47 protein-coding genes and 1 pseudogene (2 of these 48 cut by a window edge) are annotated in these 57,671 nt (G+C 64.5%); 31 read left to right on the top strand and 17 right to left on the bottom strand.

The genetic code is table 11. The features are described from left to right. Nucleotides 1–2,208: the 5' portion of a YadA family autotransporter adhesin gene (locus tag AWB66_RS03525; RefSeq protein ID WP_087628898.1), read on the bottom strand. The gene continues 1,467 nt to the left of window position 1, outside the view; only the first 2,208 of its 3,675 coding nucleotides appear in the window; its start codon is at nucleotides 2,206–2,208; its stop codon lies beyond the left edge, outside the window. Between the two features lie 526 nt (nucleotides 2,209–2,734). Here AWB66_RS03525 and AWB66_RS03520 point away from each other — a divergent pair. From AWB66_RS03520 to AWB66_RS03505, 4 genes are all read left to right on the top strand, one after another. After that, complete coding sequence (locus AWB66_RS03520) at nucleotides 2,735–3,736, top strand: YVTN family beta-propeller repeat protein (protein ID WP_087628897.1); 1,002 nt, start codon at nucleotides 2,735–2,737, stop codon at nucleotides 3,734–3,736. A gap of 55 nt (nucleotides 3,737–3,791) precedes the next feature. After that, a complete protein-coding gene (locus AWB66_RS03515; protein ID WP_087628896.1) occupies nucleotides 3,792–4,817 on the top strand; it encodes a sterol desaturase family protein in 1,026 nt (341 codons plus the stop codon). Nucleotides 4,818–4,996: 179 nt separating this feature from the next. Further along, complete coding sequence (locus tag AWB66_RS03510) at nucleotides 4,997–5,824, top strand: EI24 domain-containing protein (RefSeq protein WP_087628895.1); 828 nt, start codon at nucleotides 4,997–4,999, stop codon at nucleotides 5,822–5,824. Nucleotides 5,825–5,833: 9 nt separating this feature from the next. Beyond that, entirely contained in the window at nucleotides 5,834–6,640 is an 807-nt protein-coding gene (locus tag AWB66_RS03505) for a competence/damage-inducible protein A (protein WP_087628894.1), read from the top strand. A 32-nt stretch (nucleotides 6,641–6,672) separates the two neighbouring features. Here the strand turns inward: AWB66_RS03505 and AWB66_RS03500 are convergent, their stop codons facing one another. After that, nucleotides 6,673–7,137 carry a rhodanese-like domain-containing protein gene (locus AWB66_RS03500; protein ID WP_087628893.1) on the bottom strand — a complete coding sequence of 155 codons (465 nt, stop codon included), beginning with the start codon at nucleotides 7,135–7,137 and terminating at the stop codon, nucleotides 6,673–6,675. A gap of 372 nt (nucleotides 7,138–7,509) precedes the next feature. On the opposite strand from AWB66_RS03500, the gene glnA reads away from it, so the two are divergent. From glnA to ntrC, 3 genes are all read left to right on the top strand, one after another. Then, nucleotides 7,510–8,925: a type I glutamate--ammonia ligase gene (glnA, locus tag AWB66_RS03495; protein ID WP_087628892.1), complete on the top strand. Its 1,416-nt coding sequence runs from the start codon at nucleotides 7,510–7,512 to the stop codon at nucleotides 8,923–8,925. Between the two features lie 172 nt (nucleotides 8,926–9,097). Then, complete coding sequence (glnL, locus tag AWB66_RS03490; protein ID WP_087628891.1) at nucleotides 9,098–10,240, top strand: nitrogen regulation protein NR(II); 1,143 nt, start codon at nucleotides 9,098–9,100, stop codon at nucleotides 10,238–10,240. 105 nt (nucleotides 10,241–10,345) lie between these two features. Further along, nucleotides 10,346–11,854 carry a nitrogen regulation protein NR(I) gene (gene ntrC, locus AWB66_RS03485; RefSeq protein WP_087628890.1) on the top strand — a complete coding sequence of 503 codons (1,509 nt, stop codon included), beginning with the start codon at nucleotides 10,346–10,348 and terminating at the stop codon, nucleotides 11,852–11,854. A 24-nt stretch (nucleotides 11,855–11,878) separates the two neighbouring features. Here ntrC and xth read toward each other — a convergent pair whose 3' ends face one another. After that, nucleotides 11,879–12,655 (bottom strand): exodeoxyribonuclease III, encoded by a 777-nt coding sequence (xth, locus tag AWB66_RS03480; protein ID WP_087628889.1) that lies wholly within the window; start codon nucleotides 12,653–12,655, stop codon nucleotides 11,879–11,881. A gap of 116 nt (nucleotides 12,656–12,771) precedes the next feature. Here xth and AWB66_RS03475 point away from each other — a divergent pair, with 116 nt between their 5' ends. Both AWB66_RS03475 and AWB66_RS03470 read left to right on the top strand, forming a co-directional pair. Further along, nucleotides 12,772–14,046: an amidohydrolase family protein gene (locus AWB66_RS03475; RefSeq protein ID WP_087628888.1), complete on the top strand. Its 1,275-nt coding sequence runs from the start codon at nucleotides 12,772–12,774 to the stop codon at nucleotides 14,044–14,046. A gap of 266 nt (nucleotides 14,047–14,312) precedes the next feature. Then, nucleotides 14,313–15,101, top strand: a complete 789-nt coding sequence (locus AWB66_RS03470; RefSeq protein ID WP_087628887.1) for a hypothetical protein — start codon at nucleotides 14,313–14,315, stop codon at nucleotides 15,099–15,101. 264 nt (nucleotides 15,102–15,365) lie between these two features. Here AWB66_RS03470 and AWB66_RS03465 read toward each other — a convergent pair whose 3' ends face one another. From AWB66_RS03465 to fixL, 6 genes are all read right to left on the bottom strand, one after another. Continuing rightward, nucleotides 15,366–17,507, bottom strand: coding sequence for a M3 family metallopeptidase (locus tag AWB66_RS03465; RefSeq protein WP_087628886.1), 2,142 nt, complete (start codon nucleotides 17,505–17,507; stop codon nucleotides 15,366–15,368). A gap of 136 nt (nucleotides 17,508–17,643) precedes the next feature. Continuing rightward, the gene (gene folD / locus AWB66_RS03460) at nucleotides 17,644–18,498 is read right to left on the bottom strand and encodes a bifunctional methylenetetrahydrofolate dehydrogenase/methenyltetrahydrofolate cyclohydrolase FolD (RefSeq protein WP_087628885.1); all 855 of its coding nucleotides are present in this window, start codon (nucleotides 18,496–18,498) and stop codon (nucleotides 17,644–17,646) included. 385 nt (nucleotides 18,499–18,883) lie between these two features. Next, nucleotides 18,884–19,834 (bottom strand): DUF2950 domain-containing protein, encoded by a 951-nt coding sequence (locus AWB66_RS03455; protein ID WP_087628884.1) that lies wholly within the window; start codon nucleotides 19,832–19,834, stop codon nucleotides 18,884–18,886. 59 nt (nucleotides 19,835–19,893) lie between these two features. Continuing rightward, on the bottom strand, nucleotides 19,894–21,279 hold the full coding sequence (locus tag AWB66_RS03450) for a DUF3300 domain-containing protein (protein ID WP_087628883.1): 1,386 nt from the start codon (nucleotides 21,277–21,279) through the stop codon (nucleotides 19,894–19,896). A gap of 521 nt (nucleotides 21,280–21,800) precedes the next feature. Further along, nucleotides 21,801–22,439: an oxygen response regulator transcription factor FixJ gene (gene fixJ / locus AWB66_RS03445; RefSeq protein WP_087628882.1), complete on the bottom strand. Its 639-nt coding sequence runs from the start codon at nucleotides 22,437–22,439 to the stop codon at nucleotides 21,801–21,803. Next, complete coding sequence (gene fixL, locus AWB66_RS03440; RefSeq protein WP_087628881.1) at nucleotides 22,436–24,964, bottom strand: oxygen sensor histidine kinase FixL; 2,529 nt, start codon at nucleotides 24,962–24,964, stop codon at nucleotides 22,436–22,438. The genes fixJ and fixL overlap by 4 nt, the downstream gene beginning before the upstream one ends. 270 nt (nucleotides 24,965–25,234) lie before the next feature. Here fixL and aceE point away from each other — a divergent pair, with 270 nt between their 5' ends. The 4 genes and pseudogenes from aceE (at nucleotide 25,235) to lpdA (ending at nucleotide 31,840) form a co-directional block, all read left to right on the top strand. Then, nucleotides 25,235–27,931 carry a pyruvate dehydrogenase (acetyl-transferring), homodimeric type gene (gene aceE, locus AWB66_RS03435; protein WP_087628880.1) on the top strand — a complete coding sequence of 899 codons (2,697 nt, stop codon included), beginning with the start codon at nucleotides 25,235–25,237 and terminating at the stop codon, nucleotides 27,929–27,931. A gap of 87 nt (nucleotides 27,932–28,018) precedes the next feature. Then, nucleotides 28,019–29,665: a dihydrolipoyllysine-residue acetyltransferase gene (gene aceF / locus AWB66_RS03430; RefSeq protein WP_087628879.1), complete on the top strand. Its 1,647-nt coding sequence runs from the start codon at nucleotides 28,019–28,021 to the stop codon at nucleotides 29,663–29,665. Between the two features lie 108 nt (nucleotides 29,666–29,773). Next, a pseudogene (locus tag AWB66_RS35260) lies at nucleotides 29,774–29,941 on the top strand (biotin/lipoyl-containing protein); the annotation flags it as partial. A gap of 159 nt (nucleotides 29,942–30,100) precedes the next feature. Then, entirely contained in the window at nucleotides 30,101–31,840 is a 1,740-nt protein-coding gene (gene lpdA, locus AWB66_RS03425; protein ID WP_456151187.1) for a dihydrolipoyl dehydrogenase, read from the top strand. 175 nt (nucleotides 31,841–32,015) lie between these two features. Here lpdA and AWB66_RS03420 read toward each other — a convergent pair whose 3' ends face one another. Then, nucleotides 32,016–32,591, bottom strand: a complete 576-nt coding sequence (locus AWB66_RS03420; RefSeq protein WP_087628877.1) for a phasin family protein — start codon at nucleotides 32,589–32,591, stop codon at nucleotides 32,016–32,018. Nucleotides 32,592–32,904: 313 nt separating this feature from the next. On the opposite strand from AWB66_RS03420, the gene AWB66_RS03415 reads away from it, so the two are divergent. Both AWB66_RS03415 and pbpG read left to right on the top strand, forming a co-directional pair. Further along, entirely contained in the window at nucleotides 32,905–33,858 is a 954-nt protein-coding gene (locus AWB66_RS03415; protein ID WP_087628876.1) for a histone deacetylase family protein, read from the top strand. A gap of 397 nt (nucleotides 33,859–34,255) precedes the next feature. Next, nucleotides 34,256–35,449, top strand: a complete 1,194-nt coding sequence (gene pbpG / locus AWB66_RS03410) for a D-alanyl-D-alanine endopeptidase (protein ID WP_087628875.1) — start codon at nucleotides 34,256–34,258, stop codon at nucleotides 35,447–35,449. A 72-nt stretch (nucleotides 35,450–35,521) separates the two neighbouring features. Here the strand turns inward: pbpG and AWB66_RS03405 are convergent, their stop codons facing one another. After that, the gene (locus tag AWB66_RS03405; RefSeq protein WP_087628874.1) at nucleotides 35,522–36,328 is read right to left on the bottom strand and encodes an IclR family transcriptional regulator; all 807 of its coding nucleotides are present in this window, start codon (nucleotides 36,326–36,328) and stop codon (nucleotides 35,522–35,524) included. Between the two features lie 169 nt (nucleotides 36,329–36,497). Between AWB66_RS03405 and AWB66_RS03400 the strand changes: the two genes are divergently transcribed. Together AWB66_RS03400 and AWB66_RS03395 are read left to right on the top strand one after the other, a co-directional pair. Continuing rightward, entirely contained in the window at nucleotides 36,498–37,220 is a 723-nt protein-coding gene (locus AWB66_RS03400; protein WP_087628873.1) for a (Fe-S)-binding protein, read from the top strand. Nucleotides 37,221–37,238: 18 nt separating this feature from the next. After that, nucleotides 37,239–38,651, top strand: coding sequence for a lactate utilization protein B (locus tag AWB66_RS03395; protein ID WP_087628872.1), 1,413 nt, complete (start codon nucleotides 37,239–37,241; stop codon nucleotides 38,649–38,651). A gap of 85 nt (nucleotides 38,652–38,736) precedes the next feature. Here AWB66_RS03395 and AWB66_RS33580 read toward each other — a convergent pair whose 3' ends face one another. Continuing rightward, nucleotides 38,737–39,276, bottom strand: a complete 540-nt coding sequence (locus AWB66_RS33580) for a hypothetical protein (RefSeq protein WP_087628871.1) — start codon at nucleotides 39,274–39,276, stop codon at nucleotides 38,737–38,739. Nucleotides 39,277–39,526: 250 nt separating this feature from the next. Here AWB66_RS33580 and AWB66_RS03385 point away from each other — a divergent pair, with 250 nt between their 5' ends. The 10 genes from AWB66_RS03385 (at nucleotide 39,527) to iscX (ending at nucleotide 46,420) form a co-directional block, all read left to right on the top strand. Continuing rightward, nucleotides 39,527–39,769 (top strand): hypothetical protein, encoded by a 243-nt coding sequence (locus AWB66_RS03385; protein WP_087628870.1) that lies wholly within the window; start codon nucleotides 39,527–39,529, stop codon nucleotides 39,767–39,769. Between the two features lie 151 nt (nucleotides 39,770–39,920). Continuing rightward, on the top strand, nucleotides 39,921–40,403 hold the full coding sequence (locus AWB66_RS03380) for a low molecular weight protein-tyrosine-phosphatase (protein WP_087628869.1): 483 nt from the start codon (nucleotides 39,921–39,923) through the stop codon (nucleotides 40,401–40,403). A gap of 131 nt (nucleotides 40,404–40,534) precedes the next feature. After that, nucleotides 40,535–41,062, top strand: a complete 528-nt coding sequence (gene iscR, locus AWB66_RS03375; protein WP_087628868.1) for a Fe-S cluster assembly transcriptional regulator IscR — start codon at nucleotides 40,535–40,537, stop codon at nucleotides 41,060–41,062. An 84-nt stretch (nucleotides 41,063–41,146) separates the two neighbouring features. Further along, nucleotides 41,147–42,370: an IscS subfamily cysteine desulfurase gene (locus AWB66_RS03370; protein WP_087628867.1), complete on the top strand. Its 1,224-nt coding sequence runs from the start codon at nucleotides 41,147–41,149 to the stop codon at nucleotides 42,368–42,370. Nucleotides 42,371–42,429: 59 nt separating this feature from the next. Next, entirely contained in the window at nucleotides 42,430–42,858 is a 429-nt protein-coding gene (iscU, locus tag AWB66_RS03365; protein WP_087628866.1) for a Fe-S cluster assembly scaffold IscU, read from the top strand. 117 nt (nucleotides 42,859–42,975) lie between these two features. Further along, nucleotides 42,976–43,299 carry an iron-sulfur cluster assembly protein IscA gene (gene iscA, locus AWB66_RS03360; protein WP_062636264.1) on the top strand — a complete coding sequence of 108 codons (324 nt, stop codon included), beginning with the start codon at nucleotides 42,976–42,978 and terminating at the stop codon, nucleotides 43,297–43,299. 89 nt (nucleotides 43,300–43,388) lie between these two features. Next, nucleotides 43,389–43,919: a Fe-S protein assembly co-chaperone HscB gene (gene hscB, locus AWB66_RS03355; RefSeq protein WP_087628865.1), complete on the top strand. Its 531-nt coding sequence runs from the start codon at nucleotides 43,389–43,391 to the stop codon at nucleotides 43,917–43,919. Between the two features lie 45 nt (nucleotides 43,920–43,964). Beyond that, nucleotides 43,965–45,830 (top strand): Fe-S protein assembly chaperone HscA, encoded by a 1,866-nt coding sequence (gene hscA, locus AWB66_RS03350; protein ID WP_087628864.1) that lies wholly within the window; start codon nucleotides 43,965–43,967, stop codon nucleotides 45,828–45,830. Between the two features lie 36 nt (nucleotides 45,831–45,866). After that, nucleotides 45,867–46,208, top strand: coding sequence for an ISC system 2Fe-2S type ferredoxin (fdx, locus tag AWB66_RS03345; protein WP_087628863.1), 342 nt, complete (start codon nucleotides 45,867–45,869; stop codon nucleotides 46,206–46,208). Nucleotides 46,209–46,222: 14 nt separating this feature from the next. Beyond that, complete coding sequence (gene iscX / locus AWB66_RS03340) at nucleotides 46,223–46,420, top strand: Fe-S cluster assembly protein IscX (RefSeq protein WP_062636272.1); 198 nt, start codon at nucleotides 46,223–46,225, stop codon at nucleotides 46,418–46,420. 103 nt (nucleotides 46,421–46,523) lie between these two features. Here iscX and AWB66_RS03335 read toward each other — a convergent pair whose 3' ends face one another. The 5 genes from AWB66_RS03335 to AWB66_RS03315 form a co-directional block, all read right to left on the bottom strand. Continuing rightward, a complete protein-coding gene (locus tag AWB66_RS03335; protein WP_087628862.1) occupies nucleotides 46,524–47,246 on the bottom strand; it encodes a glycine zipper 2TM domain-containing protein in 723 nt (240 codons plus the stop codon). A 254-nt stretch (nucleotides 47,247–47,500) separates the two neighbouring features. Then, a complete protein-coding gene (gene lysS / locus AWB66_RS03330) occupies nucleotides 47,501–49,027 on the bottom strand; it encodes a lysine--tRNA ligase (protein WP_087628861.1) in 1,527 nt (508 codons plus the stop codon). A 114-nt stretch (nucleotides 49,028–49,141) separates the two neighbouring features. Continuing rightward, nucleotides 49,142–50,246, bottom strand: a protein-coding gene (prfB, locus tag AWB66_RS03325; protein WP_125469654.1) for a peptide chain release factor 2 whose coding sequence is annotated in 2 segments (ribosomal slippage) — nucleotides 49,142–50,164 and nucleotides 50,166–50,246 — 1,104 coding nt in all. Because the reading frame shifts where the segments join, the coding sequence is not laid out codon by codon here. Nucleotides 50,247–50,360: 114 nt separating this feature from the next. Continuing rightward, nucleotides 50,361–52,064, bottom strand: a complete 1,704-nt coding sequence (gene recJ, locus AWB66_RS03320; protein WP_087628860.1) for a single-stranded-DNA-specific exonuclease RecJ — start codon at nucleotides 52,062–52,064, stop codon at nucleotides 50,361–50,363. 18 nt (nucleotides 52,065–52,082) lie between these two features. After that, nucleotides 52,083–53,177 (bottom strand): regulator, encoded by a 1,095-nt coding sequence (locus tag AWB66_RS03315; RefSeq protein WP_087628859.1) that lies wholly within the window; start codon nucleotides 53,175–53,177, stop codon nucleotides 52,083–52,085. 209 nt (nucleotides 53,178–53,386) lie between these two features. Between AWB66_RS03315 and AWB66_RS03310 the strand changes: the two genes are divergently transcribed. The 4 genes from AWB66_RS03310 to AWB66_RS03295 all read left to right on the top strand — a co-directional run. Further along, on the top strand, nucleotides 53,387–54,640 hold the full coding sequence (locus AWB66_RS03310) for a lipoprotein-releasing ABC transporter permease subunit (protein WP_087628858.1): 1,254 nt from the start codon (nucleotides 53,387–53,389) through the stop codon (nucleotides 54,638–54,640). Continuing rightward, entirely contained in the window at nucleotides 54,633–55,340 is a 708-nt protein-coding gene (gene lolD / locus AWB66_RS03305) for a lipoprotein-releasing ABC transporter ATP-binding protein LolD (RefSeq protein ID WP_087628857.1), read from the top strand. Before AWB66_RS03310 ends, lolD begins: the two co-directional genes overlap by 8 nt. Before the next feature lie 12 nt (nucleotides 55,341–55,352). Next, nucleotides 55,353–56,141 (top strand): TatD family hydrolase, encoded by a 789-nt coding sequence (locus AWB66_RS03300; protein WP_087628856.1) that lies wholly within the window; start codon nucleotides 55,353–55,355, stop codon nucleotides 56,139–56,141. A gap of 82 nt (nucleotides 56,142–56,223) precedes the next feature. After that, nucleotides 56,224–57,671: the 5' portion of a DNA internalization-related competence protein ComEC/Rec2 gene (locus AWB66_RS03295; protein ID WP_159462874.1), read on the top strand. The gene runs 1,093 nt beyond the window's last position; only the first 1,448 of its 2,541 coding nucleotides appear in the window; the start codon lies at nucleotides 56,224–56,226; its stop codon lies off the right edge, out of view.

The raw sequence follows: 57,671 nt of genomic DNA, 5'->3' as shown, positions 1-57,671 counted from the left end.
GCCCGATGCCACCGAGTGTGCGCCCGTCGCCTTCGCGCCTTCGCTCGCGCGATCGCCTTGCGCTTTGAAGAACGGGTTGTCGGCGTCGCTGATCGCGCTGTTCAACTGGTCGACATTCACGGCGTCGGTTCCTTCCACACCAGCCGCGACGTTATGCAGCGTCGTGGGCGCGGACGCGCCGATACCGCCCAGTGTGACGCTGGTCTTGTCGATCGAGCCATTCGGTTTGGGGTCGTACATCACCGCGCCGTCGAGCTTGCTGTTCACGCTTTTCAACTGCGCGACGTTGACGGCTTCGTCGTCGTTCAAACCGGGGGCGACGCCGCTGATCGTGCGGTTGCCGATGTTGACTTCGCCCTTCGATGCTTGCGTGCCGGTGAGGTTGTAGCCGGTGTAGCTGTCTCGCGGAGCCTGGGTCGCTGCCGAACCTGAGCCGAGCGCGACGTTGTTGTCGGCAGCCTGCGTGTTCGCGCCGATCGCCACCGCGTTGTTACCGCTTGCCCGTGCATACGTGCCGAAGGCGGCTGCGGACTCTCCGGATGCGGAGGCGTTCTCGCCTACCGCGGTCGCGCCGTCCTTCGTTGCTGCAGCCCCATGGCCGACGGCGACCGCGCCCGCAGCCGAGGCTTCGGAATACGCTCCGTTAGCGACTGCCTGCAAGCCGGCGCTGGCGCCTGCGCCGGTGGCGACGCCCTGGACATCGGCGCTCGCGTTCTGCCCCGACGCAACCGATTGCTGACCGGTGGCTTGTGCGCCGTTACCGATCGCCGTCGCGCCGTTGGCGGACGCCTTGGAGTCCGCGCCATATGCGGACGATTGATCACCCGATGCCGACGCATTCGCGCCAACTGCGGCCGCGTTTGAACCAGAGGCGTTCGCGGCGGAGCCGACGGCGACTGTAGCGTCCTTACTTGCCTGCGAGAGACTTCCGACCGCTACAGCGCTTTCACCCGACGCGTTCGCCAGTTCGCCTACCGCTGCCGCGCTATTGCCGGCAGCGTTCGACAGATGCCCGACGGCGACTGCGCCGGCGCCTCCGGCAGAGGCCGCTGAGCCATACGCCGACGAATCGACAGCCGAAGCGGAAGCATTCGCGCCAACTGCGGCCGCGTTTGAACCAGAGGCGTTCGCGGCGGAGCCGACGGCGACTGTAGCGTCTGCATTTGCCTGCGAGAGACTTCCGACCGCTACAGCGCTTTCACCCGACGCGTTCGCCAGTTCGCCTACCGCTGCCGCGCTATTGCCCGCAGCGTTCGACAGATGCCCGACGGCGACTGCGCCGGCGCCTCCGGCAGAGGCCGCTGAACCATACGCCGACGAATCGACAGCCGAAGCGGAAGCATTCGCGCCAACTGCGGCCGCGTTTGAACCGGCCGCGTTCGCGGCGGAGCCCGCGGCGAGACTTGACGTACCGGTGGCTTGCGCGTTGACGCCAAAGGCCGCCGCATTCTGTGCGGTTGCCGTCGCCTGCGTCCCCACGGCAACCGAGTTGTCGCCCGTGGCGTTGGACGCCGAACCCACCGCAACGCTGGCGCTGCCCGTTGCCTGTGCATTGGTGCCGAACGCCGCGCTATCTTCCGACGCTTTGGAAAGGCCACCGACTGCCGTCGAATTGTCTGCGGCCTGGGCGCCATAGCCCGATGCGACGCCGAGGCCGCCAGCAACTGCGCCGGTGCCCGTGGCGACACCTTGCGCCGCAGCGTTCGAATTCGCGCCCACGGCCACACCGTCGATGGCGGCGGTCGCTTGCGAACCCGTGGCGATAGCCTGCGAGCCGGTTGCCTGCGCGAGACCGCCTATCGCGAGGGCCCCGTCTTGCGCCGCGTTCGCGCCGTAACCCGTGGCGACGCTGAACTCACCTCCCGCCTGCGCGCCATTACCGACGGCGACGGCGCTGTCCTGACTGGCATTCGCGTAGTCGCCGATCGCCACGGTGCTGCCGTTCCCGGTAGCCTGCGTATTCCAGCCAATGGCGACCCCGCCGTTCGATGCGGTCGAGCCGAGGCCAGCCGAGAGCGATCCGTCCGCGTCGGTGACCCAATCGGCCGCCCGAGCCTGCCCGGCGATTGCTGCACTCGCGGCCACTGCACAAGCCAGCACCAGTGCCGCGCGGGAACTCGACCGTTTCGTTTTTCCCCGTGCCGTTTCCGAAGCGGCGACCCACGTGCCGTTCGACTCGTTCCAGACTGCCTTGAAGATTCTGTTCATAAAAAGGATGCCTAACAAAAACAATGAGTTACTGTGGGTTCGAGGAAAACGTCGTCGTCCGAGCCTGTCGCTCTAAAAAGTCGATTCTTTTTTGCGTACGCGGCGTTGCTCGCGCTGTCCGGTCGGGCGCAGCGAGTCGCAGCACGAAGGCCCTCTCCGGAAGCGCGTGATGATCGGCGTGAAGCGCGACCTTAAATACACGAATATTCCTAATTGCTAATTCATTGCGTGAGAGCGGTGATTCCCAAAATAAAATTTCTCGTTTCTCGTTTCTCGATTTATCTTGTTTCAATTCGATTGAAACGAGAAATTGACAATTATTTCTCTATTTGATCTTAAGAATGGCGCGCGAGGGATCTAGGGCCGATCCGATGGAAATCCGTCCGTGTATTCGGGATCGCGGTTGGCGAATTGCCGGGGAAAGGGCGTTTTCTCGGGCCAAGCCCGCCAAAATGCCGCGCCCGGGTCAACGCTCCCGGACAGGCAAACGTTCTACAATGTCAGCTGTTTCTCGACTCGACCTTTCATGCGCAATCTCTTCCTCTCCGGCCGCGTTCGCGCGACCGTCGTCCGTGCGGCGCTCGCCGCCGGCGCCGCCTTACTCGCCACCGCAGCAAGCGCCAACAACGTGATCGTGCTGAATTCCGGCGAGGCCACGCTGAGCCTGATCGACGAAGGCAGCCGTCAGGTCGTCGGAACCGTTCCGACCGGCAAGGAACCGCATCACCTGATGCCGACGCCCGATGGGTCGTCGCTGATCGTCGCGAATTCGGTCTCGAACAACCTGATGTTCGTCGACCCGAAGACGGGCAAGACCCAGCGCTGGCTCGAAAACATCGAAGATCCTTACCAGATCGGCTTCTCGCCGGATCGCAAGTGGCTCGTGACGACCGGCCTGCGCCTCGATCGCCTGGACATCTACCACTACGACGGCAAGGACATTTCGATCGCGAAGCGCCTGCCGCTCGCCACCATGCCGAGCCACATCGCGTTCACGAACGACAGCCAGACGGCGTTCATTTCGCTGCAGGTCTCGGGTGAAATCGCGGCGATCGATCTCGCGACGCAGACGGTCAAATGGAAAATGAAGGTCGGCAAGGTGCCGGCGGGCGTCTGGCTCACGCCCGGCGACAAGTTCCTGCTCGTCGGCATGACGGGCGCCGATTACGTCGCCGTGGTCGACTGGCGCAGCCAGAAAGTCGTGAAGACGATCAAGACCGGCAATGGCGCGCACAACTTCCGCTCGCTCGCGGACGGCAAGCACGTCGCGGTGTCGAACCGGGTGGCAAGCACGATCAGCATCATCGACGAGGACACGCTCACGAACGTGGGCGACATCACCGGTCTCATGCCCGGCCCCGACGACATGGAACTTTCCGCCGACAAACGCTATCTGTGGGTAACGTTCCGTTTCGCGAAGCACATCGGCATCATCGACCTGACGAATCGCAAGCTGATTCAGACGATCGCCGTGGGCCGCTCGCCGCACGGGATTTATTTCTACAATCGCGCGCCGAACGGCGCCTGACGGCGAGTGTGTACTACCATTGATGCAGATCGGCCGCTGCATCTGACGGAGCACCATGTTTCATTCCATCCTTTCGTCTCTCGATAGTTTCGTTTCGGCGCTTCAGACACTTCTGTACGTCGACGTCGTTCAGCCGTTCCTGTTCAAGGTCGGCCTGATGGACTACGACGAAGATACCTACGACGCGCTCTACTGGGTGATCGTCGGCGTGCTGGAAGTGATCGCGATGTACGCGGTCCTCCGGCCGCTGGAGGCGCTGCGGCCGGCCGAAAGGTGGGAAAACCGCAAGGGCGTGCGGGTCGACGTGCTGTACACGTGGATCGTGAAACTGGGCATCCTGAACCTGTTTTTCTTCTTCACGTTCCAGCCGCTCTTCGATTCGCTGCAAAGCTGGCTGCGTCTGCATAACGTACCGAATCTCGAAATCGACAATCTCTGGCCGGGCGTGACGACCCAACCGCTCTTCGCGTTCGCCATCTATCTGGTCGTGCTCGATTTCGCCGGCTACTGGTATCACCGTCTGGAGCACCGCTTCGGCCTCTGGTGGGAACTGCACGCCGTGCATCACAGCCAGCAGAAGATGTCGCTCTGGTCGGATGATCGGAACCACCTGCTGGACGACATCCTTCAGGCAAGCTTTTTCGCGGCCATCGCACTCGTTATCGGCGTGGAGCCGGCGCAGTTCGTCGTGCTGGTCGCGATCACGAACCTGATGCAAAGCGTTCAGCACGCGAACATCCGCCTGCACTACGGCTGGCTCGGCGAACGGCTGCTGGTCGGCCCGGCGTTCCATCGCCGGCATCACGCCATCGGCTTCGGGCACGAGGGCACCCAGTACGGCTGCAATTTCGGCGTGCTGTTCCCGTGGTGGGACATGCTGTTCCGCAGCGTGTCGTGGAATCGGGAGGTCGAACCGACCGGTATCCGCGACCAGATCGCCGCGCCTGACGCGCGCGCGGTGAACTACGGCGACGGGTTCATCGAGCAGCATTGGCTCGCGTTCAGACGCATCGGCGCGCGCATCGCCGCGTGGCGAAACGGCGGACGCCGCAATTCCGATACCGACGCCGCGCCGGTCTGACGGCCTACGCGCCGTCTTCGGCGGCGCGCACTGTTTTGTTCTTTCAACGGCCAGCGGTCGGCCAATCGGCCAACTGCGCGGCCGGCCTTCCGTGGTTTATCCTGTCTTCTTTGTCGGCCGGCGTCGGCGTTTGGCTTCGGCCCCATGCACGTAGTTGTTCCCTTTCAGGCAAATCACGCATGAATGACTTGCTGCGTTCGTTCGTGCGCGCGCTCGCGAACGCGTTTCACCCGCGGATGCTTTGGCTCACCTTCATGCCGTTCGCCGTCGCGACGGCGGGGTGGGGTGTCGTCCTGTGGTTCTTCTGGCAGACGCTGACGGGCGCGGCGACCGGCTGGCTCGACGGCTGGGCGTTCACGTCCTCGATGTACCGTCTCTTCGATTCCTTCGGCTTCTCGTCGCTGCATTCGGTCATTGCGCCGTTTCTGGTCGTCGTGATGGCGATTCCGCTGATCGTCGTGACGGTTCTGCTGCTGATCGCGACGATGTCGATGCCCGCCGTCGTCAAGCTGCTCACGCGGCGGCAATACGCGACGCTCGAAGCGCGACGCGGCGGCTCGTGGTACGGCAGTCTCGGCCATTCGGTGGTGACGACGGTCGTCTGTCTGGTGCTGCTCGTGGTGACGTTGCCGCTGTGGCTGATCCCGCCGTTTTTCGCGTTGATTCCCCCGCTGCTGTGGGGCTGGCTGACCTATCGCGTGATGACCTACGACGCGCTCGCGCTGCACGCAAGCGCCGATGAGCGCCGCCAGATCGTGCGGACGGCGCGCTGGCCGCTCTTCGCAATCGGCATCGTGAGCGGCCTGTTCGGCTCGCTGCCGACGATGCTGTGGGCCTGGTCGGTATGGCTGCTGCCGCTTTTTCCGGTCGTCGCCGCAGCCACGATCTGGATCTACGCATTCATCCTCGTCTTTTCGGCGCTCTGGTTCGCGCATTACTGCCTGCACGCGCTCGAACGCCTGCGTGCCGGAACGACGGGCGTGCCGGCGTTGCCGGTTCAATCCTGAGAGGCTTTCATGGGCTTTGGCGTCATCATCATCGGCGATGAAATTCTGTCCGGCCGGCGCTCGGACAAGCATCTGCCGAAAATCATCGAATTGCTGGCGGCGCGCGGTCTCACGCTCGACTGGGCGGAATACATCGGCGACGACCCCGCGCGCATCACGGCGACACTCGCGCGCACGTTCGCGTCGAATGACGTGGTGTTCTCGACGGGCGGCATCGGCGCGACGCCCGATGATCACACGCGGCAATGCGCCGCCCGCGCGCTCGGCGTGCCGCTCGCGCTGCATCCAGAAGCCGCGGAGCTGATTCGGGCGCGCGTGATCGACATGGCGGCGGGCAAGCCGGTCGATCTGGAGTCGCCCGAGAACCTGCACCGGCTCAACATGGGAACCTTCCCGCAGGGCGCGTCGATCATTCCGAACAGCTACAACCGGATTCCCGGTTTTTCTGTCGCCGATCATCATTTCGTGCCGGGCTTTCCGGTGATGGCGTGGCCGATGATCGAATGGGTGCTCGACACGAAGTACGCGCATCTGCATCACGCGAAGCCTTATGTCGAGCGGTCCGTGCTGGTGTTCGGACTGCCCGAGTCGCGCATCACGCCGCTGATGGTCGCGATCGAGCAGGACTTTCCGGGCGTGCGGGTGTTCAGCCTGCCGAGCGTCGGCGATGCGTCGCGCGGGGCGATCTACGCGCGCGCTCATATCGATCTTGGTGTGAAAGGCGATCCGGAGACCGCGGGCGCGGCTTTCGAAGCGCTGCGCGAGGGCGTCCACGCCCTCGGCGGGGAAATAGTGGAGGCGCAGCCGGACGCGTGACGGCCGGCGGTTTCAACGACTCCGAGCGGCTCTCAGGCGCCGATCCACGGCAGTTTGCGGAAGCACCAGCCCGACACGGTCTTGCGATGGCCCTGCGAGTCCTTGTCGCCTTCGAAACCTTCCAGCAGGTCGAACGCCTGCGTGAAGCCTTCTTTCTGCGCGGCCACCGCGGCGAGCTTGGAGCGCGCCGCGCTGCGGCAGAGGAACAAAACCGGGGTATCCGGGGTGGCAACTTGCCGTAGTTGTTCGATAAACTCGGCATTCGGCACCGAGCCCGGGTAGCGGATCCACTCGATGTGGGCGTACTGCGCGCCGTCGATCGCCGGGCGGCCAACCCAGTCGAGTTCCGCGCGGGTGCGAACGTCGACGAGGCGCACGCGCGGATCGAGTTGCAGCAATTCGAACGCCTCAGTGGGCAGAATGGCGCCGGCGTAGGGCAAGCGGTTCTCGGCGGCGCGAGCCGTGGCCTGACCGTATAACTGCTCGAGCGTGCTCATGACGCAAGTCTCCGGAGAGCTTAAAAGCTCATTCTAGCGTGACGGTGCCGCGGCCTGTGAGCCTGCGCTAAGAGACGCGACCGCCTGCGCAATGCATCAAGTTGGTGCGCGAAACATCGAATGCCTCGTTTCGGTGCTAACGTTAGACGAGTAGCTGGATGAAGCACCATTTTCGTGCACTACCGCGCGTCGGCCATCGAACGGACCGAGCGGCGAAAAGGGAACCTTCACCGAAAATGCGCGCTGCTTCAATTGCTTGGCGCAACGATGGTGCGTCTTGGCATGGAAGCTGCTTTGTAGACGCCGATAGTTTTCGGATCGGTACGGGGCGGCGAAGTCGTTCGCCGACTTTTGTTAATCAGGAGATAGGTAATGAGTAAATCCGTGGCCGACGTCATGCAACTCGTCAAGGACGAGGACGTCAAGTTTGTCGATTTCCGTTTCACCGACACGCGCGGCAAAGAACAACACGTTTCGGTGCCGGTTTCGGCATTCGACGAAGACAAATTTGAAAGCGGCCACGCTTTCGACGGTTCGTCCATCGCCGGCTGGAAGGGCATCGAAGCGTCGGACATGCTGCTCGTGCCGGACGCCGACACCGCCTTCATCGACCCGTTCTACGAGGAATCGACGCTCGTGCTGTCGTGCGACGTCGTCGAACCGTCGGACGGCAAGGGCTATGAACGCGACCCGCGCTCGCTCGCGAAACGCGCCGAAGCGTACCTGAAGAGCTCGGGCCTGGGCGACACGGCCTATTTCGGTCCGGAACCGGAATTCTTCATTTTCGACTCGATCAAGTTCGGCACCGACCAGTCGGGCACGTTCGTCAAGATCGGTTCGGAAGAAGCACCGTGGTCGTCGACGATGGACTTCGAAGGCGGCAACACCGGCCACCGTCCGGGCACGAAGGGCGGCTACTTCCCGGTCGCACCGGTCGACACGTTCCAGGACATCCGCTCGGAAATGTGTCTGTTGCTCGAACAGATCGGCATTCCGGTCGAAGTGCACCACCACGAAGTGGCGGGCCAGGGCCAGAACGAAATCGGCACGAAGTTCTCGACGCTCGTTCAGCGCGCCGACTGGCTGCAGCAGATGAAGTACATCATCCACAACGTGGCGCACACGTACGGCAAGACGGCGACGTTCATGCCGAAGCCGGTCGTCGGCGACAACGGTTCGGGCATGCACGTTCACCAGTCGATCTGGAAGGACGGTCAGAACCTGTTCGCGGGCAACGGCTACGCGGGCCTGTCGGAATTCGCGCTGTTCTACATCGGCGGCATCATCAAGCACGCTCGCGCGCTCAACGCCATCACGAACCCGGGTACGAACTCGTACAAGCGTCTCGTGCCGCACTTCGAAGCACCGGTGAAGCTCGCGTACTCGGCGCGTAACCGTTCGGCATCGATCCGCATTCCGCACGTGTCGAATCCGAAGGGCCGTCGTATTGAAACGCGCTTCCCGGATCCGCTCGCGAATCCGTACCTGTGTTTCTCGGCGCTGATGATGGCGGGTCTCGACGGCGTGCAGAACAAGATCCACCCGGGCGAAGCCGCCGACAAGAACCTGTACGACCTGCCGCCGGAAGAGGATGCAAAGATCCCGACCGTGTGTGCCGGGCTCGACCAGGCGCTCGACGCGCTCGACGCAGACCGCGAGTTCCTGACGCGCGGCGGCGTGTTCACGGATTCGATGCTCGACGCGTACATCGAACTGAAGACGGGCGAGCTGCAACGCTACCGTCAGTCGGTGCATCCGATCGAGTTCGAAATGTACTACTCGCTGTAAGCGCGCTCGATGGCGCGGGTTGATCGCCTGTGCGATGTACGGGCCGATGCAGCGCGCGCCTCGTTGCGAGCAACGCGGTAAACGACAGAAAAGGGACGGCGCGCCGTCCCTTTTTTAATCGCCGCCGCGCCTGAATTTCAAGACAGATCCACGACCAAGGCCTCATCGCAAGATGGTTCTCAAGAATCTGATCAAGTCGAGAAAGACGCAGTCCGATGCGCTGTCGGACGATTCGCAGCTCGTGCACACGGGTCTCTTGCCGGGTTTGGAGGCGCTGCCGACCGTCGTGCTCGTGCTGGATAAGCGCAGTCTGAAGATCGCGTATGCGAATCCGTCGGCGGAGTCGATGCTGGAGATGTCGAGAAAGCAGTTGACGCAGACGCACTGGCCCGAGCTTTTCGCGAACGCGGAAGAGCTGGTCGGCACGATCGCGAAAATTGCGGAAAACCGTTTCAACGCGACGCATCTCGACGCCGTGCTCGAACGCCCGGGGCGCGAGCCGCTGCATGTGCATGCGGTCGTCGCCTACCTCGAAGTGGCGGCCGACTACGTGCTGCTCGAACTGTTCGAGAACGAGCGGCATCTGAGAAGCGACCGCGAAGAGCGCATCCACGATCTGACCGCGGTCAACAAGCAGTTGATCCGCAATCTCGCGCACGAGATCAAGAATCCGCTCGGCGGCATTCGCGGCGCCGCGCAGTTGCTGGAGTTCGAACTTGGCGCGCGCGAACGCGACGAGCTGCGCGAGTACACGCAGGTGATCATCAAGGAGTCCGACCGGCTGCAAACGCTCGTCGACCGCTTGCTGGAGCCGCATCGTCATCCGCATATCGTCGGCGATGTGAATATCCACGAAGTGTGCGAGCGCGTGCGGCAGGTGATCCTCGCGGAGTTTCCGCGTGGCCTCACGATCGAACGCGATTACGACGTGAGCGTGCCCGACCTGCGCGGCGACAAGGAACAACTGATTCAGGCGCTCCTCAATATCGTGCGCAACGCGGCCGAAGCGTTGCGCGAGCGCATTTCGCAGGGCGACGCCAAGATCGAGCTGCGCACGCGGATCGCGCGCAAGGTCACGATCGGCAAGCGCCTGCACAAACTGGCATTGGACTTGCGTATCACTGACAACGGCCCTGGCATCCCCGGCGATATTCGCGAGCGCATCTTTTATCCGCTCGTGTCGGGCCGCGAAGACGGCAGCGGTCTCGGCCTCACGCTCGCGCAGTCCTTCGTTCAGCAGCACGACGGATTGATCGAAGTGGAGAGCCGGCCGGGCTGCACCGAATTCGCGATCCTGCTTCCGTTTGGAAGCTGAGGTCGCGGTGCTGACCAAGCAGTTTGATCATCCAGACCATCATTTGACGCCTGAGCGTTTCGACGGGCTCACACCGAACCACACGAAGACTTCTCGCCGAACGATATGAAGCCGATCTGGATAGTAGACGACGACCAATCCATCCGCTGGGTGCTCGAAAAAGCCCTGGCACGCGAGAACTTCGCGACGCGCAGTTTCTCCGGCGTGCGCGATGCGCTCGCCGCGCTCGAGCAGGAAAGTCCACAGGTGCTCGTGTCCGACATCCGCATGCCGGGCGGCTCGGGCCTCGAACTCCTGCAAACCGTGCGCGACCGGCTGCCGGGGCTGCCGGTCATCATCATGACCGCGTTCTCCGATCTCGACAGCGCCGTCGCCGCGTTTCAGGGCGGGGCGTTCGAATATCTCGCGAAGCCGTTCGACGTCGACAAGGCGGTCGAGCTGATCCGCCGCGCCGTCGACGAAAGCATGCGCGGCGAAGCCGCTTATGACGACCGCGTGACCGAGACGCCGGAGATGCTCGGCCAGGCGCCTGCGATGCAGGACATGTTCCGCGCGATCGGCCGGCTGTCGCATTCGGCGGCGACCGTGCTCATCACGGGCGAATCAGGCACCGGAAAGGAGCTTGTCGCGCGCGCATTGCACCGACATAGCCCGCGCGCGAACGGCCCGTTCATCGCGCTCAACACGGCGGCGATTCCGAAGGATCTGCTGGAGTCCGAACTCTTCGGCCACGAGCGCGGCGCGTTCACCGGCGCGCAGGCGATGCGGCAGGGCCGCTTCGAGCAGGCCGAGAACGGCACGCTCTTCCTCGACGAAATCGGCGACATGCCGTTCGACCTGCAAACGCGCCTGTTGCGGGTGTTGTCGGACGGGCAGTTTTATCGCGTCGGCGGTCACAATCCGCTCAAGGCGAACGTGCGCGTGATCGCGGCGACGCACCAGAATCTGGAATCGCGTGTGCGTCAGGGCTTGTTCCGCGAGGACTTGTATCACCGGCTGAACGTGATCCGGCTGCGACTGCCCGCGTTGCGCGAACGCAGCGAGGACATACCGCTCCTCACGCGCCACTTCCTGCAAAAGAGCGCGCGCGATCTCGGCGTCGAGTCGAAGCGCGTGTCGGAAGAGGCGCTCGCTTATCTCGCGTCGCTGCCGTTTCCGGGCAACGTTCGGCAGCTCGAAAACCTCTGCAACTGGCTTACGGTGATGGCGCCCGCGCAGACGATCGAGCAGAAGGACCTGCCGCCCGATCTCACACCGACGCAGGAATATGCCGGCGAAAGCACCGCGCTCGCGGCGAACGCGGATTCGGGAGGCATGACGCAGCCGGCGGCGGGTAGCAACGGCACGTCGGGCATGCCGGCGACGCTAGCTGGCGCGGCGCCTGCGGGCGTGCCGGTCAGCGTGTGGGAGAACGGCTTGCGCACCGAAGTCGCGCGGCTCTTGCGCGAGAACACCGCCGATGTGATGGACGAACTCGCGCGCCGCTTCGAGGCGGCCGTGATTCGCGAAGCGCTCGATTTCACGCGCGGCCGCAAGGTCGAAGCGGCGGAGCGCCTCGGCATCGGACGCAATACGATCACGCGCAAGATCCAGGAACTGCATCTCGACGCCTGATCGTCGCGGCGTCTTCACAATCGTTCAGCCGATCGTCGCGATCACGGGCGCGTGGTCCGACGGCTGATCCCACTTGCGCGGCACCTTGTCGACTTCGCAGGCCGAGCAAAGCGACGCCAGTTCCGCCGACAGCAGGATGTGGTCGATACGCAGCCCAGCATTGCGGCGAAACGCCAGCATGCGGTAATCCCACCACGTGAAGAGCTTCTCGGGCTGCTCGAACTTGCGAAACGCGTCGGTCAGGCCGAGTTCCACGAGCCGCACGAAGTGCGCTCGTTCCTCCGGCGACACCAGGTTCTGACCTTCCCACGCTTTCGGGTCGTGCACGTCGCGGTCTTCGGGCGCGATGTTGTAGTCGCCCGCCAGCGCGAGCTTCGGATGCAGCTTCATCTCGGCGCCGATCCAGTCGGCGAGCGCGTCCAGCCAGCGCATCTTGTAGGCGAACTTCTCGCTGCCGACGGCCTGTCCATTCGGGAAATACGCCGACACGATGCGCACGCCTTCAACGGTCGCGGCGATCACCCGTTGCTGCGGATCGTCGAAGCCCGGGATGTTGCGCACAATGCTCGCTTCGTCGACGTTGACGCCGTCGCGCACCAGGATGCCGACGCCGTTATACGTCTTCTGTCCCGCGAACCAGCTTTTGAAGCCCGCGGCTTCGAAGTCGGCGCGCGGGAATTTCTCGTCGGGGAGCTTCAGTTCCTGCAGGCACAGCACGTCGACGCGGCTCAGTTCGAGCCAGTCGATCACATGCTGCTGGCGGACTTTGAGGGAATTGACGTTCCAGGTGGCGATTTTCACGATTCTCGTATCGGGTCGATGTGGCGAGGGACCTCGATTATCGCCCAGGACCCGCGCATTTTCTGTCCCGCTACAATCGACCGGAACGACAAAACCGCAAGCCCAAGGAGTCGCCCATGGACCTCATCATCCGCCGCGCCGCGCTCGCCCGTTCCCGCGATACCGTCGACATCGGGATGGAAGCCGGCCGCATCGTCGCGATCGAGCCGCATCTGCCGGCCGCCGCGCGCGAAGAAATCGACGCGGACGGTTCGCTCGTGACCGCGCCTTTCGTCGACGCGCACTTTCACATGGACGCGACGCTCTCCTACGGCCTGCCTCGCGTGAACGCGTCGGGGACGCTGCTCGAAGGCATCGCGCTTTGGGGCGAACTGAAGCCGGAACTGACGCAGGAAGCGCTCGTCGAGCGCGCGATGCAGTATTGCGACTGGGCCGTCGCGCGCGGTCTGCTCGCGATCCGCTCGCATGTCGACGTATGCGACCCGCGCCTGCTCGCCGTGGAAGCGCTGCTCGAAGTGAAGCGCCGCGTGAAGCCGTATCTCGACCTGCAACTGGTCGCGTTTCCGCAGGACGGCGTATTGCGCTGCGCGGGCGCGTTCGAGAACCTGAAGCGCGCGATCGCGCTGGGTGTCGACGTGGTCGGCGGCATTCCGCATTTCGAGCGGACGATGGCGGACGGCGCGGCGTCGGTGAAACTGCTGTGCGAATTCGCGGCGGAAAAGGGCCTGCGCGTCGACATGCACTGCGACGAAAGCGACGACCCGATGTCGCGCCACATCGAAACGCTCGCCGCCGAAACGCACCGGCTCGGCTTGCACGGACGCGTGACCGGCTCGCATCTCACGTCGATGCATTCGATGGACAACTACTACGTCAGCAAGCTAATTCCGCTGATGCGCGAAGCGGGCGTCGCGGCGATTGCGAATCCGCTCATCAACATCACGCTGCAGGGGCGCTCCGATACTTATCCGAAGCGGCGGGGCATGACGCGCGTGCCGGAGTTGCTGGCGGCGGGCATCGATGTCGCGTTCGGCCACGACTGCGTGATGGACCCGTGGTACAGCCTCGGCTCGGGTGACATGCTCGAAGTCGCGCACATGGGGCTGCACGTCGCGCAGATGACGGGCATCGACGGCATGCGCGCCGCGTTCGACGCGGTGACGACGACGCCCGCGCGCATCCTCGGGATCGAAGGGTATGGGATCGAAGTGGGATGCAACGCGGATTGCGTGGTGCTGGATGCGCGCGATCCGGTGGAGGCGATACGGTTGCGGGCGGCGCGCACGGCGGTGGTTCGGCGGGGGAAGGTGGTGAGTCGGTCGCCTTTGGTACGCGCGAGTTTGGCGTTGGAGGGGAGGCCGGGGGAGGTGAGTTTTAGGCTGGAGCGGTGAAAAGCGGGTAACCGTATCAACGATCCCTTCTTCTTTATGGGCGCAGTGTGAGCAGAGGGACGCAAGTGCTAATGAGGTGTCGCGGAACGACCGGTTGCGCTCACTTCAGAACACCCCACTAGACGACCAGATTCCCCGGCAAGCCGCGTGTGTTGTGTGCAAGAGATATTCCTGTGGCGTCCGGTCGCAGGCATGGTCAATGTCGTCTGGCATACTAATTAAAGTGTTAGATAAACTAAACAGAATATTAGCGTTAAAGGACGACCATGATTGTGTTTGAAATAGTTACCCCAGGTACATGGCTCGACTATGAAGACAGGGAATGGACGTGGCGGATTGAGGGGCAGCTTCGATTTCTTGAATCGCAATTTTTTGAAGCCAATGCGGCATTAAATTTGTTTATTGGCGCGCAGTCGATTGGCCGCTCGGTTGCAGATCGTGAGAACTGGGAGCGCGATTTGCAGCGTCGGTCTGAGATCCGGCATGCCGTTGAGAAAATGCATGCTGGCATCCAGCCTTGGGATAATTTTGACGAAATCCACTTTGAAACCGAAGTCCGCTTCAAGCGAGAAAGGTGGGCAACCGGCGTTGTGCCATGCGAGTTCGAACATAACTTGTCATTCATTTACACCCGTGCATTTTTGTACGCGCTCGATGCTTTCGATAAATTCTTCGGCGTTCTTGCGAAGGAAGAAAAAGTCCCTGCGGACGTGGCAACTCATCATGCGAAGTTCGCAGACGCTTTCCCTCACCTTCGTGGTGTTCGCAATACGGCCCAACACCTTGAAGATCGTCCTCGGGGTCTAGGCGCAGGCCGGAAACCTCAGCCCCTTGAACTTAAACCAGTTGAAAATGAGTTCATCAATGCGCCAAATGGTGGGGTTCTTATACTGAACGGTCTTATGTGCTCAAAGTATGGATCTACAATGTCAGACGGCCATTATGGGGAGATCGATGTATCACCTGAGTCAATGCTGCGGTTAAGGGAAACTCTGGAAGCAGTCTTGTCGTCATTTAGGTGGCATGGACCGAGAAGACACGCTCCGAGTGCGTAACAAATCCTTTACTTAACAGCGTCGAGCCCTACGTGTGGCTTCGCGACTTTATCGGCGCCGTAAGCTCCTCGCCGCCGATTCGCTTCCCAGATTTCCTCAAACGGTTTTCGATCGAAATCCGCCGCTGAGCAACGCGAGCTTGTCGTGCCGCAACGTTAGTCCCGCAACAGATAACACCGCAACCAACCATCAAATATCGATACCCGCAAAACCAAAGGCCCTCGAAAGGGCCTTTGTCATCACAACATCTCCACAGCGGGAAAATCAATCCACCCGCAAATGCACTGCATCCGCCGTCATCCCGTTATGCCGCAACAGCGCATCGATATTCGGCTCCCGTCCACGAAACGCCTTGAACGATTCCATCGCGGGCCGGCTGCCGCCCACTTCCAGAATCTCGCGTCGATAGCGAATACCCGTCTCAGCATCCAGCACCGACCGGTTCGCCAACTTCGCCGCTTCCTCGAACGCGGCATACGCATCCGCCGACAGCACCTCCGCCCACTTGTAGCTGTAGTACCCCGCCGAATACCCGCCCGAAAAGATATGCGTGAACGTGTTCGGCCAGCGCGAGAACGGCGCCTGCGGCACCACATGAAACTTCTCGTTGATCTCGCGGGCGACGTCGGTCACGCTCTTGCCTTCGTCGCGCGACGGGTCGTAGGACGTGTGCAGCACCATGTCGAACATCGAGAATACGATCTGCCGCAGCGTGCCGAGGCCGCTCTGGAAATTCTTCGCGGCGAGCATCTTGTCGAAGAGTTCGCGCGGCAGCGGCGCGCCGGTATCGACGTGCGCGGACATGTCGGTGAGCACGTCCCACTCCCAGCAGAAGTTCTCCATGAACTGCGACGGCAGTTCGACCGCATCCCACTCCACGCCGTTGATGCCCGAGACGCCCATTTCATCGACGCGCGTCAGCATGTGATGCAGCCCGTGACCGAACTCGTGAAAGAGCGTGATGACTTCGTCGTGCGTGAAGCACGCCGGCTTCCCGCCGACGGGCGCGGAGAAATTGCACGTCAGGTACGCGACGGGCGTCTGCACGTCGCCGCCCGCGAGCTTGTGTCGCGAGCGCGCATCGTCCATCCAGGCGCCGCCGCGCTTGCCTTCGCGCGCGTACAGGTCGAGATAGAACTGCGCGACCATCGAACCGTCCTGGTTCTCGACGCGGAAAAAACGCACGTCCGGATGCCAGACGGCCGCTTCGTCGCGGCGGATCGAGACGCCGAAAAGCGTCTCGGTGACTTTGAACAGGCCCTTGAGCACCGCTTCCTGCGGGAAATACTGCTTCACCTCGTTTTCCGAGAACGAATAGCGCTGCTGGCGCAGGCGCTCGGCGGCGAAGGTCGCGTCCCACGGCAGCAGTTCGGGCATGCCGAGCTCGGTCGCGGCGAACGCACGCAGTTCCATCCAGTCGTTTTCGGCGTGCGGGCGGGCGCGCTTCGCGAGGTCTTCGAGGAATGCCATCACCTGCGCGGGCGACTCGGCCATCTTCGGCGCAAGCGATACTTCCGCGAAGTTCTGGTAGCCGAGCGTATGCGCTTCTTCGGCGCGCAGCTTGAGATTCTCTGCGACGTTCGCGGTGTTATCCCATTCGGGCTTGCCGTCGCCGTACATCGCGCCAAGCTCGGACGCGCGCGTCACGTAGGCGCGATACATCGCCTCGCGCAACGGACGGTGTTCGGCGTACTGCATCACCGGGAAATACGACGGGAAATGCAGCGTGAACTTCCAGCCGTCCTTGCCGTCCTTCTGCGCGGCTTCGCGCGCCGCCTGGATCACGTCTTCGGGCAGTCCCGCGAGTTCGCGCTCGTTCGTGACGAAATGGGCGAACGCGTTGGTCGCATCGAGGACGTGGTCCGAGAAGGCCTTCGACAGCGCCGCCTGTTCTTCCTGCAACTGCGCGAAGCGCGGCTTGCGGTCCTCGGCCAGTTCGGCGCCGGAGAGACGGAAGTCGCGCAGCGAGTTTTCGAGGATCTTCCTGCGTTCCGGCGACAGCGTGGCGAACTCGTCGCCGGCTGCGATCGCCTTGTATTTTTCGTAGAGCGCGAGATTCTGGCCGACGCTCGCCCAGAATTCGGTCACGCGCGGCAGGTTTTCACCGTAAACGGCGCGCAGCTCGGGCGTATCGGCGACGGCGTTCAGGTGCCCCGCGACGCTCCACGCGCGCGATAGCCGCTCGGAAGCCGATTCGACCGACTGGACGATGTCTTTCCAGGTGGCGGGCGTATCGGGCGCGCTCGCGTGCTCGACGGCCGCTTTCGCGGCGGCGAGCAGTTCGTCGAGCGCGGGCGTCACGTGTTCGGGTTTGATCTCGCCGAAACGCGGCAAGTCGGAGAAATCGAGCAGCGGGTTGGGCGGGTTGGCCTGATCCGCTGACGTGGCTAACGTGGTGTCGCTCATGGCTCTCCCGGTCTCGTGTAAGGGACGGGCCGCGAGGCGCCCGCCCGTGTTCATGGCTACAGGGCGATTATTGGGGCGATGAAAGCAAATCTCAAATCGATTGTCGCTACGGACGCGATGGCTGCGATGCGCGTGCCTACCGTTGCGCCGCGCGCTCGGCCGCTTCGATCGTGTTGACGAGCAGCATCGTGATCGTCATCGGGCCGACGCCGCCCGGCACCGGCGTGATGAAGCCGGCCACTTCCCGCACGCCCGCGAAATCGACGTCGCCGCAGAGCTTGCCGGCGTCGTCGCGGTTCATGCCGACGTCGATCACCGTCGCGCCCGGCTTCACCATGTCGGCGGTGAGCACGTTGCGGCGGCCGACCGCCGCGACGACCACATCCGCGTTGCGCGTGTGCGCGGCGAGGTCGCGCGTCTTGCTGTGGCAGATCGTGACGGTCGCGCCGGCTTCGAGCAAGAGCAGCGCCATCGGCTTGCCGACGATGTTCGAGCGCCCGATCACGACCGCGTTCGCGCCCTTCAGGTCGATGTCGTATTCCTGGAACATCTTCATCACGCCATACGGCGTGCACGGGCGAAAGAGCGGCTTGCCGGTCAGGAGCGCGCCCGCATTGGCGACGTGAAAGCCGTCGACGTCCTTTTCCGGGGCGATCGCCTCGATGACCTTGTGGCTGTCGATGTGCGCGGGCAGCGGCAACTGCACGAGGATGCCGTGGATCGCCGGATTGCGGTTGAGCGTGTCGATATGAGCGAGCAGATCGGCCTCGGAGAGCGACGCCGGAAAGCGGTCGAACACCGAATGCAGGCCGTTGTCCTGGCACGCCTTCACCTTGTTGCGCACGTAGACTTCGCTCGCCGGATTGTCGCCGACCAGCACGACGGCCAGGCCCGGCTGGTGCCCGCGGGCGGTGAGGGCGGCGGCGCGGGTGGCGACATCGGTACGGAGTTTCTTGGACAGGGCGGTGCCGTCGATGAGTTGGGCAGTCATGGCGAATCGGTTGAGAGTAGGCAAGTGGTGTGATGCGGACGGTTTTCGCGGCGTGCGCTCGGGCGCCGTGCCCTGGGTGTCGACTTTGGGCGGCGGGTGCGGGTCGCCTTCTGGCGCGGTTTTGGGCGGCTTCGGCACGGTTTGCCGACAGGCGCCGGTCGAAAACCTGGCGAGTCAGAGCGACCGACGATGCCCGCGCCCGAACGGCGCGCTTTGCAACTCGCTCGAAACCCGCTTGCAGCCGCTCGAACCCGTGCCCTGAAAATCGATTGGGACGGCGCTGATGGAAAGAGTGAAATTATACCGCTTCGGGCTGATGCGCTGCCCTGCGAGGCCCGGCGGCGGGCCTCGCTCGTCCTCTCCGGCCCTGCAGCGTTCGGCGGTCTCAGGGCGAGACGGGCTGCCAGCTGTCGTCGGGATCGAACTGGCGCAGCGCGGCGGCGGCGGTCGCCGTCGACGGCCCGAGGTTCTTCTCGTAGACCTGTCCGTCCTGGTTGACGATGAACGTCATCACGCCGGTCTTGCCGTATTGCGCCGGCCAGGCGACGAGGCCGAAGCCCTTAGACATCTCGCCGCCGCTCACGTAGCTTCCGGCGCCGCCTTTCGCGTGCGGACCCTGCGCCGTGAGGATCTTGAAATGGTAGCCGTGATAGGCGTCGGCGGGCAGGGTGTGGTTCGGCATCGTCGCGGCGAGCGGGCCGAGCGGGCTTTCCGGCTCGCCGGGCGCGCTGTCCCAATAGAGGCCGTCGCGCTTGCCCGGCGTGCTGACGAAGCGCTGCGCAAAGTGCTGCTGCTGCTTCTGGTAATCGTGCTGGGCATGGACGTAGCCGAGCGCGGAGAGCATCGCCGAATGCTCGTTGCGGCCGATGCGCCGCGTCATGATCTCGTCGCGCGCGGCGGGCAGGTCGAACTGCCAGCCCTTCGCGCGCTGCACGAGCGGGATCGGCAGCGTCCAGCCGCTGTCGCCGACTTCGACGTGCGCGCTCGCCTGTCCGCCGAGCGGCGCGGCATCGTTGACGATGCGATGCTGCTTCGCCCACGCGCCGAGGTAGTCGTAGATGTCCTGCTCGCCGATGTTGTCGGTCGGGATGAAGCGGCCGAAGTCCTTGCCGAGCACCTGTCGCAAGGCGTCGTGATCGTTTCTCGCGATGGCGTCGGTGAGCGCTTCGGCGGCGGCGTCCGGGCTCCGGTAGGTCGACTGTGCGTGAGCCGCCGGCGTGGCGACCAGCAGCACGGGGGCGGCCGCGAACGTGCCAAGCACGCCGACCGCGGTGACCCATGCCACGACGCGCGCGCGAAGGATCGCGGACGGGACGATGAAGGAAAGTTGAGTCATTGCTGGGCTCCTGAAGCTGATTGCGTCAAAACGTGAGGCACGCGCGCGGTCGCGCGCGATCACCGGCGATGCATGCCGTGACCGCCGCCGCCGCCACCGCCACCGAATCCGCCGCCACCGCGTGCGCCTCCGCCGCCGCCCCCGCCAAATCCGCCGCCTCCGTGCTGGCCGCCGCCGCTGAATCCACCGCCGCCGCCGCCGCGTTGCACGCCGCCCCCGCCGCCCCCGCCGCCGCGGTTCGCGAACGATTCGCGGCTTGCCTGGCCGCGCTGCGCGTCGCGCCGCGCGGCGTTGCCGTCGCCGGCGCCACGCAACGCGTTGTCGCGGTTGACGCCCTGCGCGCGCTGTTGCAAATCGGCGCGATTCGCGGCACCTGCACCGCCTGCACCCGCGCCTCCCGCGCCGCCGCCCGGGCGGCTGCCGCCCTGCCTGATGTCCTGCACGCGCTGGCTGGCCGAACCGCCCACGTCCTGGCCCGTGCGCGTCTGCAGCGTCTGGCGCGCCTGCGCGCGCGGGTCGTCGCGGCCGCGGAACTGGTCGCGGTTGGCGCCGGCGTTGCCCGCGTTGAGGTTGTTCTGCCGGTTGTTCAGATTCGCGTTGTTGCGATTGAACTGCGGATCGTTGCGATTCCAGCGCGCGGTCGTGTTGTTCGCGTTGATGCGGTTGTTGACGTTGATGTTGTTATAGCGATTGACGTTCACGTTGACGTCGTGGTTGTTCCAGTTGAAGCCGCCCCACAGCGCGTTGGTCACCGCGATCCCCGCGCCGAACGCGATGCCCGCCGCGAACCCCGACGCGATCGCGTAGCCGGGCGGCGGCGGCACATAGATGGGCGGATACGCCGGATAAGGCCAGACTCCGTAGACGACCGTCGGGTTGTAGGTCGGCACGTAGACGACCTGCGTGCTGGTCGGCTGGATCTGGATCGTGCTCTGCTCGACGACCACCTTCTGCTGCTCGTTCGACTTCAGGTTGCCGGCCGTCTGCGCCGCGCGGCGCAGGCGCTGCACGGAGTCCATCACGTCGTTCGGCTGCGCGAGAAAGGCGTTGCCGAGCTGCGTCGTCCAGTCGGGCTTCGAGGCCATCGTCGCGAGCACCTGCGGAAACGCCACGAGCGATTGCACGCTCGGGTCCCACGGCTCCGAGGCGACCGCCTTCACGGCGTCGTCGCCCTTCAGGTTCGTGTGCGAACCCGACCACGACGCCGCCGCGCTCACCTCCGACGGGTAGGTCGCCGCCATCAGCACCTGCGCGAGCAACGCGTCGGGATAGAGCGCGACGGGCGCCGTCAGTGAATCGAGCTGCTGGTTGGAGAGCTTCGCCGCGGCGGGTGCGCTCGTCTGCGCCTGCGCGAGCGCGGGCGGCGCGTGGACCGCGAGGAGCGGCCCCGCGAGGAGCGCCGCGCACAGCAAGAGGGTGCGCGAGGTCGGGCAGGCATCGGGCACGCACGGTGCCGATACGTCGTTCCAGTATCGATTCACGATCGGGTCCTCCGGGCCGCCGCCTGCGCGACAGCCGATGACAAGACCGCCAGGACGCGCATCGCCGGGAACCGGACGAGGCCGCCGTGCGGCGAAAGAATCGGAAAGGGCGTTTGACTCGAAGGGTGGACGAGGCCCGGCGCGCGGCGCGAGAGCCGGATCGAAGCGCCCGCGCGAACCGACGGGCGGGAGCACGCAACGCCGAGGTCACTGCGGCCTGCCTGCCGATCCAGGACGTTGCTTGACGCCTTGTCGTGCATAACGGGTTCCGGTGGTGTCGGTTGGGCTATTTAAATGGCCGTAGACATGACGTGTCAACGTGATAGAAGCAATACCACGTTTCCGAAAACGCGGGAACTTGTGCGCAGGTGGGGAAGAAGAGGCGAGGCGGGCCGGGAGGATGTGCGGCGGCGCGCAACGCCGGATATCGACGATCCGGCGCGCGCGCGCAAAAACGATCGGCGGCCGGTGTCAGCCGCGAAGGCTCATTGCTGGGGCTTGTTGGAGAGCGCGAGCCTCAGCAGGTCGGCGACCGTATTGACGCTCAGCTTCTCCATGATGTTCGCGCGATGCGCTTCCACCGTCTTGATGCTGATGCCGAGATCGTCGGCGATCTGCTTGTTGAGGCGCCCCGCGATGATCCGTTCGAGCACCTGATGCTCGCGCGCGGTGAGCTTGCCGAGACGCTCGGCGGCCGCGCGCTGCTGCTGGACGCTCGTGCTCTCGCTGCGCGCCTTTTCGAGCATGCGCTCGACCAGCTTGCGCAGTTCGGCTTCGTCGAACGGCTTTTCGATGAAGTCCATCGCGCCTTTTTTCATCGTCGAGACGGCCATCGGGACGTCGCCGTGCCCGGTCACGAAGATGATCGGCAACAGCGAGTTTTCCGCGATCAGCTTTTCCTGCAGTTCGAGGCCGGTCATGCCCGCCATCCGCACGTCGAGGATCAGGCACGAGATCGCGCCCGAATGCGCGACCGGCAGATAGACGTCGAGAAAGCTCTCCGCGCTCGCGAAGCACTGCACGCGATAGCCGTTGGCTTCCAGCAGCCAGCGCAAAGAATCACGCACGGCTTCGTCATCGTCGACGACAAAGACGGTTTCCTGAGTGGTGACTGGACTGCTCATAGCTCTCCCGTAACGGTTTGTTGTCTGGTTTGTTCACTGTGAGCGTCCGGCCCGCCGTTGCTCGGGCTGTCGGACTCTCCAATTGGCAGACTGCAGTGGAACGTGGCACCCGTGATGTGACCGTCGGACTCGACGTTGTTCACGACCCACAGGCGTCCGCGATGCGATTCGATGATCGAACGGCAAATGTTCAGCCCCATGCCCATGCCGTCGGACTTGGTGCTGTAGAACGGTTCGAAGAGACGCTCGGCGGTGGCTTCGTCGACGCCCGGACCCTGGTCCACGACGCTGATGCACACGAAGTTGCCGTCGGTGCGCTGCACGACCACGCGAATCACCGGATCCACTGCGTTCGGTTTCGCATCATGCATCGCTTCGGCCGCGTTTTTCAACAGGTTGACCAATACTTGCTCGATCAGCACCGGATCGACGTAGATCACCGGCATGCGCGAGCGGATCTCGGTCAGTATCCGGATCTTGCGTTTTCTCGCTTCGATCTCCGCGAGCCCGACCGCATCGGCGACGATGTCGGAGACGCGCGTCGCCTGGCGCTTCGGCTCGCTGCGCTTCACGAACTCGCGGATGCGCTTGATGATCATCCCCGCGCGCACGGCCTGCTGCGCGGTCTTTTCGAGCACGGGCAAGAGGTTCTCCTGCGTCATGCGGCCCGATTTCACCATCGCGACGCAGCCCGAGCAGTAGTTGTTGATCGCGGCGAGCGGCTGGTTCAGCTCGTGCGCGAGCGACGACGCCATTTCGCCCATCGTCATCAGGCGGCTCGTGAACTGCAGCTTCTCTTCCTGCTGATGCGCGAGTTCCTGTGCCTGCTTGCGTTGCGTGATGTCGGTCGCGATCTGCATCTGCGCGAGATGGCCGTCGACCCACTGAATGTATTGGCGCCGCACTTCGAACCACTTCTGGATGCCTTCGACATAGACTTCCTGCGCGTCCGCCGAACTCTCCGTGAGCGCGGTGGCGGGCAGGCCCGCATAGGTATCCACCATGTCGATCGTATCGGGCGATGTCTGTGCGCCGTCGAACCCGCCGCCCGCGAGTTGCAGATGCCCGTCGGGCCGGATGCCGAACAGGTGCCGGTAATAGCGGTTCGCGAAGAGCAGTTCGGCTTCGTCGGCGGCGAGCACGGACACGGCCGCGTCGAGGCTTTCGAGGACGGTGGTGAAGCGCTCGTGCGCCGCGGCGAGTTCCTCGCGAGCGCGCTTGGGCTCGGTGATGTCCGTCATCGACGACATCCAGCCGGTCTGCCGCCCGGAACTGTCGATGAGCGGCGACACGTAAAGCCGCGCGTGGAAGAACGAGCCGTCCTTGCGGCGCACGCGCAGTTCGAACCCGGACGAAGGCGCCTTGCCGCGCAACGTCATGTCGAGCTGGCGCTGCATCTCCGGGTACGAGTCGCGCGGCCAGTACGGAAACGGCTTGGTCTTGCCGACGAGATCGCTTTCGTCCCAGCCCGTCATGCGGCAGAACGCCGGATTCACGTGCGTGATGCGCCCGTGCATGTCGAGCACGCGCATGCCGATCAGCACCGAATTTTCCATCGCGCGGCGGAAGAACGCTTCGGCGTAGAGCGCCTGCTGCGCCTCGAAGCGCTGGCGCGTGTGCTTCCAGAGGCTCCAGAGGCTCCACAGCACGAAGCACGACAGGCCGGCCACGAGCCACACGAGCGTGTTGTTCGTGAAGTTCGTGAGCTGCGGATACGAGTAGACGCGCACCGAGACGCCTTGTCCCGGCGGGTCGAGCGGCAGGTCGTAGAACATGTCGCGCGGCAGGCGCGGACGGCTCGACGTGGTGGCGAGCTCGCGGTTGTTCGGATCGGTGATCGAAATCTTGTACTTCGCCGACAACTCGCTCGGAATGTCGTGCTTGAGTATCCCTTCGATCGAGAACACCGCCGCGATCGAACCCATGAACTCCCGTTCGCGGAATACCGGCGTTTGCAGCGTGATGTAGCCGTTGCCGAGATCGTCGTAGAGAAGCGGCGAATAGATCTGGCGGCGCGTCGTGCGCGCTTCGTCGAACGAGGCCTGCACGGCTTCGTCCATTTGCGTGTCGTTGGGCTTGGCGAGGCGCGAACCCAGCACCGGCAGCGGCGTGTTGGGCCAGCGGGGCTTATGCTCGCTCGTGTACCAGTTCATGTACAGGATCTCGGGATGACCCTGCATGATGTCGGTGGAGGAGGTCTGAAAATTCGCCGGATCGCCGTGTCCGGTGGCGATATCGCGGGCGAGCGCCTGAATCTGTTCTTGCGCTCCGGTCATGGAAAGACGAATCTGCTGCTGGGCCCACGCGACATTGCGGTACAGCGTGTCTTCCTGCTGCTGCTGTTCGCGCCGGTTGAGACTCCAGAGAATCAGGCTCATCACGACCAGAAAGACCAGAATCGAGATGAGCGGCGTCAGTAAATAGGAGTTCGACCACCACGGTCCGTGGTGCCAGCGGGACGGCGACGAGTCTGTCGGCTTGCGCGACGACTTCGCCGAACGTGCGAAAAGCCGATCGGTCAACATGGCGGCAATTGTAACGCAGCGTCTGATTGTTAAATGGCGTAAAAAGGCGGGAAACCGCCTTCAAATGGTCGCAAGGGAGCGAAACGTCTATCAGAAAAGCCTTCACCGACGGTGCGTTGCAGCAATTTTTCGTATTATGAGATTCGCTCTCATGATTCGAAATATTCCTTGCGTGTTTGTCCGGACCCTCTTTAGAATTGCCGCACGCGGCCGGCGCCGTATGGCGCGTGATGTCTGTTCATAGAGCGTTCCTCAAATCAGGAGACGAGCATGTCCGCTGTACCCGACGAAGTTCTGAAATATGTCGCCAACGCCAACGACGACGATCCCCAGGAAACCGCCGAGTGGCTCGAAGCGCTAGACGGCGTGATATCGGCAGTGGGTCCTGATCGCGCGCATTACCTGATCGAAAAGCAAATCGAATTCGCCCGCGTGCATGGCGAGCATCTGCCGTTTTCCGCGAACACGCCGTACATCAACACCATTCCCGTCGCCAATCAGGCCAAGATTCCCGGCGACCAGGACATCGAACACCGCATCCGCTCGTACACGCGCTGGAACGCCATCGCGATGGTGTTGCGCGCCGGCAAGGACACGAACGTCGGCGGCCATATCGCGTCGTTCGCGTCGGCTGCGACGCTCTACGACGTCGGCTTCAACCACTTCTGGCACGCGCCGTCGAAAGATCATGGCGGCGACCTCGTGTTCGTGCAGGGCCACTCGTCGCCGGGCGTGTACTCGCGCGCGTTCCTGCTCGGGCGCCTGACCGAGAAGCAACTGAACAACTTCCGCCAGGAAGTCGGCGGCGAGGGCATTTCGTCCTATCCGCACCCGTGGCTGATGCCGGACTTCTGGCAGTTCCCGACCGTCTCGATGGGCCTCGGCCCGATCATGGCGATCTATCAGGCGCGCTTCATGAAGTACATGGAAGCACGCGGCATCGCGAAGACCGAAGGCCGCAAGGTCTGGGCGTTCCTCGGCGATGGCGAGACCGACGAGCCGGAATCGCTCGGCGCGATCGGCATGGCCGGCCGCGAGCGGCTCGACAACCTCGTCTTCGTGATCAACTGCAACCTGCAGCGTCTCGACGGCCCGGTGCGCGGCAACGGCAAGATCATCCAGGAACTGGAAAGCGAATTCCGCGGCGCCGGCTGGAATGTCGTCAAGGTCGTGTGGGGCAGCCGCTGGGACGCGCTCTTCGCGCGCGACAAGACGGGCGCGCTGATGCGCCGGATGATGGAAGTCGTCGACGGCGAATACCAGACGTACAAGTCGGAATCGGGCGCGTTCGTGCGCGAGCACTTCTTCAACACGCCGGAACTGAAGGCGCTCGTCGCCGACTGGTCCGACGAGGACATCTGGAACCTGAACCGCGGCGGCCACGATCCGCACAAGATCTACGCCGCGTACGATCAGGCGCAGAAGGCGAAGGGCTCGCCGACCGTCATCCTTGCCAAGACCATCAAGGGCTACGGCATGGGCGAGCACGGCCAGGCGATGAACATCACGCACCAGCAGAAGAAGCTGCCGATCGAGACGCTGAAGAAATTCCGCGACCAGTTCCGCCTGCCGATTCCCGACGACAAGATCGAGGACGTGCCGTATCTCACCTTCGAGGAAGGCTCGAAGGAACTCGAATACATGCGCGCCCGCCGCCAGGACCTCGGCGGCTATCTGCCGACGCGCCGCGAGAAGGCCGAGTCGCTGCCGGTGCCGGAACTGTCGGCGTTCGAGCCGGTGCTGAAGGGCACGGGCCCGGGCCGCGAAATCTCCACGACGATGGCGTTCGTGCGGGTGCTGAACATCCTCCTGAAGGACAAGGCGCTCGGCAAGCGCATCGTGCCGATCGTCCCGGACGAATCGCGCACCTTCGGCATGGAAGGTCTGTTCCGCCAGATCGGCATCTGGAATCAGGAAGGCCAGAAGTACGTGCCGGAAGACTCCGACCAGCTGATGTTCTATCGCGAATCGGAAACCGGGCAGATCCTGCAGGAAGGCATCAACGAAGCCGGTGGCATGTGTGACTGGATCGCGGCCGCGACGTCGTATTCGACGCACGGCGAGATCATGATCCCGTTCTACATCTTCTATTCGATGTTCGGCTTCCAGCGCATCGGCGACCTGGCCTGGGCCGCCGGCGACATGCGTTCGCGCGGCTTCCTGCTGGGCGGCACGGCCGGCCGCACGACGCTCAACGGCGAAGGTCTGCAGCACGAAGACGGCCATTCGCTCCTGTGGGCGGCATCGATTCCGAACTGCGTGAGCTACGACCCGACGTTCGGCTACGAACTCGCGGTCATCATGCAGGACGGCCTGCGCCGCATGGTCGCGGACCAGGAGGACGTGTACTACTACATCACCGTGATGAACGAGAACTACGAGCATCCGGCGATCCCCGAGGGTGACGCGGTTGCATCGGACATCATCAAGGGCATGTACGCGTTCAGGAAGGCCGACGCCGACGCGAAGGCGCCGCGCGTTCAGCTGATGGGCGCAGGCACGATCTTCAACGAAGTGATCGCCGCGGCCGAGCTGCTCAAGACCGACTGGGGCGTCGCCGCCGACCTCTGGAGCGTGCCGAGCTTCACGGAACTGGCCCGCGAAGGCCAGGCCGTCGAGCGCTACAACCTGCTGCATCCGACGGAAGAGAAGAAGGTCGCGCACGTCACCAAGCTGCTGAAGGACGCGCCGGGCCCGGTGATTGCGTCGACGGACTACATCCGCGCGCTCGTCGACCAGATCCGCGCGTACGTGCCGCAGAAGTTCGTGGTGCTCGGCACCGACGGCTTCGGCCGCTCGGACACGCGCGAGGCGCTGCGCCACTTCTTCGAAGTCGACCGCTACTGGGTCACGCTCGCGGCGCTCAACGCGCTCGCGGACGAAGGCACGATCGAGCGCAAGGTCGTCGGCGAGGCGATCAAGAAGTACAACCTCGACCCGTCCAAACCCAACCCGATGACCGTCTAAGGCATCGCCCCCGAGCGTTGTGAAGGCGCATCCTCCCCGAGCCCAAACGCGGGGAGGATGGGTCGTGCAACCCAGGAGACACTAATAATGAGTCAAGCGATCGAAGTCAAAGTGCCGGACATCGGCGATTTTTCCGATATCCCGGTCATCGAGATCCACGTGAAGCCCGGCGACACCGTCGAGAAAGAGCAGTCGCTCGTCACGCTCGAATCCGACAAAGCCACGATGGACGTCCCCAGTTCAGCCGCGGGCACCGTCAAGGAAGTGAAGGTCAAAGTGGGCGACAACGTGTCGGAAGGCTCGTTGATCGTCGTGCTCGAAGGCGGCGCGAGCGGTGCTGCTGCCGCTTCTGAAGCGCCCAAGGCGTCACCGGCCCAGGCGAGCGCGGCGCCCGCCGCGTCGTCGGGCGGTGGCACCGTCGAAGTGAAAGTGCCGGATATCGGCGACTTCACGGACATCCCGGTCATCGAGATCGCGGTGAAAGTCGGCGACAAGGTCGAGAAGGAGCAGTCGCTCATCACGCTCGAATCCGACAAGGCGACGATGGACGTGCCGTCGCCCGCGGCCGGCACCGTCAAGGAACTGAAGGTCAAGCTCGGCGACACCGTGTCCGAAGGCACGCTGATCGTCGTGCTGGAAAGTGGCGGCGGGGCTGCCGCGCCGTCTGCGTCCGCTGCGCCCGCCGCGAAGCAGGACGCGCCGAAAGCCGGGGCGCCCTCCGACGCACCGGCCAAGCCCGCACCGCAGAAAGAAGCGCCGTCCGCGCTCGCGCAGGCGCCCGTCATGCCCGCCGGCGACGGCACGCGCACGTCGAGCCACGCGTCGCCTTCGGTGCGCAAGTTCGCGCGCGACCTGGGCGTCGACGTGTCGCGCGTCACGGGTTCCGGCCCGAAGGGACGCATCACGCAAGGCGACATCACCGCGTTCGTGAAGGGCGTGATGTCGGGGCAGGGCAAGGCGCCGGCGGCAGCGGCCGCACCGGCTGGCGGTGGCGGCGGCGAACTCGGTCTGCTGCCGTGGCCGAAGGTCGATTTCACGAAGTTCGGCCCCGTCGATCCGAAGCCGCTCTCGCGCATCAAGAAGATTTCGGGCGCGAACCTGCATCGCAACTGGGTCATGATCCCGCACGTCACGAACAACGACGAAGCGGACATCACCGAACTCGAAGCGCTGCGCGTGAAGCTGAACAAGGAAAACGAAAAGGCCGGCATCAAGATCACGATGCTCGCATTCGTCATCAAGGCCGTGGTGTCGGCGCTGAAGAAATTCCCGACCTTCAACGCGAGCCTCGACGGCGACAACCTCGTCTACAAGCAGTACTACCACGTCGGTTTCGCCGCCGATACGCCGAACGGCCTGATGGTCCCGGTGATTCGCGACTGCGACAAGAAGGGGCTGCTGGACATCGCGAAGGAAATGGCGGACCTCTCGAAGGCGGCACGCGACGGCAAGCTGAAGCCCGACCAGATGCAGGGCGGCTGCTTCTCGATTTCGTCGCTCGGCGGGATCGGCGGGACGAACTTCACGCCGATCATCAACGCGCCCGAAGTCGCGATTCTCGGGTTGTCGCGCGGCGCGATGAAGCCCGTCTGGGACGGCAAGCAGTTCGTGCCGCGCCTGACGCTGCCGCTTTCGCTCTCGTATGACCATCGCGTCATCGACGGGGCCGAGGCTGCGCGCTTCAACGCGTACTTGTCGGGGATTCTGGCGGATTTCCGTCGGGTGATTCTTTGATCCGGTGCGCTGCCGTTCTTTAGGCGGCAGCGCCTGTCATCCGCCGACGAAGGAACCGGCCGCTTCGCCCGAAGCCCGGTTCTCTCCGCACAATTCTTAGGGGACACCATGAGTCTCGTCGAACTAAAAGTACCCGATATCGGCGACTTCACTGACGTCGATGTCATCGAAGTCAACATCAAGGCCGGCGACGCCATCGAAAAAGAACAAGGCGTCATCACGCTCGAAACCGACAAGGCCACGATGGAAGTGCCCGCCGACGTCGCGGGCACCATCAAGGAAGTGAAGGTCAAGGCGGGCGACAAGGTCTCGCAGGGCTCCGTCATCGCGATGATCGAGACAGAAGGCGCGGGCGCCGCTGCCGCGCCGGCCGCGAAGCCTGCCGAGACGGCCAAACCCGCCGAGCCGAAGGCGGCGGGCGGCGGCACGCAGGAAGTGAAGGTGCCGGACATCGGCGATTTCAGCGACATCCCTGTCATCGAAGTGCACGTGAAGCCGGGCGACACCGTCGAGAAGGAACAGTCGCTCGTCACGCTCGAATCCGACAAGGCGACGATGGACGTGCCGTCGCCGGCAGCTGGCACGGTCAAGGAACTGAAGGTCAAGGTCGGCGACACCGTGTCGGAAGGCGTCGTCATCCTGACGCTCGAAGGCTCGGGCGGCGGCGTGAGCGAAGTGCCGACGAAGCCGCAGGCGGCGCAACCGCAGCCGGCCGAAAAAGCCGCAGCGCCCGCGCTGAAGGCCGGCAGCTACTCGGGCGCAGCCGACATCGAGTGCGACATGCTCGTGCTCGGCGCCGGCCCGGGCGGCTATTCCGCCGCGTTCCGGGCGGCCGACCTCGGCATGAAGACCGTGCTCGTCGAGCGTTACGCGACGCTCGGCGGCGTGTGCCTGAACGTCGGCTGCATTCCGTCGAAGGCGCTGCTGCATACGGCGCTCGTGATGGACGAAGCGCACGAACTCGCCGATCACGGCATCAGCTTCGGCAAGCCGACCATCGACCTCGACAAGCTGCGCGGCTTCAAGGAAGGCGTCGTCAAGAAGCTGACGGGCGGTCTGGGCGGCATGGCGAAGGCGCGCAAGGTGCAGGTGGTGACGGGCGTCGGCAACTTCGTCGATCCGAATCACATGGAAGTCGAAACCGCCGACGGCAAGAAGGTCGTGAAGTTCGCGAAGGCGATCATCGCGGCGGGCTCGCAGGCCGTGAAGCTGCCGTTCATGCCGGAAGACCCGCGCGTCGTCGATTCGACCGGCGCGCTGGAACTGCGCCAGATTCCGAAGCGCATGCTGGTGGTGGGCGGCGGGATCATCGGGCTGGAAATGGCGACCGTGTACGCGGCGCTCGGCACGGAAATCGACGTGGTCGAAATGCTGGACGGCCTGATGATGGGCGCCGACCGCGATCTCGTGAAAGTCTGGGAGAAGTACAACGCGAAGCGTTTCGCGAACGTCATGCTCAAGACCAAGACGACCCAGGCCGAAGCGAAGGACGACGGCATCTACGTGTCGTTCGAAGGCGAGAAGGCCCCGGCCGAAGCACAACGCTACGACCTCGTCCTGGTCGCGGTCGGGCGCAGCCCGAACGGCGGCAAGATCGGCGCGGACAAGGCGGGCGTCGCGGTGACCGAGCGCGGCTTCATCAACGTCGACAAGCAGATGCGCACGAACGTCGAGAACATCTTCGCGATCGGCGATCTCGTCGGCCAGCCGATGCTCGCGCACAAGGCTGTCCACGAAGGCCACGTCGCGGCGGAAGCGGCGCACGGCGAAAAGGCGTACTTCGACGCGCTGCAGATTCCGTCGGTCGCGTACACCGATCCGGAAGTGGCCTGGGCCGGCAAGACGGAAGACGAGTGCAAGGCGCAGGGCATCAAGTACGGGAAGGCCGTGTTCCCGTGGGCCGCTTCCGGCCGCGCGATCGCCAATGGCCGCGACGAAGGCTTCACGAAGCTGATCTTCGACGAGGAAACGCATCGCGTGATTGGCGGCGGGATCGTCGGTCTGAACGCGGGCGACCTGATCAGCGAAGTGTGTCTCGCGGTCGAAATGGGCGCGGACGCGACGGATATCGGCAAGACGATCCATCCGCATCCGACGCTCGGCGAGTCGATCGGCATGGCGGCGGAGCTGTACGAAGGCGTCTGTACCGACTTGCCGCCGCAGCGCAAGAAGTAAGCGCGGGCGGTTGCGGTCGAGTCGCCACGAACGGCGCACCCTTTTCGGGTGCGCCGTTTTTTTTCGGCATCCATGCGACGGACGAAAAAAAACCGCGCTCGAATGAGCGCGGTTCTTCTGCTACCTAAGTTCGCGTGACCGGCCAGAAAATCAGCGGGCTATCACGCAAAAAACCTTAGGCAACCGACTTCTTCGCGACGCGCGAAGCTTGTTCCGTCGCTTGCGTAGCGGCCTTCGTGGCGGCCGTAGCGGCTGCGTTGAAGTTGCTTTCCGCGATTTCGACAGCTTGCTTCGTTGCCTTGTGAACCGTTTCGTACGTGGTGTTGGCGGCGGTGATGGCCGACTTCATCACGGCGACTGCCGTTTCCGAACCCGCCGGTGCGTTCTTCGCGACGTTGTCGACGAGCGTTTGCACCTTGCGGTTTTGCTCTTCGTACTGAGCTTCGGCGACACGGGCGAATTCAGCTTGCGTAGCCGATGCGATTTCGTACAGATGACGGCCGTACGACAGAACCTTCTCGGCGACCGGCTGCGTCAGGCTGGCTTGCAGCGACAGCAGTTCTTGCGCGTCCTTCACCGACAGCGCGCGCTGCGCGTTTTCCTGGCTTTCAGCCAGCGTCGACTTCACGACTTGCAGATTCAGTTCGACCAGCTTTTCGATACCTTCGAACGCCTTGTTCGTGAGGCCGAAGAGGGTGTCGAAGTTGGCTTTTTGCGCGGCGGCGATTTGCTCGGGGGTCAACAGGGTCATCTCACACTCCTGAATTTCGACCCTGAAACGCGGGTCGTGGTTTTGTGGCGGACGCCGGGAATCCGGCTACCGAATGAAGCAACATCGATTGGTGCGTCGCAACATGGAACCCATTTTAGCCAAATTCTGATAGGAGTCAAGCCTTTTTTGTGCACCGCACAAAGAGCGTAATCTTTTTGTTAAACAACAACTTAGATGCGATGAAACGCACGCTCTGAGCGTACGGGAAAACCCGGACGCACCAAGACGGGACAAGGCGTACAGGACGATTCCGAGCTACGATCGGGCGTCGGAAAAGAGGGCTGGGGACTGGATGAGAGCATTTTATAGTGACCGTTTCGTGTTGCCGTTGCCGGCGGGTCACCGCTTTCCCATGCAGAAATATCGTTTGCTGCGCGAGCGTGTCGCAGCGGAACTGCGCGATGTCGCGCTGCACGAAGCGCCGATCGCCAGCGACACCGAACTCGCCCGCGTCCATTGCGCGGGATACATCGAGCGCGTCGCGACCGGGGCGCTCGATGCGCGCGAGCAGCGGGAGATCGGCTTTCCCTGGTCGCCGGAAATGGTGGAGCGCTCGCGGCGTTCGGTCGGCGCGACGATCGCCGCGTGCCGTGCCGCGCGCGTCGACGGCTTCGCGGTGAATCTCGCCGGTGGCACGCATCATTCGTACGCGGCGCACGGCGCTGGTTTCTGCGTGTTCAACGACGCCGCCGTCGCCGCCCGAGCCATGCAGGCCGACGCGCGGAAGCCATGCGGCGAGGGCGCGCGTGCACAGATTGCAATCGTCGATCTCGACGTGCATCAGGGCAACGGCACCGCCGCCATTTTCCGCGACGACCCGAGCGTGTTCACGCTGTCGCTGCATGGCGAGTCGAACTATCCGTTCGCCAAGGAAACGAGCGACCTCGACGTGGCGCTGCCCGACGGCTGCGACGACGACGCTTACGCCGACGCGCTCGCTCGCGCGCTTCAGACGATGTTCGAGCGCTGCGAGCCTGCGCTGATCATCTACCTCGCGGGCGCCGATCCGCACAAAGGCGACCGGCTGGGCCGCCTCGCGTTGAGCATGGACGGTCTGGCGCGCCGCGACCGCCTCGTCTTCGAAGCGGCCGCGGCGCGCGAACTGCCGGTCGCGATCACGATGGCGGGCGCCTACGGCCGCGATATCGACGATACGGTCGATGTCCACTTGCAGACGGTCCAGCTCGCCTCGACTGCCTGCGCACGGCGCCGCCGACACCCAAATCCAGGCGCCGCACTTTTTTAGGATGCCGCCGTAAACCTAAATTGTTCAAGGAACGTTAACATTTGGACTCAGTCGAAACGCGCGTTGCCGAACGGCAACAGGCGTTCCCGCCGTTTTCGCGTCGACCGGTTCCGGTTGCGTGATTGACGGCTCCGGACACGAAAAAGTCGACATTTCCCTCAAGTTGCAGAATTAATTGCCGATAGGCAGAGAAAGCCCGGGCGCGTACCAGGCAATCGGCGCAAAGTTTTCCGAAGAACGATCGTTTTTGACGATGGAAATGCTAAACCTTATTGGGTTTTCGCAATCGAGTCTTACAACTCGGTTTAAAGAGCGTCGATAAGTGCTTAATATTGCTTAAATTTCGCAGCTTTACTACACTTGCGGTACTCTCTCGCCGCCCCAGAACAGAACACTAATGAAAACCGAAATGTTTTCGCCGCTAAAGGTGATGCAAGGCGTGGCGCTCCGGACCGCCATGTCGGTCGCGGTATCCATCGCGGTTGCAACATCTTTCGCGGCCATGCCCGGCGAAGCCTTCGCAAAGACCACCACGGCGTCCAAGACGGCCGCCAAGAAATCCACGAAATCCGAAGCTGCCCAGGCGGCGCCCCGCGCGAAGAAGTCCGCGCGGACCGCCAAAGCCGCGCCCGCCGCGAAGTCCGCCAAAGTCGCCGCCGCGGATGACGACGACGCGCCCCGCGCGTCGCGCAAGGGTCGCGTGAACTACCGGATGGACCCGCACGGCCGCCGTAGCGCGGTGCACGCCGTCGCGTACCAGCCGCGCACACCGACCGTCGGCCAGGCGTTCGGGCTGCACGAAACGCCGGACACCCTCGCGCTGCGTTCGAGCGTCGCCTATGTGATCGACCAGAACACGCAGGAAATGCTGTTCGACAAGAACTCGCGCGCGGTCGTGCCGATCGCGTCGATCACGAAGCTCATGACCGCCATGGTCGTGCTCGATTCTCACGCCGCGCTCAACGAAGACCTCCAGGTCACGGACGAAGATCGCGACTACGAGAAGTACACCGGTTCGCGGCTCGCGGTCGGCTCGGTGCTCAATCGGGAAGACATGCTGCACATCGCGCTGATGGCGTCGGAGAACCGCGCCGCCGCCGCGCTGTCGCGCTACTACGCGAACGGCCGTCCGGGCTTCATCGCCGCGATGAACGCGAAGGCGAAGTCGCTCGGCATGATGGACACGCACTTCGAGAACTCGACGGGTTTGACGAGCCAGAACGTGTCGAGCGCGCGCGACCTCGTGAAGATGGTCAACGCGGCGTACCAGTATCCGCTGATCCGCAAGTTCTCGACCGATACCAGCTATGACGTGTTCACGGGCAAGCGCAACATCGCCTACCGGAGCACGAATGCGCTGATCCGCGATCCGTCGTGGGACATCGGCTTGCAGAAGACGGGTTTCATCAACGAAGCGGGCGAGTGCCTCGTGATGCAGGCGACCATCAACGGCCGGCCGGTCGTGATGGTGCTGCTCGATTCGTCGGGCAAGTATTCGCGTTTCGCCGACGCGGGCCGTCTTCGCGCGTATCTCGATACGGCTGGCGAGCCGCGCATCACCAGCGCGGACGCGGGCGGCGGCGGGACCTGATCTTCCCGAGCGCGGCAAGAAAAAACCGGATTCATCGCGAGATGAATCCGGTTTTCTTTTTGGGCGCCGCGTTCAGCGATGCGGCTGTGGCTGCGCCTCTTGCGGCACTTGCGCGTGATAGCCGAGCGAGCGCGAAATCTCGAGCGCCGTGTGGCTGAGTTGCTTGAGCCACGCATCTTGGAGGCGGTCGGCGGGCGCCGACAGCGACAATCCCGCGACGAGCCGCCCGGTATCGTCGTAGATGCCGGCGGCGATGCAGCGCACGCCCAGTTCCAGTTCCTCGTTGTCGCGCGCGCACGCCTGCTGGCGCACGAAGGTCAGTTCGCGTTCCAGCTTGGCGAGATCCGTGATGCTGTTCTGCGTATGACCCGACAAACCCGTGCGCGTGGCGTAGGCACGCACGCGCGAGGCTTCGTCGGCGGCGAGAAAGAGCTTGCCGACCGAGGTCAGATGCAGCGGCGCGCGCCCGCCGATCGCCCGCACGACCTGCATGCCCGAACGCTCCGAATACGCGCGCTCGATATACACGATCTCGTCGCCCTGACGCACCGAGAGATTGACCGTCTGGCCCGTCTGGCGGTGCAGTTCGCGCATCGGCGGCATCGCGGCTTCGCGCACCGAGAGGCGCGCCTTCACGAGATTGCCGAGTTCGAGCAGCCGCATGCCGAGGCGGTACGTGCCGGGGTCCGACCGGTCGACGAGCCGGCACAACACCATGTCGTTCAGGATCCGGTGCGCCGTCGACGGATGCAGCTCCGTGCTCTTTGCAAGTTCCTTCAGGCTGACGGGATCGGTGTGCGCGGCGAGGGCATCGAGCAGCTTCATCATGCGCTCGATGACCTGAATGGACGTTTTGGATTCCGGGTTCGTATCGCTCATCGTGGAAAATCGGTTGACGCGTCAAACAGCGGAACGGCAATTGTATCTCGTAATGTGAAAAAGAAGTGCGCGCCGGTCTTGCCCTTTTAATCAGGCGCCGTTCGCGCGCGCGGTTTAATCGCGGATAATCGGGGACGTTTCCCGTACGTGTCGAAAAAAGGAAGTCCCCATGCGAGTCGGTTTGTTCGTCACCTGTCTCATCGACCTGATGCGGCCGGAGATCGGTTTTTCCGTCATCAAGCTGATCGAAAAGGCTGGATTCGAGGTCGTCGTGCCGCCCGCGCAAACCTGCTGCGGCCAGCCCGCCTATAACTCCGGCGATCGCCGCCTCGCGCGCGATCTCGCCGAAAAGACGCTGCGCGAGTTCGAACAGTTCGACTACGTGGTGGTGCCGTCGGGCTCATGCGGCGGGATGATCCGCGCGCATTACGGCGATCTCTTTCGCGACGATCCCGAACTGATGAACCGCTACGCGCGCCTGCAGCCGCGCGTGTTCGAACTGACCGATTTCCTCGTGACGGTCGCGAACGCGCGCATCGAGCCGGGCGTGTTCGAAGGTGCCGTGACGTACCACGATTCGTGCTCGGGTCTGCGCGAACTCGGCGTCAAGGCGCAGCCGCGCGCGCTGCTCGCGCAGGCGGGCGTGCCGGTCACGGAGATGAAGGGCTGCGAACACTGCTGCGGCTTCGGCGGCACGTTCGCGGTGAAGTACGGCGACATCTCCACGGCGATCGTCGACGAAAAGTGCGCCAACATCCGCGAGAGCGGCGTTAATGCCGTCGTGCTCGGCGACCTCGGCTGCATGCTCAACATCGAAGGGCGCCTGCGCCGCACCGGCGACACCGCGACGCGCGTGCTGCATATCGCGCAAGTCCTCGCGGGCGACGCCTGACCGCCAACCGGAGCCGCCATGCAAGTCCAGACCATGCAGTTCAAGGCGCGCGCGGGCAGCAAGCTCGCCGACCAGCGCCTGCAACAGAACCTGACCAAACTGTCGACGAAATTCGTCAGCGCCCGGGCGAGCGCGATCACCGCGATCGACTTCGAGGCCACGCGCGCCGCGCTCAAGGAGCGCCGCGACCGCGCGCTGGAAAATCTCGACGTGTGGCTCGACACCTTCGAGCGCGAGGCGACGCGCCGCGGCGCGACGGTGCTCTACGCGGAATCGACGCAGGACGCGGCACGGCTCGTCGCTGACATCGCGCGCAAGCACGACGTCAAGAAGGTGATCAAGACGAAGTCGATGGTGTCGGAGGAAATGCAGCTGAATCGCGTGCTCGGCGAGATGGGCGTGCAGTCGATCGAGACGGATCTCGGCGAATACATCCTTCAGATCAACGACAACGAGCCGCCGAGCCACATCATTGCGCCCGTCGTCCACAAGGACAAGGAGGAGATCGCCGATCTCTTCGCGAAGACGCATCACAAGCCGCGCCTGACCGAGATTCCCGACATGACGCGCGAGGCGCGCGAGGTGCTGCGGCCGCACTTCATGTCGGCGGACATGGGCGTGACGGGCGGCAATTTCCTGATCGCGGAGACGGGTTCGGTGGCGGTCGTGACGAACGAGGGCAACGAAGGCATGTGCACCGTGATGCCGCGCGTGCACGTGGCCGTGACGGGCGTCGAAAAAGTGCTGCCGACACTCGAAGACCTCGCCACCGCGATGCGCCTCTTGCCGCGCTCGGCGACCGGGCAGACGATGTCGAACTACTTTTCGCTGCTGACCGGCCCGCGCGGCGCAGGCGATCTCGACGGGCCCGAGCACATGTATTTCGTGCTCGTCGACGGCGGGCGGACGGGGCTCATCGGCGGGGAATTTCGGGAGATGCTGCGCTGCATCCGCTGCGGCGCGTGCATGAATCACTGCCCCGTGTATCAGAAGATCGGCGGGCATGCGTATGGATGGGTGTATCCGGGACCGATGGGGTCGGTGCTGACGCCGGCTTATACCGGCATCGATCGCGCGCTCGATCTGCCGCAGGCCGCCACGCTTTGCGGCGAGTGCAACAGCGTCTGTCCCGTCGGGATACCGCTGTCGGACCTGCTGCGCAAGCTGCGCGAGAAGCAGGTCGAGCGCCGCCTGAGGCCGTGGAGCGAGCGCGCGGCGCTGGCCGCGTGGGGCTTCCTCGCGCTGCATCCCGGTTGGTATGCGCTCTTCACGAAGCTTTCGGCGCGCATCCTCGAACGCATGGGCGGGAACCGCAAAGCGATCACGCGATTGCCGCTCGGCGGCGGGTGGACCAACACCCGCGACATGCCCGCGCCCGTCGGCCGGACGTTTCGCGAACTCTACAAGGCGCAGCGATCGCATATCGGGTGAGCCGGTCTTCACATCCAACGGAAAAGCCGCGTGAATCCAAAGGATTCACGCGGCTTTTTCTTGCGTACGTTTGCTGGGTGCTGTGTCAACCGCCGAACGGCCCCGAACTCTGTCGCGGCGGCAACCCGCTGCGACTGCCGCCCTGGTTGCCTTGCGGAGCGGGCGCGACGGTCGGCCGGTTTGGCGCCGCTCCGCCGACCGCGACCGGTGGCGGGCGTCCGCCACCGCCGCCTGCCTGCTGTCCGCCCTGGCCGCCCTGGCCGCCGTGATTTCCGCCGCCGCCACCGCCCGCCTGCTGTCCCGGCGGCGGGCCGTTGTGTCCGCCGTGGCCGCCTTCCCCTTGCGGGCGTCCCTGCCAGCCGCCGCCCGACGGACGCCGGTAACCGGGGCCGTCGTCCCAGTATCGCCGCGGCGGCGGATTGTAATAGCCGGGACCGTAATAGCTCCCACCGCCGACGTACACGCCGGACTGCACGACGGGGCCGCCGTAACCATAGGCGCCATAGCCCGGGTCGTATCCGGCCGGATAACCGCCGCCATAGGCGGGCGTGCCGTCCGGGTAGACCGCGCATCCGGCGACGAGCGCCGACGACGTGATGACGATTCCTGCGACTGCGAGTTTCATGATGTTGGCAAAACCGTTGACCGATTACTTATCAGACACCGCGGTGGCGCGGGTGTCCCCGAAAACTTTGTAAGCCTTTATAACTGGCGGTGGAATTATCCACACATCGCGCGTGGCGAAACGGCTTGTTGTTCGCCGTGCAACAAAGCTTTGCTTTTAAGCGTCTTTATGAGATAAGGGCAAACCCGTAGACTTCTAGCTGTCGACAAGTGGGCCTGTTGCCCGCACGACATCGAAGCAGGGGTGCTCAATGAAAAAGACAATATCGACCTACTGGCCCGTCGCGATCCTCGTTCCGATCGTGCTTGCCGCCTACCTCAGCGCTGCGAGCAACGGCCATGCCGACGCCACGTCCGGCGAACTCGCGAGCAGCGCGAACCTGAGCGCGGAACTGGCGCGTGCGGTGTCCTTCGGATACGTCGAGCCCGACGGCATGTGGAATCCTGCGGGCGCATCGTCCGACGATGCGGCGCCGTCGCCGCGCGTGCTCTGAGACGCTTTTAGGCGCGTTCCGATGGCGCTGGCCGCCGAGTCCGGCGGTTTTTTCCGGCTCTTTGTATAATTCGCGGGAATTTGCGAAAAGCGGCGGGCGGCCACGCGCGCAGCCGGTGCAATCCCGCTCACTTCCTCGCCGCCTTCCAACGATGAACTCGATCGCCGTCTGCTTCGTGTGTCTCGGCAACATTTGCCGCTCGCCGAGCGCGGAGGCCGTGTTTCTGCATTGCGTGGCGCAGGCGAAGCTCGCTGACCGGATCATCGTGGATTCGGCGGGCACCGGCGATTGGCACATCGGCCAGCCGCCCGACGAGCGCGCGCAGCGCGCGGCCCGCCGGCGCGGCTACGACCTGTCGCCGTTGCGAGGCCGACAGATCACCGCCGACGACTTCGCGCACTTCGACCTCCTGATCGCGATGGACGACGCCAATGCCGCCGCGCTCACGGAAATCTGCCCGGCGGAGCACCGGGACAAGATTCGTCTGCTGATGGAGTTCGCGACGCGCGACGACAGCCGCGTGGTCGTCGACCCGTATTTTGGCGGCGACGATGGCTTCGAGCGCGTGCTGGACCAGTGCGAGGACGCGTGCGAAGGCCTCCTCAAGGCGCTGCGCACGCAACTCGTCGTCTAGAGCGCCGCACGCAGGCCGACCGCCGCTCCTTAAGTAAATTCCTATAGATTTTCCGAGCTGGATACTTGACTAAAAATGTAGGCTATTTATACTGGACGAAAATCCTCAAGTATTAGCGGTAGCCCCCAATTATGAGACTCACCACGAAAGGCCGTTTCGCCGTCACGGCGATGATCGACCTGGCTTTGCGCCAGGAGCAGGGCCCGGTGACGCTGGCCGGCATCAGCCAGCGCCAGCGCATCTCGCTTTCCTACCTCGAGCAGTTGTTCGGCAAGCTGCGCCGGCACGAGATCGTCGAATCGGTCCGCGGGCCGGGCGGCGGCTACAACCTCGCGCGCCGCGCGGAGAACGTGACGGTCGCGGACATCATCATCGCGGTCGACGAGCCGATCGACGCCACGCAGTGCGGCGGCAAGGGCAGCTGCGAAGGCACGAAGCAGCACGACGGCCACTGCATGACCCACGAACTCTGGGCGACGCTCAACCAGAAAATGGTCGAGTATCTCGATTCGGTGTCGCTCAAGGATCTCGTCGACCAGCAGCGGGCGCGCGAAGGATCGTCGGCGGTGCTGCGCGACCGGCGTACGGAGTCGGCGAGCGTCGATAAGGCGCGCGTCGTGCCCAAAGGACCGAATTCCGTTTTCAACCTGGCGGGCTGACGAACCCGCGCGCGCCCCGGGCACGTCGGGCGCAGCGCGAACGTCGAGAACAACGCCATTTGACCGTTTTACCCGGAGCGACTGATGAACAACGATATTCCCCACCTGCCCATTTACATGGACTACAGCGCGACGACCCCCGTCGATCCGCGCGTGGTGGACAAGATGATTCCGTATCTGCGCGAGCAGTTCGGCAATCCGGCGTCGCGCAGCCACCAGTACGGCTGGGACGCGGAGCGGGCGGTCGAGGAAGCGCGCGAGAACGTCGCCGCGCTGGTGAACTGCGACCCGCGCGAGATCATCTGGACGTCGGGCGCAACGGAGTCGGACAACCTCGCGATCAAGGGCGCCGCGCACTTCTACAAAAGTAAGGGCAAGCACCTCATCACGGTGAAGACCGAGCACAAGGCCGTGCTCGACACAATGCGCGAACTGGAACGCGAAGGCTTCGAAGTCACGTATCTCGACGTCAAGGACGACGGCCTGATCGATCTGGACAAGCTCCAGGCCGCGATCCGCCCGGACACGATCCTCGTCTCGGTGATGAGCGTGAACAACGAGATTGGCGTGATTCAGGACGTCGAGGCGATCGGCGAGATCACGCGCGCGAAGGGCATCATTTTTCACGTCGACGCGGCGCAGGCCACCGGCAAGATCGCCATCGACCTGCAGAAGCTCAAGGTCGACCTGATGTCGTTCTCGGCGCACAAGACGTATGGCCCGAAGGGCATCGGCGCGCTGTACGTGCGACGCAAGCCGCGCGTGCGCATCGAAGCGCAGATGCACGGCGGCGGCCACGAGCGCGGCATGCGCTCGGGCACGCTCGCGACGCATCAGATCGTCGGCATGGGCGAGGCGTTTCGCATCGCGCGCGAAGAAATGGCGACGGAAAACGAGCGCGTGCGCATGCTGCGCGACCGTTTGATGAAAGGTCTGCAGGACATGGAAGAGGTGTACATCAACGGCGACATGGAGCGCCGCGTGCCGCACAACCTCAACATCAGCTTCAACTTCGTCGAAGGCGAATCGCTGATCATGGCGGTGAAGGATGTCGCGGTGTCGTCGGGTTCGGCGTGCACGTCGGCGTCGCTGGAGCCGTCGTACGTGCTGCGCGCGCTCGGCCGTAACGATGAACTCGCGCACAGCTCGATTCGCTTCACGGTCGGCCGCTTCACGACCGAGCAGGACGTCGATTACGTGATCAACCTGCTGAAGGGCAAGATCGCCAAGTTGCGCGATTTGTCGCCGCTCTGGGAAATGCACAAGGACGGCATCGACATCTCGACCATCCAGTGGGCTGCGCACTGAGCGCCCCGGATCGCGACGGAATCGACGACCACACACGGAATACGAAAGGAGTTTGAATCATGGCATATAGCGACAAGGTTCTGGACCACTACGAAAACCCGCGCAATGTCGGCTCGTTCGGCAAGGACGACGACACGGTCGGCACCGGCATGGTCGGCGCCCCGGCTTGCGGCGACGTGATGAAGCTGCAGATCCGCGTGGGCGCGGACGGCGTGATCGAAGATGCGAAGTTCAAGACGTATGGCTGCGGTTCGGCCATTGCCTCCAGCTCGCTCGTGACCGAGTGGGTAAAGGGCAAGACGCTCGATCAGGCGCTGACGATCAAGAACACGCATATCGCGGAAGAACTCGCGCTGCCGCCGGTGAAGATCCACTGCTCGATTCTCGCGGAAGACGCGATCAAGGCAGCGGTCGCCGACTACAAGCAGCGTCACGGCGCGGCGGCTCCGGCAGCGGAGCAGACGCAAGCGAAGCAGCACGCGGCGTAAGTGAGTGGCGGGCGCACGAACGCGCCCCTGATTTTCGATGCAGAGCAAGGCTGCAGTCTGCGACCGCCGGGCTTGGAAGAACGCCGGGCGGACGAGCAACTGCGGGAACGAGAGACTATGGCAATCACGTTGACCGAAAAAGCGGCACAGCACGTGCATAAGTACCTGACGCGACGCGGCAAGGGCGTCGGCCTGCGGCTGGGCGTTCGCACGACGGGCTGCTCGGGACTGGCATACAAGCTCGAGTACGTCGACGAACTGTCGCCGGAAGATCAGGTGTTCGAGTCGGCGGGCGTGAAGATCATCATCGATCCGAAGAGCCTCGCCTATCTCGACGGCACCGAACTCGACTTCGCCCGCGAAGGATTGAACGAAGGCTTTCGCTTCAACAATCCGAACGCGAAAGACGAGTGCGGCTGCGGCGAGTCGTTTCGCGTTTGACGCCGGGAGTACCGGCAAAAGAGGCGGCGCGTGCCGCCTTTTTCTTTCGTGCTCCCGCTTATTGCATGTGTTTCACCTGATACCCCATCATGGCAACGCTCAACGACAGCCACTTCGACCTGTTCCACCTGCCGCCGACCTTCGCCGTCGACCAGCCGTCGCTCGACGACGCGTATCGCACGGTGCAGGCGCAGGTGCATCCCGACCGCTTCGCCGCGGCCGGCGACGCACAACGGCGCATCGCGATGCAATGGGCGACGCGCGCGAACGAGGCGTACCAGACGCTGCGCGATCCGTTGAAGCGCGCGCGCTACATGCTGTCGCTGCGCGGCGTCGATGTCGGCGCGGAGAACAACACAGCGATGGAGCCCGCGTTCCTGATGCAGCAGATGGAACGGCGCGAGAGCATCGAGGACGCGGCGGGCGCGAAGAATCTCGGCGCACTCGAAGCGCTGCTCGACGAATTGCGCGACGAAGAACGCCAGCGTTTTGCGAAGCTCGCGGCGCTGATCGACAGCCACGCGGATCAGGCAGCGGGCGAAGCCGTGCGCCAGTTGATGTTCATCGAGCGCGTCGCGAGCGAGATCGGCGCGCAGATCGAGAAGCTCGAACTCGCGTGAAGCGGACCCACTCCATGCGCGCGCATAACCCCCACTAAAACAACGATGGCTTTACTGCAAATCTCAGAACCCGGCATGGCGCCCGCGCCGCATCAGCGGCGCGTGGCGATCGGCATCGATCTCGGCACGACCAATTCGCTGGTCGCGGCCGTGCGCAGCAGCGTGCCCGAAGTGCTCCCCGATGAGGACGGCCACGTGCTGCTGCCCTCCGTCGTGCGCTATCTGGAAAAGGGCGGGCGACGTATCGGCCGGATCGCGAAGGAAGAAGCGGCGCTCGATCCGCGCAACACGATCGTCTCGGTGAAGCGTTTCATGGGGCGCGGCAAAAGCGAAGTGGAAGGGGCGGAAAACGCGCCCTACGATTTCATCGACGCGCCGGGCATGGTGCAGATCCGCACCGTCGATGGCGTGAAGAGCCCGGTCGAAGTGTCAGCGGAGATTCTCGCGACGCTGCGCTATCGCGCGGAAGACACGCTCGGCGAGGAACTCGTCGGCGCGGTGATCACGGTGCCCGCCTATTTCGACGAAGCCCAGCGTCAGGCGACGAAAGACGCCGCGCGCCTCGCGGGCCTGAACGTCCTGCGCCTCCTGAACGAGCCGACCGCGGCGGCCATCGCCTACGGTCTGGATAACGCGTCCGAAGGCCTGTACGCCGTCTACGACCTCGGCGGCGGCACGTTCGACCTGTCGATCCTGAAACTCACGAAGGGCGTGTTCGAAGTGCTGGCGGCGGGCGGCGACTCCGCGCTCGGCGGCGACGATTTCGACCATGTGCTGTATCGGCATGTGGTTGCGCAGGCGGGCGTCGAGATCGGCACGCCCGAAGACGTGCGTCTGTTGCTCGATCGCGTGCGCACGGCGAAGGAAGCGCTGTCGGACGCGCCGGAAGCGCGCATCGACGTGACGCTGTCGAGCGGCAAGTCGATCGGCGTGACGATCACCGAAGCGCAATTCGCGACGCTCACCGAAGCGCTCGTCGCGCGCACGCTCACGCCGACGCGCAAGGCGCTGCGCGACGCGAAGGTGGCGCCCGCGGACATCAAGGGCGTCGTGCTGGTCGGCGGGGCGACCCGCATGCCGGTGATCCGGCGTGCCGTCGAACAGTATTTCGGCCAGCCGCCGCTCATCAATCTCGATCCGGACCAGGTCGTCGCGCTCGGCGCCGCGATCCAGGCCGATCTCCTTGCCGGCAACCGCCGCGGCGAGGGCGACGACTGGCTGCTGCTCGACGTCATTCCGCTCTCGCTCGGCGTCGAGACGATGGGCGGCCTCACGGAGAAGATCATCCCGCGCAATTCGACGATTCCCGTCGCGCGCGCGCAGGATTTCACGACCTTCAAGGACGGCCAGACCGCGATGGCGATCCACGTCGTGCAGGGCGAGCGCGAACTCGTCGCCGACTGCCGGTCGCTCGCGCGCTTCGAGCTGCGCGGCATTCCGCCGATGGCGGCGGGCGCGGCGCGCATTCGCGTGACCTATCAGGTCGACGCTGACGGCCTTCTGTCCGTGTTCGCGCGCGAGCAGGAATCGGGCGTGGAGGCGTCGGTGGTGGTGAAGCCGTCCTACGGTCTCGCCGACGACGACATCGCCCGCATGCTCGAAGAGAGCTTCACCACGGCCGAAACCGACATGCGCGCCCGCGCGCTGCGCGAGGTGCAGGTGGAAGCGCAACGTCTCGTCGAAGCGACGCAGGCGGCGCTTGCCGCCGACCCGGAACTCCTCGACGACGCTGAACGCGCGCAGATCGACGCATTCGTTGCGGAACTGGCGACGGTCGCGCGCGGCGACGACCACGACGCGATCGAAACCGCGACCAAGACGCTCTCGGAAGCGACCGACGAATTCGCCGCGCGCCGGATGAACAAGAGCATTCGCCGCGCGCTCGCGGGCCGCAAGCTCGACGACGTCTGATCGAACCATCGAATCTACGGAATTACGGAAAGACTCATGCCTCAAATCGTTGTACTGCCTCATGTGGAACTGTGCCCGGACGGCGCGGTGATCGACGCCGACCTGAGCAAGAGCATCTGCGACAACCTGCTGGATCACGGCATCGAGATCGAGCATGCCTGCGAGAAGTCGTGCGCGTGTACGACGTGTCACGTGATCATCCGCGAGGGCTTCAATGCGCTCGTGCCGTCGGAAGAAGACGAGGACGATCTGCTCGACAAGGCCTGGGGTCTCGAGCCGACATCGCGGTTATCATGTCAGGCGATGGTGCCGGCCGAAGAGGATCTGGTCGTCGAGATCCCGCGCTACTCCATCAATCACGCAAAGGAAAATCACTGACAGGAGCGCTTGCCATGAAGTGGACGGACACGCAGGAGATCGCGATGGCATTGACCGACGCGCATCAGGAAATTGATCCCCAATATGTACGTTTCACGGATCTGCATCGCTGGATCACCGAGCTGGAAGGCTTCGACGACGATCCGTCGAAGTCGAACGAAAAGATTCTCGAAGCGATTCAGGCCGCGTGGATCGAGGACGCGGATTATTGAGCGTCCGCGATTTCGTATCGCATAGGCCAATCGAAAACGGCGATTCCGAATGGAATCGCCGTTTTGCTTTTGTGCTCGCTTTTTGATTGCCGAGAGCGGCCGGTCAGCCAGCCGAGAGCGTGCCGTTGCGCACGCGGACCGGCTGGCCTTGCTGGAACGGCGGCGGCTCGCGATACGTGAACGTGCGGTACTTGCCGCTCTCCATGCGCACGCGAACGGTGTAGTCGGTTTCGCTGCGGACGTGCTTTTCGACCGAATTGCCGGCGAGGCCGCCGCCGAGCGCGCCGAGGAGCGTCATCGCGGTGCGGCCGCCGCCGCTGCCGAACTGGTTGCCGACGACCCCGCCCGCGACCGCGCCGCCGACCGCGCCGATGCCGGTACCGTGGCCTTCACGCTTGACCGCCGTGATCGATTCGACCGTACCGCAGGTCGAGCAGTAGGCCGGTTTTTGCGCATAGGACGGCTGAGACGGAGCCGCGGGTTGCGCGGGCGGTTGTTGCGCCAGTTGCTGCTGCTGCGCTGCGGCCTGCTGTTGAGCCTGTTGCTGGGCGGCTTGCTGGGCCGCTTGCTGTTGAGCCGCCTGCTGCTGAGCGGCCGTTGCACTCGGAGAAGCCGAATCGACGACGGGTTGCGGTGCGACCGCAGCAGTCTGCGTTTGCCCGTTCTGGGCGAGATTGCTCGACGCCTTGGGGAAAATCCCGGTGATCGCAGCCGTCGCCGCCAGACTCGCGATGATGACCGCGCCCGCCGCCGTCGCGATCAGCGGGTGCAGGCGTCGCGATTGCGACGCGCCGGGTGGGGTGAGCTTGTCGTTGGTATCAGCCATGTGGAACCTCCGCTTCGAGGCGCGTGATGTATGAGCGTAGTGTCGCGGAAATCGGCCCCGCAGGCATTTCAATCTGTAACGGAAACCGACGCTCGTTCCTCTTAGTTCAAGCACTTTCGGTGCCAGAACACGCCATTCCAGCGGACCGCCGCCGAAGCGGCGTGTGAGCTTTTACCGATGGTTACACTCGTCGCGGAAGAAAAAACGCGCATCGTGCGATGCGCGTTTTTTCAACGACTTGGTGCCGGGGCAACTCAATCTTCGCGACGCAGATGCGGGAACAAAATCACGTCGCGGATGCTCGGGCTGTCGGTGAGCAGCATCACCAGACGGTCGATACCGATGCCGCAGCCGCCTGTCGGCGGCATGCCGTATTCGAGCGCGCGGATATAGTCGGCGTCGTAGTACATCGCTTCCTCGTCGCCGGCGTCCTTTTGGTCGACCTGCTTCTGAAAGCGCGCCGCCTGATCTTCCGGATCGTTCAGCTCGGAAAAACCGTTCGCGATCTCGCGGCCCGTGATGAACAACTCGAAGCGCTCGGTGATGCCGTCCACCTTGTCCGACGCACGCGCGAGCGGCGACACCTCGATCGGGTAATCGATGATGAACGTGGGCTCCCACAATTGCGACTCGGCGGTTTCCTCGAAGAGCGCGAGTTGCAGCGAGCCGACGCCCGCGTTCAGAAACGCCGGCTGCGCCGTGTCGACGCCGAACTTCTTCAGTTCCGTGCGCAGGAACGCGGCATCGGCGAGTTGCTCGGTCGTGTAGTGCGGCGCGTATTTCTGGATGGCCTCCACGATCGTCAGCCGATGGAACGGCTTGCCGAGATCCAGCTCGCGGCCCTGATACGTGATGGCCGCGGTGCCGCGCGCGTCAACGGCGGCCTGGCGGATCAACTGCTCGGTGAAGTCCATCAGCCACTGATAATCGGTGTAGGCGGCGTAGAACTCCATCATCGTGAATTCCGGATTGTGACGCGGCGACACGCCCTCGTTACGGAAATTCCGGTTGATTTCGAACACGCGCTCAAAGCCGCCGACGATCAGCCGCTTCAGGTACAGCTCGGGCGCGATGCGCAGGAACATCTGCATGTCGAGCGCGTTGTGATGCGTGACGAAAGGCTTGGCCGCCGCGCCGCCGGGAATCGGATGCAGCATCGGCGTCTCGACTTCCATGAAGTTCGCCTGCGCCATGAAATTGCGGATCGACGTGAACGCCTTCGTGCGCGCGATGAACGTCTGCCGCGCTTCGGGCGTCACGATCAGGTCGACATAACGCTGGCGATAGCGCATTTCCTGGTCGGCGAGACCGTGGAACTTGTCGGGCAGCGGGCGCAGCGCCTTCGAAAGCAGCCGCAATTCCGTGCAGCGCACCGACAGTTCGCCCTTGTTGGTGCGAAAGAGCACGCCCTTCGCCGCGACGATGTCGCCCAGGTCCCACTTCTTGAACGCGTCGTAGACTTCCGCGCCGACGTCCGCCGGCGTGATGAAGAACTGGATCTGGCCGCTGCCGTCCTGCACGGTCGCGAAGCTCGCCTTGCCCATCACGCGCTTGAGCATCATCCGGCCGGCGAGCGCGACTTGCAGCGGATTCGCTTCGAGCGCTTCCTTGTCGGTGTCGGCGAATTCGGTTTGCAGCGCGGCGGCGTGATGCGTCGGACGAAAATCGTTCGGATAGGCGATGCCTTGCTCGCGCAGCGCGCGCAGCTTCTCGCGGCGTTCGGCGACGATCTGGTTCTCTTCCAGTTCGGGAGCGGCGCTCGTCTGGGTCGGTTCGGTCATGATGATTTGGCTTTGATTTCGGTTGGGCGACAAGCGCGGCGTGGCGTGAGCCGGGCAGTGCGCCGCTCGGAAAACGATGCGGCGCGGCTTCGTGAAAAGCCGCGCCGTTCGCGCTTACACGCCCTGTTTCAGGCTGGCGCTGATGAAGTCGTCGAGGTCGCCGTCGAGCACGGCCTTCGTGTTGCTGATTTCGACGTTGGTGCGCAGATCCTTGATGCGGCTGTTATCGAGCACGTAGGAGCGGATCTGATGGCCCCAGCCCACGTCCGACTTGCCCGCTTCGAGCTTGTCCTGTTCCGACTGGCGCTTGCGCATTTCCGCTTCGTAGAGGCGCGATTTCAGCATCGCCATGGCCTCGGCGCGGTTGCGGTGCTGCGAGCGGTCGTTCTGGCACTGCACGACGATGCCGCTCGGTATGTGCGTGATCCGCACGGCCGAATCGGTCTTGTTGATGTGCTGGCCGCCCGCGCCCGACGCGCGGAACGTGTCGATGCGCAAATCCGCCGGATTGACGTCGATTTCGAACGAATCGTCGATTTCCGGGTACACGAACACCGATGAAAACGACGTGTGCCGACCGCCCGACGAGTCGAACGGCGACTTGCGCACGAGGCGGTGAATGCCGGTTTCGGTACGCAGATAACCGTACGCGTATTCGCCTTCGACCTTGATCGTCGCGCTCTTGATGCCAGCGATATCGCCTTCGGATTCTTCCAGCACTTCCGTTTTGAAGCCCTTGCGCTCGGAATAGCGCAGGTACTGACGCAAGAGCATTGCGGCCCAGTCGCACGCTTCGGTGCCGCCGGCGCCGGCTTGAATGTCGATGAAGCAGTTGTTCGGATCGGCCGGATTCGCGAACATCCGGCGGAACTCCATGTCTTCGACGCGCGCCTTGAGCGACGCTGCGTCGGCTTCGCAGGCGACGAGCGTTTCCTCGTCGTTTTCCTCGCGGCCCATGTCGAAGAGATCCTGCGTGTCGCGCAGGTCGCGATCGAGGTCGGTGAGCGTCGTGACGACGCCGTCGAGCAGCTTCTTTTCCCGGCCGAGCGCCTGGGCGTTCTTCGAGTCGTTCCACACGTTCGGGTCTTCGAGAACCCGGTTGACTTCCTCTAGACGCTGGGCTTTGGCGTCGTAGTCAAAGATACCCCCGAAGCTCGCCCGCGCGATGGCGCAGGTCGGCGAGAAGGTTCTCGATCGAGTTGAGACGTTCCGCTTCCATGTTCGATCTTTCGGCTAAGTGAAAAGGGGAAATTATAGCCGATCGGACGTTTCGGACGCGCCCGGGGGCCGCTTGCGCGGGGTGTCGGGCAGCCCACGCGCGCCAGCAAAAAATCTACCCCGCGTGCTCGACGATCATCTGCACGCGCGCGACGCCGTTCCACGAATCGCTGACGAGCCGGTAGGCGACGGTCGCGCGCGCGGGAAGCGGATCGACGTGATTGAACCAGATCGCCGAAAAGCGCTGACGGCCGCGCGCGAGTTGCAGTTTCAGGTGCTTATCCTTGACGAGCGCCTGCGACGCCACCTCGAACTCGCCGGAAAAGACCGGCGCCGGGAAACCCTGTCCCCAGACGGCCGCGTCGATCAGTTCGACGAATTGCGGCGTGAAATACGCGTCCTCCAGCTCGCCGTCGGTCTCGACGACCCGCGAGAGCGCGTCCGCCGTCAGCCACTCGCGCCCGACGGCTTCGAACGCCGCCGTGAAGCGCGGGATGTCGGCGGTGGCGATCGTGAGGCCCGCGGCCATCGCGTGGCCGCCGAATTTCACGATCATCCCGGCTTCGCGCTTCGAGATCAGATCGACCGCGTCGCGCAGGTGAAAGCCGGGAATCGAGCGCCCCGAGCCCTTCGAGAGCACGCCGCTCTCGTCGGCGTGCGCGAACGTGAACGACGGCCGGTGATAGCGCTCCTTGAGCCGCCCGGCGACGATCCCGATCACGCCCTGATGCCACGCCGGATTGAAGAGCGTGAGCGTCGCGCGGTCGCCGGGATCGACCGATTGCAGTTCGTCGAGCGCCTGCTGCTGCATGCCCGCTTCGATCTCGCGCCGCTCGCGGTTGATCGCATCGAGTTGCTGCGCGAGTTCCCACGCGCGGCCGATGTCGTCGGTCGTCAGGCACTCGATGCCGAGCGACATGTCCGAGAGTCGTCCCGCCGCGTTCAGGCGCGGGCCGAGCGCGAAGCCCATGTCGAAGCCGGACGCCGCGCGCGCGTCGCGCCCGGCCGCGCGAAAGAGCGCGGCGATTCCCGGCTGCATGCGGCCCGCGCGAATCCGCTTCAGGCCCTGCGCGACGAGAATCCGGTTGTTCGGATCGAGCTTCACCACGTCCGCGACCGTGCCCAGCGCGACCAGATCGAGCAGGCCGTCGAGGCGCGGCTCGGGGTGCGCGTCGGTGAAGGCGTTGCGGCGGCGCAGTTCGGCGCGCAGCGCGAGCAGCACGTAGAACATCACGCCGACGCCCGCGATGCACTTGCTCGGAAAGGTGCAGCCCGGCTGGTTCGGATTGACGATTGCGCGCGCGGGCGGCAGTTCGTCGCCGGGGAGGTGATGGTCGGTCACGAGCACGTCGATGCCGAGCGCGTTCGCGGCCTCGACGCCGTCCACGCTCGCGATGCCGTTGTCGACCGTGATCAGCAGATCGGGCTGGCCCGCCGGATTGCGCGCGGCCAGTTCGACGATTTCCGGCGTGAGGCCGTAGCCGTATTCGAAGCGGTTCGGCACGAGATAGCCGATCTGCGCGCCGAACATGCGCAGCCCGCGCACGGCGACGGCGCAGGCAGTCGCGCCGTCGCAGTCGTAATCCGCGACGACGAGCATGCGGCGCTTCGCGGCGAGCGCGTCGGCGAGCACCACGGCGGCTTCGTCGCAGCCTTTCAGGCCGACGGGTGCATGCAGGCGCTTCAGCTCCGTTTCGATTTCGTCGGGCGTGCTCACGCCGCGCGACGCGTAAAGCCGCGCGATGACCGGATGCAGGCCGTGACGCATCAGCACTTCGGCATCGACGGGGGAGGGGGCGCGGGTGACGATTCGGGTCATGCGAGAAAGGCCGGTGATTTATTCGATGAAGAGCGCGGCGATCGGGCGGCGCCGCCAGAACTTGCGCAGCGTGCCGCGCGTGACGGTGAGCGTCACCGAACCGGTGTCGCTGCAAAGCGTCATGGCGAGCGTGCCGAGCGAGCCGTCGTTCAGCGCGGCGAGCGCGGGCGCGAACCAGTCGGCTTCGAGTTGTTGCAGCGCCGCGTTCCAGCGCGCCCAGTCCTGTTCGATGAAAGGCGCCGAGAACGGATCGAGTTCGACGAGCGTGCGGCCTTTGTCGTCCGCTGCGGCGAGCGCGCTGAACGACGCGGGCGGCGCCGAGGGCGAAAGATCGGCGGCGAGCGCGAGTCCGCGCGTCGCCGCGGCGTGGGACATCACGCGCGAAAACGGGCTCGATACCGTTTGATAGACGCCTTGCCCGTGCAGCCAGATCGAGTTGATCGCGGGGAGGCCGCGCGCCTCGCGGGCTTCGTTCAGCGGATGTTCGAACCACGCCATCTGCACTTCGTTCTGCAGCTTCATCCACGCGCGCGAACGCTGGCCGGTCTTCGCTTCGTGCGGCAGCCAGATTTCGATGTTGCGTCCACTTGCGCGCAGCGGCGACGCGCCCGACAGCGCGCCGAGGCTCTCGCCCGACACATACCAGCGCGTCGCGCCCGGCGCCTGCACGTCGACGCCCATCTCTTCGATCAGCGGCTGCACGGTTTGAAAGAGCGCGCGGGCTTCGTCGGCGGAGACTTCGAGCGTCGCCGGATCGATCAGCACCAAATGATCGTGCGCGATCCGCACATGCACCGGCTCCACGCAGGCCCAGCGCGCATCGCCGGGCGTGCCGCCGTCGGCGAGCAGCATATAGGGCGCGAGCGGCGCGTCGTCGGCGAGCGCGGCATCCGTTGCGTCCGCGACGCCGAATGCGCGCGCGATCCAGCGCTCGTGCGGCAGCGTGCGCTGGAAATCCTCGCCGATCACGCGCTCGTCGAGCGTCGCGCGGGCGAGCAGCTTTTCGAGCGCGGGGGTTTCCAGGTTGTGCAGCGCGGTCGCGGCGTCCGCGGCGGACGGCAGCGCGAACGGGAGCAGAAGGTGAAGGTGGTGAACGGGCATGATGGTGCGCATTGTATGGCAAACTTCGCGGTTGACTGATCGCCCGGCGCGGGGCTCGCGCCCGCCCGAATGCGCGCCAGGGCGTCCGGTGGGCGATTGGGCGCGTATATAGCGCGTATATACGATGATTCGTGAAGATGCGCGTCGCGCAAGAATCGCAAACGGCACGCGGGCCGGCTCGCCGGCCTCCTGCTTGCGCGGATCGAAACAAAAGGACTCGCTTGAAACTACCCTACGAATGGCAGATCGGCTGGCGCTACACGCGCGCCAGCAAACGCACGACAGGCAACGGCTTCATCTCCTTCATCGCGCTCGTTTCGATGGCGGGCATCGCGCTCGGCGTCGCCGCGCTGATCGTCGTGCTCTCGGTCATGAACGGCTTCCAGAAGGAAGTCCGCGACCGCATGCTCTCGGTGCTCTCGCACGTCGAAATCTTTTCGCCGACCGGCTCGATGCCCAACTGGCAACTCACCGCGCAGGAAGCGCGCCGCAATCCGGAAGTGACCGGCGCGGCGCCGTATGTCGAGGCGCAGGCGCTGCTCACGCGCCAGGGCGCGGTGAGCGGCGTGGCGTTGCGCGGCGTGGAGCCGTCGCTGGAACCGCAGGTCTCCGACATCGGCCGTGAAATGCGCGCGGGCTCGCTCGCGAGCCTCGTGCCGGGCGAATTCGGCATCGTGCTCGGTGCCGATCTCGCGACCAATCTCGGCGTCACCACCGGCGACAAGATCACGCTCGTCGCGCCCGAAGGCACCATCACGCCGGCCGGCATGATGCCGCGCCTGAAGCAGTTCACGGTCGTCGGCGTGTTCGAATCGGGGCATTACGAATACGACTCGACCCTCGCGCTCATCGCCATCCGCGACGCGCAGGCGCTGTTTCGCCTGCCCGCGCCGACCGGCGTGCGTCTGAAGCTCAAGGACATGCAGCGCGCGCCCGACGTCGCGCACCAGCTCGCGCGCACGCTCTCTGGCGATCTCTACATCCGCGACTGGACGCAGCAGAACAAGACCTGGTTCTCCGCCGTGCAGATCGAAAAGCGCATGATGTTCATCATCCTCACGCTGATCATCGCGGTAGCGGCGTTCAACCTGGTTTCGTCGCTCGTGATGACCGTCACCGACAAGCAGGCCGACATCGCCATCCTGCGCACGCTCGGCGCGCAGCCGGGCTCGATCATGAAGATCTTCGTCGTGCAGGGCGTGACGATCGGCTTCATCGGCACGGCGATCGGCGTGTCGCTCGGGTGTCTCATCGCGTGGAGCATTCCGTGGCTCGTGCCGATGATCGAGCACCTGATCGGCGTGCAGTTCCTGCCGCCTTCGGTGTATTTCATCAGCGAACTGCCGTCCGAACTCGTGCCGGGCGACGTCGCGAAGATCGGCATCATCGCGTTTGTGCTGTCGTCGCTCGCGACGCTCTATCCGAGCTGGCGCGGCGCGAAGGTTCGTCCGGCGGAGGCGCTGCGCTATGAGTGATACGAACAACACCATCGTGCTGCAGGCTTCGGCGATCTCGAAGACCTTCGTGCAGGGCGGCTTCAACGTGCAGGTGCTGAACAACGCGCAACTCGACGTCTATCGCGGCGAGAAGCTCGCGATCGTCGGCGCGTCGGGGTCGGGCAAGAGCACGCTGCTGCACGTGCTCGGCGGCCTCGACGAACCGAGCGCGGGCAAGGTCTCGCTGCTCGGCAAGCCGTTCACGGAACTGAAGGAGCGCGAGCGCAACGAACTGCGCAACCGCGCGCTCGGCTTCGTGTACCAGTTTCATCATCTGCTCGCGGAATTCACCGCGCTCGACAACGTCGCGATGCCGCTCAGGATTCGCCGCATGCCGGAAGAAGCCGCGCGCCGCCAGGCGATGGACATGCTGGAGCGCGTGGGCATCGGGCATCGGGCGAAGCATCGGCCGGGCGAGCTGTCGGGCGGCGAGCGGCAGCGCGTGGCGATCGCGCGCGCGCTCGTGACGCATCCCGCGTGCGTGCTCGCGGACGAACCGACCGGCAATCTCGACGGCGGCACCGCCGACACCGTGTTCAACCTGATGCTGGAGTTGTCGCAGACACTCGAGACGAGCTTCGTGATCGTCACGCACGATCCCGACCTCGCCGCGCGCTGCGACCGCATCATGCGGCTGCGCGACGGCGTGCTGTACGAAGAGCCGCCGGTCCCGGTGTAAGCTCTCCAGATCATGTGGATCGATACGCACTGCCATCTCGATGCTTCCGAATTCGACGCGGACCGCGACGACGTTGCGGCATCGGCGCGGCGCGCGGGCGTGTCGCGGATCGTGATTCCGGGTGTCGAGCGCGCGAACTTCGCGACGGTGCGCGATCTGGCGCATTGCATCGACGGCGGGGCATATGCGCTCGGCATTCATCCGCTTTTCACGCCGCGCGCGCAGGACGACGACTTGCGCGTGCTGCGCGAAACGATCGCCGCGAGCCTCGACGATCCGCGCTTCGTCGGTATCGGCGAAATCGGGCTGGATTATTTCGTGCCGACGCTCGACGACGCCCGCCAGCAGTTCTTCTACGACGAGCAACTGAAAATCGCGCGCGAGTTCGATCTGCCCGTGATCTGCCACGTGCGCAAATCGCAGGACAAGGTGCTCAAGGGGCTGCGCGTCAATGGCGTGAAAACCGGCATCGCGCATGCGTTCAACGGCAGTTTCCAGCAGGCCGAGGCGTTCATCGCGCACGGCATGCATCTCGGTTTCGGCGGCAATCTCACGTTCGAGCGCGCGCGGCAGATTCGGCGGCTCGCGCAGCAACTGCCGCTCGCGGCGATCGTCCTCGAAACCGATGCGCCCGATATCGCGCCGTCCTGGCGCTACAAGGAACGCAACGCGCCGGATCAGGTGCCGGGCATCGCTGAAGTGCTGGCGCAACTGCGCGGCATCGACGAAGCGGCGCTTTCCCTAGGCACAACGGCTAACGCTCACGCCGCGCTGCCGCGACTCGGGCTGCTCTCCTCATAATCGTTGTCGTGTCGACGACGGACATCGGATGAATCGGTCATCCGGTGCGGATGCGCTCGTCATGAACTTGGGCGAGGCGTGCGTGCGGGGTGTACTGATCGGGTTCGCGCTGGGTGTCGGATGGTTGCAGCAGCAGGCCGCGTTGCCGGGGTGGGGCGAGTGGTTCGGCTTGTGCGTGGTGTTCTGCTGCGCGTGCGTGCTGGCTCGGCGGTATCGCGGCGCGCTGCTGGCCGGGGCTTTCGTGTTCGGCTTCGGTTACGCGGCCGTGCGCGCCGATGATCGCATGCAGGCGCAGCTTCCGGTTGCCTACGAAGGGCGCAATATCGTTTTGAACGGCTACGTGCGCGGGCTGCCGTCAAGCGACGACGATGGCGCGCGCTTTCTCTTCCAGGTCGAGTCGAACGATGCAAAGCTGCGCGACTTTCCGCGCGTCGTGCAATTGTCGTGGCTCGCCGTCGTTGGCGCGCCGCCGCCCGCGTTGGTTGCCGGCCAGCGCTGGACGTTGACGGTCCGTCTGAAGCGCACCCACGCCAACGCGAACTTCGGGGCGCGCGACGCCGAAGCGGCGCTCCTCGCACGCGATATCCGCGCGACGGGCTATGTGGCGGAGAACGCGAGCGCGCGCCGGCTGCCTCGCGACGCGCACGGCATCGCGCTGGCGATCGACCGTCTGCGGGCGCATTTGCGCGAACGCATCGGGCGCACGCTCGGCGCGGCGCGGCATCGCGGGATTGTCGTGGCGCTGGCGGTGGGCGCGCAGGACGACGTGAGCGACGACGACTGGGCGCTGATGCGCGCGACCGGCACGAGCCATCTGGTGGCAATCTCGGGGCTGCATATCGGCTTCGTCGCGGGGCTGGCGGCGTGGCTGACCGGTTTTCTATGGCGCCGCGCGCGCTGGCGCGGTGTGCCGCTGCCGCTTTGCGTGGCCGCGCAGAAAGTGGCAGCGGGCGGCGCGGCGGTGTTCGCGGCGTCTTACGCAGGTCTCGCCGGATTCAACGTGCCGGCGCAGCGCGCGTTGTGGATGCTCGGCGTCGTCGCGCTCGCGTCGATGGCAGGGCGGCGGCTTGCGCCGTCGCTCGTGCTGGCGTGGGCGCTCGCGCTCGTGCTCCTCGCCGATCCGTGGGCGGTTACGGCGGCCGGGTTCTGGCTGTCGTTCTGTGCCGTTGGCGCGATCCTCTTCGCGATCGCGGCGCACGGGCGGCGGGCGTCGAAAGGGCGTGGCGACGACGGTCGCGAGGAAACCTCACGCGACGTCGACGCCTACGAAGCGCGTCAGCGCGCGACGGAAGCGGGTGCTGACGAGCGCGCAAACAAGGACGCCGCGCTCCTGAACCCGATCGAACCGCCCGCGACACGGCGCTTCGCGCGCTGGTCGGCGCGTGCGCGCAGCACGGCCAGCCGCCTGCGCGCGCACGCCGCGTCGAGCGCGCGTGTCCAATATGCGGTGACGATCGCGCTCGCGCCGCTCACCGCCTACTGGTTTTCGCAGATTCCGCTGATCGGCCCACTGGCGAACGCCATCGCGAT

It is taken from the genome of Caballeronia telluris, assembly GCF_001544495.1.
In the GTDB taxonomy this organism is placed as follows: domain Bacteria; phylum Pseudomonadota; class Gammaproteobacteria; order Burkholderiales; family Burkholderiaceae; genus Caballeronia; species Caballeronia telluris.
The sequence above is the reverse complement of the archived record's forward strand: the minus strand, read 5'-3'. Positions and strand labels throughout refer to the sequence as shown.

Bases quoted from the DNA above. Each gene is read 5' to 3' on its own strand.
- AWB66_RS03520 (WP_087628897.1), top strand. From the start codon at position 2,735: ATGCGCAATCTCTTCCTCTCCGGCCGCGTTCGCGCGACCGTCGTCCGT.
- AWB66_RS03515 (WP_087628896.1), top strand. From the start codon at position 3,792: ATGTTTCATTCCATCCTTTCGTCTCTCGATAGTTTCGTTTCGGCGCTT.
- AWB66_RS03510 (WP_087628895.1), top strand. From the start codon at position 4,997: ATGAATGACTTGCTGCGTTCGTTCGTGCGCGCGCTCGCGAACGCGTTT.
- AWB66_RS03505 (WP_087628894.1), top strand. From the start codon at position 5,834: ATGGGCTTTGGCGTCATCATCATCGGCGATGAAATTCTGTCCGGCCGG.
- AWB66_RS03500 (WP_087628893.1), bottom strand. From the start codon at position 7,137: ATGAGCACGCTCGAGCAGTTATACGGTCAGGCCACGGCTCGCGCCGCC.
- glnA (WP_087628892.1), top strand. From the start codon at position 7,510: ATGAGTAAATCCGTGGCCGACGTCATGCAACTCGTCAAGGACGAGGAC.
- glnL (WP_087628891.1), top strand. From the start codon at position 9,098: ATGGTTCTCAAGAATCTGATCAAGTCGAGAAAGACGCAGTCCGATGCG.
- ntrC (WP_087628890.1), top strand. From the start codon at position 10,346: ATGAAGCCGATCTGGATAGTAGACGACGACCAATCCATCCGCTGGGTG.
- AWB66_RS03475 (WP_087628888.1), top strand. From the start codon at position 12,772: ATGGACCTCATCATCCGCCGCGCCGCGCTCGCCCGTTCCCGCGATACC.
- AWB66_RS03470 (WP_087628887.1), top strand. From the start codon at position 14,313: ATGATTGTGTTTGAAATAGTTACCCCAGGTACATGGCTCGACTATGAA.
- AWB66_RS03465 (WP_087628886.1), bottom strand. From the start codon at position 17,507: ATGAGCGACACCACGTTAGCCACGTCAGCGGATCAGGCCAACCCGCCC.
- folD (WP_087628885.1), bottom strand. From the start codon at position 18,498: ATGACTGCCCAACTCATCGACGGCACCGCCCTGTCCAAGAAACTCCGT.
- AWB66_RS03455 (WP_087628884.1), bottom strand. From the start codon at position 19,834: ATGACTCAACTTTCCTTCATCGTCCCGTCCGCGATCCTTCGCGCGCGC.
- fixJ (WP_087628882.1), bottom strand. From the start codon at position 22,439: ATGAGCAGTCCAGTCACCACTCAGGAAACCGTCTTTGTCGTCGACGAT.
- fixL (WP_087628881.1), bottom strand. From the start codon at position 24,964: ATGTTGACCGATCGGCTTTTCGCACGTTCGGCGAAGTCGTCGCGCAAG.
- aceE (WP_087628880.1), top strand. From the start codon at position 25,235: ATGTCCGCTGTACCCGACGAAGTTCTGAAATATGTCGCCAACGCCAAC.
- aceF (WP_087628879.1), top strand. From the start codon at position 28,019: ATGAGTCAAGCGATCGAAGTCAAAGTGCCGGACATCGGCGATTTTTCC.
- AWB66_RS03420 (WP_087628877.1), bottom strand. From the start codon at position 32,591: ATGACCCTGTTGACCCCCGAGCAAATCGCCGCCGCGCAAAAAGCCAAC.
- AWB66_RS03415 (WP_087628876.1), top strand. From the start codon at position 32,905: ATGAGAGCATTTTATAGTGACCGTTTCGTGTTGCCGTTGCCGGCGGGT.
- pbpG (WP_087628875.1), top strand. From the start codon at position 34,256: ATGAAAACCGAAATGTTTTCGCCGCTAAAGGTGATGCAAGGCGTGGCG.
- AWB66_RS03405 (WP_087628874.1), bottom strand. From the start codon at position 36,328: ATGAGCGATACGAACCCGGAATCCAAAACGTCCATTCAGGTCATCGAG.
- AWB66_RS03400 (WP_087628873.1), top strand. From the start codon at position 36,498: ATGCGAGTCGGTTTGTTCGTCACCTGTCTCATCGACCTGATGCGGCCG.
- AWB66_RS03395 (WP_087628872.1), top strand. From the start codon at position 37,239: ATGCAAGTCCAGACCATGCAGTTCAAGGCGCGCGCGGGCAGCAAGCTC.
- AWB66_RS33580 (WP_087628871.1), bottom strand. From the start codon at position 39,276: ATGAAACTCGCAGTCGCAGGAATCGTCATCACGTCGTCGGCGCTCGTC.
- AWB66_RS03385 (WP_087628870.1), top strand. From the start codon at position 39,527: ATGAAAAAGACAATATCGACCTACTGGCCCGTCGCGATCCTCGTTCCG.
- AWB66_RS03380 (WP_087628869.1), top strand. From the start codon at position 39,921: ATGAACTCGATCGCCGTCTGCTTCGTGTGTCTCGGCAACATTTGCCGC.
- iscR (WP_087628868.1), top strand. From the start codon at position 40,535: ATGAGACTCACCACGAAAGGCCGTTTCGCCGTCACGGCGATGATCGAC.
- AWB66_RS03370 (WP_087628867.1), top strand. From the start codon at position 41,147: ATGAACAACGATATTCCCCACCTGCCCATTTACATGGACTACAGCGCG.
- iscU (WP_087628866.1), top strand. From the start codon at position 42,430: ATGGCATATAGCGACAAGGTTCTGGACCACTACGAAAACCCGCGCAAT.
- iscA (WP_062636264.1), top strand. From the start codon at position 42,976: ATGGCAATCACGTTGACCGAAAAAGCGGCACAGCACGTGCATAAGTAC.
- hscB (WP_087628865.1), top strand. From the start codon at position 43,389: ATGGCAACGCTCAACGACAGCCACTTCGACCTGTTCCACCTGCCGCCG.
- hscA (WP_087628864.1), top strand. From the start codon at position 43,965: ATGGCTTTACTGCAAATCTCAGAACCCGGCATGGCGCCCGCGCCGCAT.
- fdx (WP_087628863.1), top strand. From the start codon at position 45,867: ATGCCTCAAATCGTTGTACTGCCTCATGTGGAACTGTGCCCGGACGGC.
- iscX (WP_062636272.1), top strand. From the start codon at position 46,223: ATGAAGTGGACGGACACGCAGGAGATCGCGATGGCATTGACCGACGCG.
- AWB66_RS03335 (WP_087628862.1), bottom strand. From the start codon at position 47,246: ATGGCTGATACCAACGACAAGCTCACCCCACCCGGCGCGTCGCAATCG.
- lysS (WP_087628861.1), bottom strand. From the start codon at position 49,027: ATGACCGAACCGACCCAGACGAGCGCCGCTCCCGAACTGGAAGAGAAC.
- recJ (WP_087628860.1), bottom strand. From the start codon at position 52,064: ATGACCCGAATCGTCACCCGCGCCCCCTCCCCCGTCGATGCCGAAGTG.
- AWB66_RS03315 (WP_087628859.1), bottom strand. From the start codon at position 53,177: ATGCGCACCATCATGCCCGTTCACCACCTTCACCTTCTGCTCCCGTTC.
- lolD (WP_087628857.1), top strand. From the start codon at position 54,633: ATGAGTGATACGAACAACACCATCGTGCTGCAGGCTTCGGCGATCTCG.
- AWB66_RS03300 (WP_087628856.1), top strand. From the start codon at position 55,353: ATGTGGATCGATACGCACTGCCATCTCGATGCTTCCGAATTCGACGCG.